Annotated in this window: 51 protein-coding genes and 1 pseudogene (2 of these 52 only partly in view); 26 read left to right on the forward strand and 26 right to left on the reverse strand. The window is 61.6% G+C overall.

Annotation, left to right across the window (positions count from 1 at the left end):
* From serS to lrp, 5 genes are all read right to left on the reverse strand, one after another.
* A protein-coding gene (gene serS / locus GF111_RS03925; RefSeq protein WP_038880767.1) for a serine--tRNA ligase crosses the window boundary here: on the reverse strand, positions 1–1024 show its 5' portion. The gene continues 269 nt to the left of window position 1, outside the view; the window shows 1024 of its 1293 coding nt (coding positions 1–1024); the start codon lies at positions 1022–1024; the stop codon falls past the left edge of the window.
* 109 nt (positions 1025–1133) lie between these two features.
* Positions 1134–2420 carry a replication-associated recombination protein A gene (locus GF111_RS03930; protein WP_047730757.1) on the reverse strand — a complete coding sequence of 429 codons (1287 nt, stop codon included), beginning with the start codon at positions 2418–2420 and terminating at the stop codon, positions 1134–1136.
* A gap of 67 nt (positions 2421–2487) precedes the next feature.
* On the reverse strand, positions 2488–3099 hold the full coding sequence (gene lolA / locus GF111_RS03935; protein WP_019454555.1) for an outer membrane lipoprotein chaperone LolA: 612 nt from the start codon (positions 3097–3099) through the stop codon (positions 2488–2490).
* A gap of 198 nt (positions 3100–3297) precedes the next feature.
* The gene (locus GF111_RS03940) at positions 3298–6936 is read right to left on the reverse strand and encodes a DNA translocase FtsK 4TM domain-containing protein (RefSeq protein ID WP_147190072.1); all 3639 of its coding nucleotides are present in this window, start codon (positions 6934–6936) and stop codon (positions 3298–3300) included.
* Between the two features lie 120 nt (positions 6937–7056).
* Positions 7057–7551 (reverse strand): leucine-responsive transcriptional regulator Lrp, encoded by a 495-nt coding sequence (gene lrp / locus GF111_RS03945; protein WP_004928318.1) that lies wholly within the window; start codon positions 7549–7551, stop codon positions 7057–7059.
* Positions 7552–8205: 654 nt separating this feature from the next.
* On the opposite strand from lrp, the gene trxB reads away from it, so the two are divergent.
* The 7 genes and pseudogenes from trxB (at position 8206) to infA (ending at position 15586) form a co-directional block, all read left to right on the forward strand.
* Complete coding sequence (trxB, locus tag GF111_RS03950) at positions 8206–9177, forward strand: thioredoxin-disulfide reductase (protein WP_047727946.1); 972 nt, start codon at positions 8206–8208, stop codon at positions 9175–9177.
* Positions 9178–9252: 75 nt separating this feature from the next.
* A pseudogene (locus tag GF111_RS03955) lies at positions 9253–10112 on the forward strand (LysR family transcriptional regulator).
* Positions 10113–10205: 93 nt separating this feature from the next.
* The gene (gene gstA, locus GF111_RS03960; RefSeq protein WP_055311998.1) at positions 10206–10823 is read left to right on the forward strand and encodes a glutathione transferase GstA; all 618 of its coding nucleotides are present in this window, start codon (positions 10206–10208) and stop codon (positions 10821–10823) included.
* A 175-nt stretch (positions 10824–10998) separates the two neighbouring features.
* Positions 10999–12765: a cysteine/glutathione ABC transporter permease/ATP-binding protein CydD gene (gene cydD, locus GF111_RS03965; RefSeq protein WP_055311997.1), complete on the forward strand. Its 1767-nt coding sequence runs from the start codon at positions 10999–11001 to the stop codon at positions 12763–12765.
* Between the two features lie 2 nt (positions 12766–12767).
* Positions 12768–14507: a cysteine/glutathione ABC transporter ATP-binding protein/permease CydC gene (gene cydC / locus GF111_RS03970; RefSeq protein ID WP_147190074.1), complete on the forward strand. Its 1740-nt coding sequence runs from the start codon at positions 12768–12770 to the stop codon at positions 14505–14507.
* Positions 14508–14536: 29 nt separating this feature from the next.
* Entirely contained in the window at positions 14537–15262 is a 726-nt protein-coding gene (gene aat / locus GF111_RS03975; RefSeq protein ID WP_047727955.1) for a leucyl/phenylalanyl-tRNA--protein transferase, read from the forward strand.
* Between the two features lie 105 nt (positions 15263–15367).
* Positions 15368–15586, forward strand: coding sequence for a translation initiation factor IF-1 (infA, locus tag GF111_RS03980; protein ID WP_002211347.1), 219 nt, complete (start codon positions 15368–15370; stop codon positions 15584–15586).
* A 205-nt stretch (positions 15587–15791) separates the two neighbouring features.
* Here infA and clpA read toward each other — a convergent pair whose 3' ends face one another.
* Together clpA and clpS are read right to left on the reverse strand one after the other, a co-directional pair.
* Positions 15792–18071: an ATP-dependent Clp protease ATP-binding subunit ClpA gene (clpA, locus tag GF111_RS03985; RefSeq protein ID WP_048233243.1), complete on the reverse strand. Its 2280-nt coding sequence runs from the start codon at positions 18069–18071 to the stop codon at positions 15792–15794.
* A 27-nt stretch (positions 18072–18098) separates the two neighbouring features.
* Positions 18099–18419, reverse strand: a complete 321-nt coding sequence (gene clpS, locus GF111_RS03990) for an ATP-dependent Clp protease adapter ClpS (protein WP_004928347.1) — start codon at positions 18417–18419, stop codon at positions 18099–18101.
* A 356-nt stretch (positions 18420–18775) separates the two neighbouring features.
* Between clpS and cspD the strand changes: the two genes are divergently transcribed.
* Positions 18776–18997 carry a cold shock-like protein CspD gene (gene cspD / locus GF111_RS03995; protein WP_004928349.1) on the forward strand — a complete coding sequence of 74 codons (222 nt, stop codon included), beginning with the start codon at positions 18776–18778 and terminating at the stop codon, positions 18995–18997.
* Between the two features lie 86 nt (positions 18998–19083).
* Here cspD and macB read toward each other — a convergent pair whose 3' ends face one another.
* Positions 19084–21030, reverse strand: coding sequence for a macrolide ABC transporter ATP-binding protein/permease MacB (gene macB / locus GF111_RS04000; protein WP_047727959.1), 1947 nt, complete (start codon positions 21028–21030; stop codon positions 19084–19086).
* A complete protein-coding gene (gene macA / locus GF111_RS04005; protein ID WP_147190076.1) occupies positions 21030–22145 on the reverse strand; it encodes a macrolide transporter subunit MacA in 1116 nt (371 codons plus the stop codon). Before macA ends, macB begins: the two co-directional genes overlap by 1 nt.
* A gap of 194 nt (positions 22146–22339) precedes the next feature.
* On the opposite strand from macA, the gene GF111_RS04010 reads away from it, so the two are divergent.
* Positions 22340–23293, forward strand: coding sequence for a VirK/YbjX family protein (locus GF111_RS04010; protein WP_038880736.1), 954 nt, complete (start codon positions 22340–22342; stop codon positions 23291–23293).
* 14 nt (positions 23294–23307) lie between these two features.
* Here GF111_RS04010 and GF111_RS04015 read toward each other — a convergent pair whose 3' ends face one another.
* Complete coding sequence (locus GF111_RS04015) at positions 23308–24966, reverse strand: ATP-dependent endonuclease (RefSeq protein WP_147190078.1); 1659 nt, start codon at positions 24964–24966, stop codon at positions 23308–23310.
* Positions 24967–25153: 187 nt separating this feature from the next.
* On the opposite strand from GF111_RS04015, the gene GF111_RS04020 reads away from it, so the two are divergent.
* The 5 genes from GF111_RS04020 (at position 25154) to ltaE (ending at position 31950) form a co-directional block, all read left to right on the forward strand.
* Complete coding sequence (locus GF111_RS04020; RefSeq protein ID WP_004928363.1) at positions 25154–26050, forward strand: lysine exporter LysO family protein; 897 nt, start codon at positions 25154–25156, stop codon at positions 26048–26050.
* 180 nt (positions 26051–26230) lie between these two features.
* Complete coding sequence (gene hcp, locus GF111_RS04025) at positions 26231–27880, forward strand: hydroxylamine reductase (protein WP_055311994.1); 1650 nt, start codon at positions 26231–26233, stop codon at positions 27878–27880.
* 55 nt (positions 27881–27935) lie between these two features.
* Positions 27936–28937, forward strand: coding sequence for an NADH oxidoreductase (hcr, locus tag GF111_RS04030; protein ID WP_147190080.1), 1002 nt, complete (start codon positions 27936–27938; stop codon positions 28935–28937).
* Positions 28938–29136: 199 nt separating this feature from the next.
* Positions 29137–30858: a ubiquinone-dependent pyruvate dehydrogenase gene (gene poxB, locus GF111_RS04035; protein WP_047727969.1), complete on the forward strand. Its 1722-nt coding sequence runs from the start codon at positions 29137–29139 to the stop codon at positions 30856–30858.
* A gap of 75 nt (positions 30859–30933) precedes the next feature.
* The gene (gene ltaE / locus GF111_RS04040) at positions 30934–31950 is read left to right on the forward strand and encodes a low-specificity L-threonine aldolase (RefSeq protein WP_038880723.1); all 1017 of its coding nucleotides are present in this window, start codon (positions 30934–30936) and stop codon (positions 31948–31950) included.
* Between the two features lie 30 nt (positions 31951–31980).
* Here ltaE and GF111_RS04045 read toward each other — a convergent pair whose 3' ends face one another.
* Together GF111_RS04045 and GF111_RS04050 are read right to left on the reverse strand one after the other, a co-directional pair.
* A complete protein-coding gene (locus GF111_RS04045; RefSeq protein ID WP_148940971.1) occupies positions 31981–32676 on the reverse strand; it encodes an N-acetylmannosamine-6-phosphate 2-epimerase in 696 nt (231 codons plus the stop codon).
* Positions 32673–34229: a PTS transporter subunit EIIC gene (locus GF111_RS04050; protein ID WP_147190524.1), complete on the reverse strand. Its 1557-nt coding sequence runs from the start codon at positions 34227–34229 to the stop codon at positions 32673–32675. Before GF111_RS04050 ends, GF111_RS04045 begins: the two co-directional genes overlap by 4 nt.
* Positions 34230–34396: 167 nt before the next feature.
* Here GF111_RS04050 and GF111_RS04055 point away from each other — a divergent pair, with 167 nt between their 5' ends.
* Positions 34397–35224, forward strand: a complete 828-nt coding sequence (locus tag GF111_RS04055) for a MurR/RpiR family transcriptional regulator (RefSeq protein WP_038880714.1) — start codon at positions 34397–34399, stop codon at positions 35222–35224.
* On the opposite strand, the gene GF111_RS04060 is transcribed toward GF111_RS04055, so the two are convergent.
* Positions 35225–35572, reverse strand: a complete 348-nt coding sequence (locus tag GF111_RS04060; RefSeq protein WP_038880711.1) for a DUF1294 domain-containing protein — start codon at positions 35570–35572, stop codon at positions 35225–35227. It abuts the gene before it with no gap.
* A gap of 151 nt (positions 35573–35723) precedes the next feature.
* Here GF111_RS04060 and GF111_RS04065 point away from each other — a divergent pair, with 151 nt between their 5' ends.
* Both GF111_RS04065 and GF111_RS04070 read left to right on the forward strand, forming a co-directional pair.
* Complete coding sequence (locus GF111_RS04065; protein WP_038880708.1) at positions 35724–37163, forward strand: DUF2867 domain-containing protein; 1440 nt, start codon at positions 35724–35726, stop codon at positions 37161–37163.
* Positions 37164–37321: 158 nt separating this feature from the next.
* Positions 37322–38332, forward strand: a complete 1011-nt coding sequence (locus GF111_RS04070; RefSeq protein ID WP_004928393.1) for an NAD(P)-dependent oxidoreductase — start codon at positions 37322–37324, stop codon at positions 38330–38332.
* On the opposite strand, the gene GF111_RS04075 is transcribed toward GF111_RS04070, so the two are convergent.
* The gene (locus GF111_RS04075) at positions 38333–39169 is read right to left on the reverse strand and encodes an N-acetylmuramoyl-L-alanine amidase (protein ID WP_038880705.1); all 837 of its coding nucleotides are present in this window, start codon (positions 39167–39169) and stop codon (positions 38333–38335) included. It abuts the gene before it with no gap.
* Between the two features lie 187 nt (positions 39170–39356).
* Here GF111_RS04075 and GF111_RS04080 point away from each other — a divergent pair, with 187 nt between their 5' ends.
* On the forward strand, positions 39357–40925 hold the full coding sequence (locus GF111_RS04080) for a DUF3300 domain-containing protein (protein ID WP_147190522.1): 1569 nt from the start codon (positions 39357–39359) through the stop codon (positions 40923–40925).
* Positions 40926–40973: 48 nt separating this feature from the next.
* Here GF111_RS04080 and GF111_RS04085 read toward each other — a convergent pair whose 3' ends face one another.
* A complete protein-coding gene (locus GF111_RS04085; protein ID WP_004928400.1) occupies positions 40974–41297 on the reverse strand; it encodes a heavy metal-binding domain-containing protein in 324 nt (107 codons plus the stop codon).
* 160 nt (positions 41298–41457) lie between these two features.
* Here GF111_RS04085 and GF111_RS04090 point away from each other — a divergent pair, with 160 nt between their 5' ends.
* The 6 genes from GF111_RS04090 to artJ (GF111_RS04115) all read left to right on the forward strand — a co-directional run bounded on the left by GF111_RS04090 (position 41458) and on the right by artJ (GF111_RS04115) (position 46085).
* Positions 41458–42000 carry a lipoprotein gene (locus GF111_RS04090; RefSeq protein WP_110593302.1) on the forward strand — a complete coding sequence of 181 codons (543 nt, stop codon included), beginning with the start codon at positions 41458–41460 and terminating at the stop codon, positions 41998–42000.
* A gap of 264 nt (positions 42001–42264) precedes the next feature.
* Entirely contained in the window at positions 42265–42993 is a 729-nt protein-coding gene (gene artP / locus GF111_RS04095; protein ID WP_038884338.1) for an arginine ABC transporter ATP-binding protein ArtP, read from the forward strand.
* 32 nt (positions 42994–43025) lie between these two features.
* Positions 43026–43757, forward strand: coding sequence for an arginine ABC transporter substrate-binding protein (gene artJ / locus GF111_RS04100; protein ID WP_004928409.1), 732 nt, complete (start codon positions 43026–43028; stop codon positions 43755–43757).
* A 9-nt stretch (positions 43758–43766) separates the two neighbouring features.
* Positions 43767–44483, forward strand: coding sequence for an arginine ABC transporter permease ArtQ (gene artQ / locus GF111_RS04105; RefSeq protein ID WP_025159684.1), 717 nt, complete (start codon positions 43767–43769; stop codon positions 44481–44483).
* A complete protein-coding gene (gene artM, locus GF111_RS04110; RefSeq protein WP_038880694.1) occupies positions 44483–45151 on the forward strand; it encodes an arginine ABC transporter permease ArtM in 669 nt (222 codons plus the stop codon). The genes artQ and artM overlap by 1 nt, the downstream gene beginning before the upstream one ends.
* Positions 45152–45350: 199 nt before the next feature.
* Positions 45351–46085: an arginine ABC transporter substrate-binding protein gene (gene artJ / locus GF111_RS04115; protein ID WP_147190520.1), complete on the forward strand. Its 735-nt coding sequence runs from the start codon at positions 45351–45353 to the stop codon at positions 46083–46085.
* A gap of 32 nt (positions 46086–46117) precedes the next feature.
* On the opposite strand, the gene rlmC is transcribed toward artJ (GF111_RS04115), so the two are convergent.
* The 9 genes from rlmC to GF111_RS04160 all read right to left on the reverse strand — a co-directional run bounded on the left by rlmC (position 46118) and on the right by GF111_RS04160 (position 54379).
* Positions 46118–47248 (reverse strand): 23S rRNA (uracil(747)-C(5))-methyltransferase RlmC, encoded by a 1131-nt coding sequence (gene rlmC, locus GF111_RS04120; RefSeq protein WP_147190518.1) that lies wholly within the window; start codon positions 47246–47248, stop codon positions 46118–46120.
* A 69-nt stretch (positions 47249–47317) separates the two neighbouring features.
* The gene (locus GF111_RS04125) at positions 47318–47797 is read right to left on the reverse strand and encodes a YbjO family protein (protein WP_047727995.1); all 480 of its coding nucleotides are present in this window, start codon (positions 47795–47797) and stop codon (positions 47318–47320) included.
* A gap of 104 nt (positions 47798–47901) precedes the next feature.
* Positions 47902–48747: a putrescine ABC transporter permease PotI gene (gene potI / locus GF111_RS04130; RefSeq protein WP_016928360.1), complete on the reverse strand. Its 846-nt coding sequence runs from the start codon at positions 48745–48747 to the stop codon at positions 47902–47904.
* Complete coding sequence (gene potH / locus GF111_RS04135; protein WP_038880685.1) at positions 48744–49706, reverse strand: putrescine ABC transporter permease PotH; 963 nt, start codon at positions 49704–49706, stop codon at positions 48744–48746. The genes potI and potH overlap by 4 nt, the downstream gene beginning before the upstream one ends.
* Before the next feature lie 24 nt (positions 49707–49730).
* Positions 49731–50864: a putrescine ABC transporter ATP-binding subunit PotG gene (gene potG, locus GF111_RS04140; protein ID WP_147190516.1), complete on the reverse strand. Its 1134-nt coding sequence runs from the start codon at positions 50862–50864 to the stop codon at positions 49731–49733.
* 121 nt (positions 50865–50985) lie between these two features.
* Positions 50986–52095, reverse strand: a complete 1110-nt coding sequence (potF, locus tag GF111_RS04145; protein ID WP_048233230.1) for a spermidine/putrescine ABC transporter substrate-binding protein PotF — start codon at positions 52093–52095, stop codon at positions 50986–50988.
* 406 nt (positions 52096–52501) lie between these two features.
* Entirely contained in the window at positions 52502–52981 is a 480-nt protein-coding gene (locus GF111_RS04150; protein ID WP_004938666.1) for a YbjN domain-containing protein, read from the reverse strand.
* A 136-nt stretch (positions 52982–53117) separates the two neighbouring features.
* Positions 53118–54020 carry a 30S ribosomal protein S6--L-glutamate ligase gene (rimK, locus tag GF111_RS04155; protein ID WP_147190514.1) on the reverse strand — a complete coding sequence of 301 codons (903 nt, stop codon included), beginning with the start codon at positions 54018–54020 and terminating at the stop codon, positions 53118–53120.
* Between the two features lie 56 nt (positions 54021–54076).
* Complete coding sequence (locus GF111_RS04160) at positions 54077–54379, reverse strand: YbjC family protein (RefSeq protein ID WP_033646672.1); 303 nt, start codon at positions 54377–54379, stop codon at positions 54077–54079.
* Between the two features lie 230 nt (positions 54380–54609).
* On the opposite strand from GF111_RS04160, the gene GF111_RS04165 reads away from it, so the two are divergent.
* Complete coding sequence (locus GF111_RS04165; RefSeq protein ID WP_004938676.1) at positions 54610–54873, forward strand: GrxA family glutaredoxin; 264 nt, start codon at positions 54610–54612, stop codon at positions 54871–54873.
* 45 nt (positions 54874–54918) lie between these two features.
* Here the strand turns inward: GF111_RS04165 and GF111_RS04170 are convergent, their stop codons facing one another.
* Positions 54919–55308 (reverse strand): inner membrane protein YbjM, encoded by a 390-nt coding sequence (locus tag GF111_RS04170; RefSeq protein ID WP_033637808.1) that lies wholly within the window; start codon positions 55306–55308, stop codon positions 54919–54921.
* Positions 55309–55601: 293 nt separating this feature from the next.
* Between GF111_RS04170 and GF111_RS04175 the strand changes: the two genes are divergently transcribed.
* Positions 55602–57290 carry an aspartate:alanine antiporter gene (locus GF111_RS04175; RefSeq protein ID WP_047728000.1) on the forward strand — a complete coding sequence of 563 codons (1689 nt, stop codon included), beginning with the start codon at positions 55602–55604 and terminating at the stop codon, positions 57288–57290.
* A gap of 292 nt (positions 57291–57582) precedes the next feature.
* On the opposite strand, the gene GF111_RS04180 is transcribed toward GF111_RS04175, so the two are convergent.
* On the reverse strand, positions 57583–57671 hold the 3' end of the coding sequence (locus GF111_RS04180; RefSeq protein ID WP_071845399.1) for an ogr/Delta-like zinc finger family protein. The gene runs 127 nt beyond the window's last position; only the last 89 of its 216 coding nucleotides appear in the window; the start codon falls outside the window, past its right edge; it ends in the stop codon at positions 57583–57585.

The raw sequence follows: 57671 nt of genomic DNA on the forward strand, positions 1-57671 counted from the left end.
CGTAAGTTTTGCACGCGCCGAAGCCCATGTCGCCGGTGCACAGCAGCACCTTGCGGTAAGGCAGGTTCAACAGCTGCAGCACTTTTTCCGCGTGGCCGGTCAGCTCTTCCAGGGCATCCATCGAATCTTCCGGACGAACGATCTGCACCATTTCAACCTTGTCGAACTGGTGCATGCGGATCAAACCGCGGGTGTCACGGCCGTAAGAACCGGCTTCAGCACGGAAGCATGGCGTGTGTGCGGTCATTTTCAGCGGCAGAGATTCCTCTTCCACGATCTCGTCGCGCACCAGGTTGGTCAGCGGCACTTCCGCCGTTGGGATCAGCGCGTAGTTGCTGCTGTCGGCTTCTTCTTCCAGCGGACGGGTATGGAACAGGTCTTCGCCGAACTTCGGCAGCTGGCCGGTACCGTACAGCGTGGCGTGGTTGACCAGGTAAGGCACGTAGGCCTCCAGGTAGCCGTGCTGCTCAGTGTGCAGATCCAGCATGAACTGGGACAGCGCACGGTGCATGCGGGCGATTTGCCCTTTCATCACCACGAAGCGCGAACCGGTCAGCTTAACCGCGGCGGCAAAATCCAGCCCGCCGGCCATTTCGCCCAGATCGACGTGATCGCGCACCGCGAAGTCGTACTGGCGCGGTTCGCCCCAGCGGGTCACTTCCAGGTTTTCGCTGTCGTCTTTACCATCCGGCACGGCGTCGTCCGGCAGGTTAGGCAGCGTCAGGGCGTAATCGCGGATCTCGCTCTGCAGCGCATCCAGCGCCGCCTTGGCGGCATCCAGCTTGTCACCCAGCTCGTTCACTTCGCGACGCAGCGGCTCGATGTCTTCCCCACGCGCTTTGGCCGCGCCGATGGATTTCGATCGGGAGTTGCGTTCCGCTTGCAGCGTTTCAGTTTCTACCTGCAGAACTTTGCGACGTTCTTCCTGCGAACGCAGCAGATCCAGATCGAGTTTAAAGCCTCGGCGAGCCAGTTTGACGGCGACTGCGTCTAGCTCATTACGCAGCAGATTGGGATCGAGCATGCTAATCCTGTGCTTGTTGTTATTGAAAGAAGTGTTGTTGTTCTATGCGGCTGATTTATAGCCGCATAAAAGAAGAGTGATACCCGCTAACCTTACCGCAACGGCCTCGCTAGCGGTAGCGTTTTGTCGGGCTATTTTGATCCTGCTCAGCCAGCCATGCCAACTTTTCGCCGATTTTCCCTTCCAGCCCGCGCGACGTCGGTTGATAGTAGCGCGTATGGGCCATTTCAGGCGGGAAATAGTTCTCGCCGGCGGCGTAGGCGTTGGGTTCGTCGTGAGCGTAACGGTACTCCGCCCCCAGCCCCATCTCCTTCATCAGCTTGGTCGGCGCGTTGCGCAAATGCTCCGGCACGTCATAATCGGCCTGCTCTTTGGCGTCGCGCATGGCGGCCTTGAACGCGGTGTAGACCGCGTTGCTTTTCGGCGCGCAGGCGAGATAAACGATCGCCTGCGCAATGGCGCGCTCGCCCTCCGCCGGCCCCACGCGGGTGAAACAATCCCAGGCGGCGATCGCCACCTGCATGCCGCGCGGATCGGCGTTGCCCACGTCTTCAGAGGCAATCGCCAACAGACGGCGCGCCACATAGAGCGGATCGCCGCCGGCGGTAATGATGCGCGCATACCAGTACAGCGCGGCGTCCGGCGCCGAGCCACGCACCGATTTATGCAGCGCGGAAATCAGGTCGTAATAACGGTCGCCCTTATTGTCGAAGCGCGCGCTGCGCTCGCCCGACACCTCTTTCAGCAGCTCGGGCGTCAGCACCCGCACGCCTTTGGCGTCGAGCTCCGCCATGTCCGCCATCATTTCCAGGCTGTTCAGCGCCCGGCGCGCGTCGCCGCCCACCAGTTCCGACAGCAGGCGGCGCGTTTCGGCCGGCAGCTCGACGTTCTGGCCGCCAAAACCGCGCGCCTTGTCGTTCATCGCCTGATCCAGCACCTGGCCGATGTCTTCGGCGGTCAGCGCCTTCAACAAATAGACGCGGGCGCGCGACAGCAGCGCCGAGTTCAGTTCGAACGACGGGTTTTCGGTGGTGGCACCGATAAAGGTGATGGTGCCGTCTTCGATGTGCGGCAGGAAAGCGTCCTGCTGGCTCTTATTGAAGCGGTGCACTTCGTCGACGAACAGGATGGTGCGGCGGCCGGCGTCGCGATTTTGCCGCGCCCGCTCGATCGCCTCGCGGATCTCCTTGATACCGGAGGTCACGGCGGAGATCCGTTCGACATCCGCCTGACCGTAACGGCCGATCAGCTCTGCCAGCGTCGTCTTCCCGGTGCCCGGCGGCCCCCATAAAATCATCGAGTGCAGCTGCCCGGCCTCGATGGCGCGCGGCAGCGGCTTGCCGGCGGCCAGCAGGTGCTGCTGGCCGATATACTGCGCCAGCGTGGTCGGCCGCATACGCGCGGCCAACGGCTGGAACTCGTTCTGGGAAAAATCGAGCGACAGATTATTACTCACTTGCACCTCACTGGCGCTGGTCGTCCAGCGTCACCCCCTTCGGCGGGGTAAATTTGAATTTGGCCGGATCGGCGGCGACGTTCTGCTGGCTTTTCAGCGTATAGGAACTGCGCTGACCATCCTGCTCCACCGCAGCGAAGCTACGAATGGTTCCGCTGTTGGTCACGCTGATGGCGAACTGCTTCAGGTTGCCGCTGGCGGACTTCGGCGTCAGCTCGAAATCATCGCCCTTTTGCTTCACGTTGTACTGTTTCCAGTCGCTGGCATTATTGCGGGTGATCAGCATAAACGGCGTATTGCCGGTGGCGTTCTTCAGCCAGGTCGCCGTCACCTGCTCGACGAACGGGTTATAGAACCACAGGGTCTGGCCATCGGAGACCAGCACGCTCTCATCGGGCGAGGTCATGTGCCAGTTGAACAGGTTTGGCCGCTTCACCCACAGCTCGCCTTCCCCCTGTTGCACCGCGGCGCCGTCGGCGCTGGTCACGGTTTGTGAGAAGCTGGCGTGGAAACTGTTCACCTTCGCCAGGCGACTTTGCAGATCCTGTGCGGCATCGGCCAGCACGGAGGTAGAAGCGAATCCCGAAAGCAGACAGCAGGCAACTAACAGTTTTTTCATTATTCCAGATACCTTATGAAATGCGTTAACCGCAGGGCGACGCCGTGCGGGTCAAATCAACCCTATACCCGCTCACTTTACCCGAAGCCGGCGATCGGCCGGTAGGCCAATGTTCCGAGAAGAAACGGGTTTACGCTTCTTTGCACAAGGGCCGCTTAAGCGGCCCTTTCTGATTGAATTGCAATGGCTAAACGACCATCAATCGTGCCGAGGCGGCGCCAGCACCTCGCGGTTGCCGTTGTGCCCCTGCTCGCTGACGATGCCCTGCGCTTCCATCTGTTCGATGATGCGCGCCGCGCGGTTATAACCGATACGGAACTGGCGCTGCACGCCGGAGATGGAGGCGCGGCGTTTATCCACCACGAAATCCACCGCCTGGTCAAACAACGGATCCAGCTCTTCGTCACCGTCCATACCGCCGCCGGCACCGCCCTCGCCGTCTTCGCCGCCGCTGAGAATACCCTCTTTATATTGGGGCCGCTCGCGCGCTTTCCAATCCTTGACCACCGCGTGCACTTCCTGATCGCGCACGAATGCGCCATGTACGCGCACCGGAATCGAGGAGTTCGGCGCCAGATAGAGCATGTCACCCATACCCAGCAAGGACTCGGCCCCCCCCTGATCGAGGATGGTGCGGGAGTCGATTTTGCTCGACACGGTAAAGGCGATACGCGTCGGGATGTTGGCCTTGATAAGACCCGTGATCACATCCACCGACGGACGCTGGGTCGCCAGCACCAGGTGGATACCCGCCGCACGCGCTTTCTGCGCCAGGCGAGCGATCAACTCTTCGACCTTCTTGCCAACCGTCATGATCAGATCGGCGAATTCGTCGACCATCACTACGATGTACGGCTCTTTCTCCAATACCGGCGGCGTGATGTCCATGCTGTCGGTCGGCTTCCAGAACGGATCCGGGATCGGGCGCCCCATCGCTTCGGCCTGATCGACGCGCTCGTTGTAGCCGGCCAGGTTACGCACGCCCAGGGCAGACATCAGCTTGTAGCGGCGTTCCATTTCACCCACGCACCAACGCAGCGCATTGGCGGCGTCTTTCATGTCGGTGACCACATCGGTCAACAGGTGCGGAATGCCTTCGTAAACCGACAGCTCCAGCATTTTCGGGTCGATCATGATAAAGCGCACTTCTTTCGGCGTGGCTTTATACAGGATGCTCAGGATCATGGCGTTGACCCCGACCGACTTACCGGAACCGGTGGTACCGGCGACCAGCAAGTGCGGCATTTTGCCCAGATCGGCCACCACCGGCTCGCCGGAGATATCCTTACCCAATACGATGGACAGCGGCGATGGGTTGTCGCGGAAGGCCGGGCAATCCAGCACTTCGCGCAGGTACACCGTTTGCCGCTTGGCGTTCGGCAATTCCAGACCGACGTAAGGCTTGCCGGGGATCACTTCCACCACGCGCACCGCAGAAGTCGACAGCGAGCGCGCCAGATCGCGCGACAGGTTGGAAATGCGCGCCGCTTTAACGCCCGGCGCCAGATCCAGCTCGAAGCGGGTGATGACCGGCCCCGGTAGGATGTCCACCACGTCGGCTTTCACGCGGTAATCGGCCAGGCTGGCCTCCACCAGGCGCGCCTTCTGTTCCAGCGCGAAGGAGTCGACCGGCTCCACCTCTTTCGGCGCTTCGGTCAGCAGATCCAGCGTCGGCAGCGGCGTGGTCGGCTTCTGCAGCGGCTGATCGTTGCGCATCAGGAACGGGTGAATCAAGCTGTCCATCGCCGGATGTTGCTCGGCCTGAGTTTGCTGAGGCGCCTGCTGCACCGGTTGCTGGGGCTGCTGATATTGCGACTGCGACGGCTGTTGATACTGCTGTTGCTGCGGCTGTTGGTACTGCTGAGACTGCGAGTGCGGTTGCTGAGGTTGGGCAACCGGCGCTGCAGGCTCAAACTGGCCGAACGGCACGTCGTCCTCTTGCTCGCTTTGCTGTTCAATGCGCTCTTCAAGCTGCGGGGACAGCGTGAACATCGGCTCGCTCGGGCCATCGTCCACTAAATCCGCCATCGGCGAGAAGCTGAAAGCATTGCGGGTATCGACCGGGCTGGCAGCCGGCGCCTGCGGGGCCGGTTCTTGCTGGCCGTAGCGCGCCTGCTGCTGCTCGGCGAATGCCTGGCGCAGCGCGGCCTCTTGCAGCGCCTCTTCGTCGTTCTGTTGATAACCTTCGCCGTAACGTTGGCTCTGCTGTTCGGCAAACGCCTTGCTCAGCTCGGCTTCCTGCAGGGCGCTCTCGTCATCTTGCTCCGGCGCGTAGCTTTCGCCGTAGCGTTGGCTTTGCTGCTCGGCAAACGCCTGACGCAGCGCAGCTTCCTGCAGCGCCTCTTCTTCCTGCGGGCTCACCGCCGTCGGCTGCTGAGGCTCCACCTCGGCCTGGCGCTGTTCCTGCTCGGCCGCACGCTGCGAAGGCAGCTTGATGCCGTAAGAAGCCAGCTCTCGGCGGGTCGGAATACGTACCGGATTCGGCCGCGGCAGCTCAGGGCCGATGCCCTGCTTAACCTGCGGATTGCCGTCGCTGGTGGCCGTGAAAGCCGGCATGAAGGTCGCCGCTGCGGCGCCCGCAGCGGCAGCGGCTGCCGTATCCAGCTGTGGCTTGGCGCCGGTGGCGCTGAACCCCCCCGCTCCGCTGACGTCGGCACTGTCGCGCTGCGCGGCGGTAAAATCAAAGGGAGAACGCGCTGCCGACTGCGGGGCCGGATCTTGCCAATTGCCCAGGCGCGGCTCATCGTCGTCCCGATAAGGATCGACGGGACGCGTCGCCTTAGGCGCAGGCGTTTCTTCCGGGATTTCGAAGGAATACAGCGGCGGCGTGGCGTCTTGCGCCGGGGCGCTCACCGGGTGCTGATTGACCGAGGCCGGCGCGGCCGTGACCGACGGCGCCTGTGTGGCGATCGGTGCGGCAACGGGCTCGTGGATCTCTGCCGTCACCGCCGGTGCAGGCGAAGCCACCGGCGCGATTGGCGCGGCGTCGGCTTCAACCTCACCATCGTCGGCTCGCAGGCCGCTGAGCAACGGATCGGCGGCGTCTTCCGCCGCCTCTTTGGCGCTTTCGGTGACAGAAGGCGCGGAGAACAGCACGTCGTCATCGGCGGCCGCGGCTCCGGCTGCGGTCGCGGTAACCGCGGCTGCGGCGCCCTTCCCTGCCTGCTCAGGCTCGTCGTCAACGTAACGCTCGTCATCCTCGAAATAGCGCTCTTCGCGGCGTGAGCGGTTGGTCATCACCGTCGCGACGCCCAGCACAGCACCGCCGATCTTCTCGGCGATCACCAGCCAGGACCAGCCGGTAAACAGCGTCAGCCCCGCCGCCCACACGCACAGCAGCGCCAGCGTGGCGCCAATGCCGTTGAACCACGGCAACATGGCGTTGCTCAGCAGGCTGCCGATCACGCCGCCGGAAGCGAAGTAATAGAGATCGTCAACGTTCAGCGCCGCCAACCCACAGGAGGTGAGCACTAACGCCAGGGTGCCGATCAGGCGCAGGGAAAGCGCAAAATAGTCGATGTAGTCTCTGTTGCCGCGTTGGCGATACACCGCCCAGCACAGGACCAACATGATCGGCGGTATCGCGTAAGCGAGCACCCCGAAGGTGAAGAACAGCGTATCGGCCAACCAGGCCCCGACACCGCCGCCCAGATTGTGAATCGGCTCATGCCACGCGGTCTGCGACCAGCTTGGGTCAGACGGGTTGAAGCTGACCAGCGCAGCCATGAGGTAAACGGCAAAAATCGCTACCACGATAAGCACAGCTTCCAGCAAACGCCGGCCACTGCTGAGTCTTTTCAGGGTAACTTCTTTATCTTCTGTATATTCCTGGCTCAAGAAAGGCTCTCCAGGTTCCTGTTAGCTGACATAGCAACAGCGCCGAGAAGCTTCCCCGGCGCCGAAACTGTATGAATAAACAGGAGTGTAACCAATTTAATCAGGTTTTGCACCTGCACCTTACCGTGTTTTGATAACCAGACGGTTACTCTGTTTCACTTCTTCCATCACTACGTAGGTACGGGTGTCGTTGACCCCCGGCAGACGCAGCAAGGTTTCACCCAACAGTTTGCGGTAAGCCGACATGTCCGGTACGCGGGTTTTCAACAGGTAGTCGAAATCACCGGAAACCAGATGACACTCCTGAATTTCTTCAAGCTTCTGCACTGCCGAGTTGAATTGCTCAAACACATCCGGCGCGCCGCGGTTCAGCGTGATCTCCACGAAAACCAGCAGGGACGCATCCAGATAATGCGGGTTAAGCAATGCGGTATAGCCATGAATGAAACCCTGGCGCTCGAGACGGCGCACGCGTTCTAAACATGGTGTCGGGGATAACCCCACGCGCTTCGAAAGCTCGACGTTCGAAATACGCCCATCCTTCTGCAGCTCATTCAGGATGTTGCGGTCGATACGGTCAAGATCTTTACCCGGGCGTTTCTTGTTGTCTGCCATTATTATTGTCTCTCTTATTTTCTTCCGTGCACTTGCCACACCCTAGCCAACGTCAATGTGTAAGGGTTCGTTCCAAGCGAAGACCCGATGCCTGTCATGTGCTTCTTCACTACCATCATTCCACGCCGCGCAGCCTGTCTGTCCAACCCCGCGCGACGCCGGTAACGACGTTTAGGTCGAGAAAAAATCAGCAAACGCTTGCGCGCCCTGCTCCGCACATCCACCGCGCATTGCCGACTCGCGGCGCAAATACGTACGATTTGCTGGTGTTACGGGGATAATTTCTTCTTCCTATGATGTTTTCGCAAATGCGCAGCGGATTGTCAAAGTAAAAGAAGCAAAATCAGAACAACGTACCGTCACGAAAAGTCTGCATCCCATTTTTGGTTATGAATCGCTGGCAGATAAACCCCGGCAGGGAGCGGCTGAAGTCGCAGAATGCGCCGTTTTTGCGCGGTTGGCGATTCGGCAGCCGAATGCGGCTTTGATAAGGTAAATTTCTGCGTTCAGCGTACGATTTGCCGACAGCGGGTGCATTAATAGGCGACAACTATCATACAAATCGTTAACAACGTCGCCCGGCGCTTTTTTTACTGCGCCATTTTCCCTACAATCGGTTCCATTGTCCGCCATTGTGGAATAAAGAGGTTATTCATGGGCACGGCTAAACATAGCAAATTACTGATTCTGGGCTCCGGCCCGGCCGGTTACACCGCCGCCGTTTACGCGGCGCGCGCCAACCTGAGCCCGGTGCTGATCACCGGTATGGAACAAGGCGGCCAGCTGACCACCACCACCGAAGTGGAAAACTGGCCGGGCGACGCCGAAGGCCTGACCGGCCCGGCGCTGATGGAGCGCATGCGCGAGCACGCGGAGAAGTTCCAGACTGAAATCGTCTTCGATCACATCAACAGCGTCGATCTGCAGCAGCGTCCGTTCCGCCTGTTCGGCGACAGCGGTGAATACAGCTGCGACGCGCTGATCATCGCAACCGGCGCCTCCGCCCGCTACCTTGGCCTGCCTTCCGAAGACGCGTTCAAGGGCAAAGGCGTTTCCGCCTGTGCGACCTGCGACGGTTTCTTCTACCGCAACCAGAAAGTCGCCGTGGTCGGCGGCGGCAACACCGCCGTTGAAGAAGCGCTGTACCTGTCCAATATCGCCGCCGAGGTTCACCTGATCCACCGCCGCGACAGCTTCCGTTCGGAGAAGATCCTGATCGACCGGCTGATGGAAAAAGTGAAAAGCGGCAACATCGTGCTGCACACCGACCATACGCTGGACGAAGTGCTGGGCGATGAAATGGGCGTGACCGGCGTGCGTATCCGCAGCACCAAAGCGGAAAATGAAACCCGTGAACTGGAACTGGCCGGCGTGTTCATCGCCATCGGCCACAGCCCGAACACCGGCATCTTCGGCGGCCAGCTGGAGCTGGAAAACGGCTACATCAAGGTACAGTCCGGCATTCACGGCAATGCGACCCAAACCACCATCCCCGGCGTCTTCGCCGCAGGCGACGTGATGGATCACATTTACCGCCAGGCGATCACCTCCGCCGGCACCGGCTGTATGGCGGCGCTGGACGCAGAGCGTTACCTGGACGGCATCGCCGGCGCAGAAGTCTGCTAAGACTTTCTCGCCACCAGCAAAAAGCGGCTCTCGAGCCGCTTTTTTTGTCTTAGCTCTTCAAGAGGATGCACGCCGATGCATAATCTTCTTCACTGGCGCCTGCTGGTTGCCGTCGCCGACAGCGGCACCATCACTCAGGCTGCCGCGCTCTGCGGTATGACGCAGTCTGCCGCCAGCCAGGCCATCGCTCAACTGGAGACAATGCTGAGCACCCGGCTTTTGGTTCGCCAACCGCACAATGTCGTCTTGACCCAAAGCGGCCTACAGATCGTCACCCATGCCCGCACGATGTTGGAAGCACTGCGAGCCATTCAGCAGTGTGCGCAACAAGCCGGTAACGCGCACGCGGGCAAAATACGCCTGGCCAGTTTCCCGTCGGCATTCAGCAAGCTGTTGCCGCCGCTGCTGCGCAAATTTCGCCGTCTGTACCCCGACATTGAGCTGATTACGCTCGAGGGCACCGATCACGAAGTGGAGAGCTGGTTAACATCGGCAACGGCAGACATCGGCGTGGTGCTCAATCCGGCGCCGGAGCGGCTGTGCTTCCCTTTGGGAGAGGATGCCTGGCTGGCGGTCGTGCCCAGCGCGCACCCGCTGGCGCGAGCGCGGCGGCCGGTGGCGCTGGATGCCCTGTTCCGGCTGCCTTTTATCCTGGCGACCGGCGGGTGTGATGTGAATGCGCAACGATTGGCGCAGCAGTCAGGTTTGGCGCTGGCCGATATCCGCGCCACCGTCAGCGATTGGCAAACGGCGTTGCGCTGATGCCCGCCTCCGTGATCCCGCCCGACGCGCTCGGGGTTTACGCTCTGCCGCTCGTTGCGCCGATTTATCGCCGTTTCGGCCTCGCGTGCTCATCCGATGCGGCGGCCCAGCCCCCCGTCCAAACCCTGCTGAGTTACCTGCGAGAACGGGAGCAAACCCTGACCAGTCGCTGAGCTAATAGCGGCTTTCTGAAATTTCCATTTTCCCGCCGCTGCCCGTGTCGGCATGCTGTGGCAAGCGTTCTCATTGACCCACAAGGAAATAGCATGAAGCTGTATTTTGCTCCCGATGCCTGCTCGCTTGCCCCACATATCGTCCTGCGCGAATTAGCGCTCCCTTTCACCCTGATCAGGGTGAACAATCGCAGCAAGCGCTGCGCCGACGGTGAGGATTTCTATCGCATCAACCCCAAAGGCTACGTCGCCGCCCTGCAACTGGACGATGGCAATGTGATCACCGAAGGCCCAGCCATCGTTCAATACCTCGCCGACCTGCGCCCAGAGTGCCGGCTGGCGCCGCCACCGACGGCCTTTGAGCGAGTACGGCTGCAGGAATGGCTTAATTTCATCACCAGCGAGATCCATGCCGGCGCCGCCCCTTTATTCAATGATGCCTTGCCCGACGGCGCCAAGACGTTGTTGCGCGACAAGTTGAGGCGGCGATTGGGTTATATCGCGCAAGCTTTGGCACCGCAAACTTATCTGCTGGGAACGCATTTCAGCGTCGCAGACGCTTATCTGTTTACCGTGTTGCGCTGGATGGCGCGCTTCGAGATTTCGTTGAGCGAGTGGCCGCCGCTCCAGCATTATGTGGCGCGGATCGCAGGGCGAGCGTCGGTGTGCGCCGCTCTGGAAGCCGAGGCCGCGAGTGAGGAAGTCAAATAGTCGGTAACGCGTCTGTTATAGCCACATTTGGCCGCTTTATTATTTTCAGTCTGCCGGGTGACGAGGTAACATGGGACCTCGCTTGTTTGTCGCCGATTGCGCCAAACACTATTATTTAACAGTACGTTAACCCAGCCCGTAACAAACGGGCGCCGGCGACGCAGACGCATATCTGATGAAAAAAACCAGACAGCAACAGTTAACCCGTTGGCTTAAAACCCAGAGTTCGTTAGCGCAGCGTTGGCTGCGCCTTTCCATGCTGTTGGGGCTGTTCAGCGGCCTGCTGATCGTGGCGCAGGCGTGGCTGCTGGCCAGCCTGCTGCACGCCCTGATCATCGAGCATACCCCACGCGAACAGCTGATCCCTTCGTTTATCTGGCTGGCCGCTGCGTTCGCGCTGCGGGCGCTGTTAAGCTGGCTGCGGGAACGGATCGGTTTCCTGTGTGGGCAGGTGATCCGCCAGCGCATGCGCCAACAGGTGCTGGATAAGCTGCAGCAGCTCGGCCCGGCCTGGATCCAGGGCAAACCGGCGGGCAGCTGGGCCAGCATCATCGTCGAGCAGATCGAGGATATGCAGGACTATTACTCGCGCTATCTGCCGCAGATGTATCTGGCGGTTTTCATCCCGCTGCTGATTTTGATCGCCGTCTTCCCGATCAATTGGGCCGCAGGCATCATTCTGCTGGCGACCGCGCCGCTGATCCCGCTGTTTATGGCGCTGGTCGGCATGGGAGCCGCCGACGCCAACCGCCGTAACTTCGTGGCGCTGGCGCGATTAAGCGGCAACTTCCTCGACCGCCTGCGCGGCCTGGACACCCTGCGGCTGTTCGACCGCGCGCAGGCCGAAACCGCGCAGATCGCCAAATCCTCCGAAGACTTCCGCAGCCGCACCATGGAAGTGCTGCGCCTGGCCTTCCTCTCTTCCGGCGTGCTGGAGTTCTTCGCCTCGATCTCCATCGCCGTGGTGGCGGTGTACTTCGGCTTTTCCTACCTCGGCGAACTCAACTTCGGCAGCTACGGCCTCGGCGTGACGCTGTTTTCCGGTTTTCTGGTGTTGATTCTGGCGCCGGAGTTTTTCCAACCGCTGCGCGATCTCGGCACCTTCTACCATGCCAAAGCGCAGGCGATCGGCGCGGCGGAAGCGCTGGAAACCTTCCTCAGCGCCGAAGGCGAGCAGATGGGCAGCGGCACGCGGCAACTGCCCACCGATCAACCGCTGACGCTGCAGGCCAGCGCGTTGGAAATCCTGTCGCCGAACGGCGTACTGCTGGCCGGGCCGCTGAGCTTCACCCTGCAACCGCAGCAGCGCGTGGCGCTGGTCGGGCTGAGCGGCGCCGGTAAAAGCTCGCTGCTGAATCTGCTGCTCGGCTTCCTGCCCTATCGCGGGTCGTTGACCGTCAACGGCATTGAGCTGCGTGAACTGTCCGCCGAAACCTGGCGTCAGCAGCTGAGCTGGGTCGGCCAGAACCCGCACCTGCCGGCGCAAACCCTGCGCGCCAATATTCTGCTGGGCTGCCCGCAGGCCGACGAAGCGCAGCTGCAGCAGGCGGTGGAACTCGCCTACGTCAGCGAACTGCTCCCTTATCTGCCGCAGGGGCTCGACACCGAAGTGGGCGACAACGCCGCTCGCCTGTCGGTCGGCCAGGCGCAGCGCGTGGCGGTCGCCCGGGCGCTGATCGGCCCGCGCAGCCTGCTGCTGCTGGATGAACCGGCCGCCAGCCTCGACGCCCACAGCGAACAACGGGTGATGCAGGCGTTGAATGCCGCTTCGCATCAGCAAACCACCCTGCTGGTAACGCACCAGCTGGAAGATACCGAAGACTACGATCAGATTTGGGTGATGGATAACGGGCGCATCGTGCAACAGGGTGATTACGCCACCCTCAGCGCCCAACCGGGCCTGTTTGCCACTCTGATCGCCCATCGCCGCGGGGAGCTTTAATCATGCGCGTTTTGCTGCCGTTTTTGGCGTTGTATCGCCGCCATAGCCTGCTGATTAGCCTCGGCATCCTTTTGGCGATCGTCACTCTGCTGGCCAGCATCGGCCTGCTGGCACTCTCCGGCTGGTTCCTGGCCGCCTCGTCGCTGGCCGGATTGGCGGGCCTGTTGACCTTCAACTACATGCTGCCGGCCGCCGGCGTGCGCGGCGCGGCAATCTTCCGCACCGCCGGGCGCTATGCAGAGCGAGTCGTCAGCCACGACGCCACCTTCCGCGTGCTGTCGCATCTGCGGGTGTTCACCTTCAGCAAGATCCTGCCGCTGACGCCGGGCGGCGTCGCCCGCTTCCGCCAAGCCGACCTGCTCAACCGCCTGGTGGCGGACGTGGACACGCTGGATCATCTTTATCTGCGGGTGATCTCGCCGCTGATCAGCGCGGCGGTGGTGATCCTGGTGGTCACCTACGGCCTGAGCTGGCTCGATCCTGCGCTCGCCCTGACGCTGGGCGGCATTCTGTTACTGTTGCTGCTGCTGGTGCCGCCGGTGTTCTATCGCGCCGGCAAGCCGATCGGCGGCCTGCTTACCGCCCTGCGCGGCCAATACCGTACCGACCTGACCGCCTGGCTGCAGGGGCAGGCCGAGCTGGTGGTGTTCGGTGCCGTCAACGACTTCCGCCAGACGCTGAACGCCACCGAACAGCGGTGGCAACGCCGCCAGTGGCAGCAGGCCTCGCTGAGCGGCAAGGCGCAGGCGTTGATGATCCTCGCCAGCGGGCTGACGGTGACGCTGTTGCTGTGGCTGACCGCCGCCGGCATCGGCGGCGATACCCAACCCGGTGCGCTGATCGCACTGTTTGTCTTCGCCGCGCTGGCGTCGTTCGAAGCGCTGATGCCGGTCGCCGGTGCCTTCCAGCATCTCGGTCAGGTGATCGCCTCCGCCACGCGGGTCAAACAGATCATCGATCGTCAGCCGGAGGTCACCTTCCCGGCCACCGGCCCGGCCGCCGCCGATCGCGCTCAGCTTAGCCTGCGGCAGCTGAGTTTCACCTACCCCGACCAGCCGCAGCCGGTGCTGCGCGACGTCACGCTCGAGGTCGCGGCCGGCGAACACATCGCCTTGCTCGGCCGCACCGGCTGCGGCAAGTCCACCCTGCTGCAGCTGCTGACCCGCGCCTGGCGCACCGACGGCGGCAACATTCTGCTCAACGGCGAACCGCTGGAGGATTATGATGAAACCACGCTGCGTCGGATGACCACGGTCGTCAGCCAGCGGGTGCATATCTTCAGCGATACGCTGCGGGAAAACCTGCGGCTGGCCGCGCCGGACGCCGACGACGCTCGCCTGAGCGAGGTGCTGCAGCAGGTGGGGCTCGGCAAATTGCTGGACAGCGACAGCGGGCTGAACGCCTGGCTGGGCGAAGGCGGCCGGCAGCTGTCCGGCGGCGAACAGCGCCGTCTGGGCATCGCCCGCGCGCTGCTGCACCCAGCCCCGCTGCTGCTGCTCGACGAACCGACCGAAGGGCTGGACGCCGAAACCGAGCAGCAGATCCTGGCGCTGCTGCGCCGGCATTGTCAGGGCAAAACGCTGATCCTGGTGACGCACCGTCTGTACGGCCTGGAGCATCTCGACCGCATTTGCGTGATGGACGACGGCCGGATTGTCGAACAGGGCGATCACGCCACCCTGATGCGCCGGCAGGGCCGCTATGCCCGCTTTCGCAACCGTATCAGCAACCTGGCGCCGTAATCGGCCCGTAGAGGACGCAGAGAGCCTGTATGCGCATCGTTAAGCTTTCCCCCCAGTCGCTGGCGTTTCCCTCGCCTGAGGGCGCCCTGCGCGACCCTAACGGCTTGCTGGCTATCGGCGGCGACCTGACGGCGCCGCGGCTGCTGGCGGCCTACGAGCGCGGCATCTTCCCCTGGTACTCGCCGGGGGAAGCGATTCTGTGGTGGTCGCCCGATCCGCGTGCGGTGCTGTTCCCGGCCGAGTTTCACCTCAACCGCAGCCTGAAACGCTTTTTGCGCCACGATCCGTTTCGCATCACGCTCAATCACGACTTCGCCGCGGTGATCGCCGCCTGCGCCCACCGGCCGGATGAAGGCACCTGGATCGGCCCGGAGGTACAGCGCGCCTATCAGCATCTGCACCGCCTCGGCTATGCGCACTCGGTGGAGGTGTGGCAGGATGATCAACTGGTCGGCGGCATGTACGGCGTGGCGCAGGGCGCGTTGTTCTGCGGCGAATCGATGTTCAGCCGCGTCACCAACGCCTCAAAATGCGCATTGATGGCCTTTTGCCGCCATTTTGCTGCTTATGGCGGGGAATTGATTGACTGCCAGGTGCTGAACGCTCACACTGCCCGCCTTGGCGCGCGTGAAATTCCGCGCCGTCAATTTTTGCAGCAGCTCAGCACCCTTCAACGGCGGCCTTTGGCGCCGGCGTGCTGGGAGCCGCAAGTTATATCCCCACAGCCGGCTGAACCGCCCTCTCCAGTAAACTAATTGGTGGAAACGGTGCAATGTTCACCGACACATCTTTACATAATGGGGGTTTTTCGGCATTATCTTGCCGGTTAAAAACTAAGGTAGTTAGACCTAGAGGATTCGATGGCCAAAGAAGACAATATTGAAATGCAGGGCACCGTTCTTGATACGCTGCCGAACACCATGTTCCGCGTTGAATTGGAAAACGGGCACGTGGTAACCGCACACATCTCCGGTAAAATGCGTAAAAACTATATCCGCATCCTGACGGGCGACAAAGTCACTGTAGAGCTGACCCCGTACGACCTGAGCAAAGGCCGCATTGTCTTCCGTAGCCGTTAATCGGCTCACCGCGCGCCACACGCTGGCGGCATCGAGGATGTAATCCCTCGGGAGCCCTTTCCGTTTACCCCCGCAGCGACGTTATACAACGGGTTGCAGGTGCGCAGGTAAACTGAGAGGGCTCACTCGTTTCTGTTGTACGGTGAATCTCACCCATAAAAAAAGCGATGCCGAAGCATCGCTTTTTCTTTGCCTGAAGGCGGCCTTAGTGCACCGCGCCCTCGTCCGCCTTGCGCTTGGCGGCGCTGAGGAAGTGGTAGGTCAGCTGTTTCTTGTCTTTGTCCAGCTCGACCTTCACGGAACCGCCGTCCACCAGCGAGCCGAACAGCAGTTCGTTGGCCAACGGTTTTTTCAGGTTCTCCTGCATGACGCGCGCCATCGGACGAGCGCCCATCGCACGGTCGTAGCCCTTCACCGACAGCCAGTCGCGCGCATCATCGCTCACTTCCAGCGAGACGCCCTTCGCATCCAGCTGCGCCTGCAGTTCGACGATGAACTTGTCGACCACCTGCTGGATCACCTCGGTAGACAGATGGTTGAACCAGATGATGTTGTCCAGACGGTTTCGGAACTCCGGCGTAAACACCTTCTTGATCTCTTCCATCGCGTCGGTGCTGTTGTCCTGCTGCACCAGGCCGATCGACTTGCGTTCGGTTTCCCGCACCCCGGCGTTGGTGGTCATCACCAGGATCACGTTGCGGAAGTCCGCCTTGCGGCCGTTGTTATCGGTCAGCGTCCCGTTGTCCATCACCTGCAGCAGCAGGTTGAACACGTCCGGATGCGCCTTCTCGATCTCATCGAGCAGCACCACCGCATGCGGATGCTTGATCACCGCATCGGTCAGCAACCCGCCCTGATCGTAACCAACATAGCCCGGAGGCGCGCCGATCAGACGGCTGACGGTATGCCGCTCCATGTACTCGGACATGTCGAAACGCAGCAGCTCGATATCCATCGCCTTGGCCAACTGTACGGTGACCTCGGTTTTCCCGACCCCGGTCGGCCCGGCGAACAGGAAGGAACCGACCGGCTTGCGCTCGTGGCCCAGACCGGCGCGGCTCATTTTGATCGCCTCGGTCAACGCTTCGATCGCCTGATCCTGGCCGAACACCAGCATCTTCAGGCGATCGCCCAGGTTTCTCAGCACGTCGCGATCGCTGGCCGACACGGTTTTCTCCGGGATGCGAGCGATGCGCGCCACCACGGATTCGATATCGGCCACGTTGACGGTTTTCTTGCGCTTGCTGGCCGGCATCAACCGGCTGCGGGCGCCCGCCTCGTCGATCACGTCGATCGCCTTGTCCGGCAGATGACGATCGTTGATGTATTTCACCGACAGCTCCACCGCGGCGCGGATCGCCTTGGCGGTATAACGCACGTCGTGGTGCGCTTCATACTTGGCCTTCAGGCCGTTGATGATCTGAACGGTCTCTTCCGCCGTCGGCTCGGTGATGTCGATCTTCTGGAAACGGCGCGCCAGGGCGCGATCCTTTTCGAAGATGTTGCTGAACTCCTGGTAGGTGGTCGAGCCGATCACCCGGATCTTGCCGCTCGACAGCAGCGGTTTGATCAGGTTGGCGGCATCCACCTGCCCACCGGAAGCCGCGCCGGCGCCGATGATGGTGTGAATTTCATCGATGAACAAAATGCTGTTCTGATCCTGTTCCAGCTGCTTGAGCAGCGCTTTGAAACGCTTCTCAAAGTCGCCGCGGTATTTGGTGCCGGCCAGCAGTGAACCGATATCCAGCGAATACAGCGTGCAGTCCGCCATCACTTCCGGCACGTCGCCCTGCACGATACGCCAGGCCAGCCCTTCGGCGATGGCGGTCTTGCCGACGCCGGATTCGCCGACCAGCAGCGGGTTGTTTTTACGACGGCGGCACAGCACCTGAATCGCGCGCTCCAGCTCACGATCGCGGCCGATCAACGGATCGATGCCGCCCACACGGGCCAACTGATTGAGGTTGGTGGTGAAGTTTTCCATACGGTCTTCCCCTCCGGACTGCTCTTCGTTCACCGGGTTTTCCGCATTCGGCGCTTGGCCCGGCTCGTCTTTACGCGTGCCATGTGAAATGAAGTTCACCACGTCGAGACGGCTGACGTCGTGTTTGCGCAGCAGATAGGCCGCCTGCGACTCCTGCTCGCTGAAGATGGCCACCAACACGTTGGCGCCGGACACTTCGCTGCGGCCGGAAGATTGCACATGGAAGACCGCGCGCTGCAGCACGCGCTGGAAGCTGAGCGTCGGCTGAGTGTCGCGCTCTTCTTCGCCGGCGGGCAGCGTCGGTGTGGTTTGTTCGATGAAGGCTTCCAGCTCCTGGCGCAACGCGGCCAGATCCACCGTACATGCCTCAAGCGCTTCTCGCGCGGCAGGGTTGCTCAGCAACGCCAGCAACAGGTGCTCCACGGTCATAAACTCGTGTCTGTGCTCACGCGCCCTGGCGAAAGCCATGTTGAGACTGAGTTCCAGTTCTTGATTGAGCATAGGCACCTCCCCAATAGATTGCCTTATTCAGGCTTTTTCCAGCGTACAAAGCAACGGATGCTCGTTCTCCCTTGCGTACCGGTTCACATGAACGACTTTGGTTTCCGCCACCTCGGCGGTAAAAACACCACAGATCGCCTTGCCTTGATAGTGGACCGTGAGCATCAGTTGCGTTGCGCGTTCAATATCATAAGAAAAGAACTTTTGCAGAACGTCAATCACAAATTCCATCGGTGTGTAATCGTCGTTGTTAAGTATAACTTTATACATAGACGGCGGTTTTACCGCATCGATTTGTTTTTCTTCGGCCAAGTGTTCAAAGTTTAGCCAGTCGTTGTTATTGCCCATCGCTGCTCATCTTCTCTGCTCTGCCCTCTTATATGGGGGCAGGTTTCGGTTATTCAAAGTGGGGGATAGTTACTATTTTATCATCTTCGGCTTCGTCCCGCCGCACTGTAACGTGCGCAAAAAAACGGGCCAATTGTGACTGAATCGTGGCAATAGCGTTACCTGCTTCAAACTTTGGTGAACTGCTCCCCGCCGACAAAAGCCGATCCCTTGACGGCCCGATCATTTGCTCTAGAGTGTAAATTCGTGGCTGGTGGTCTTTTAACCACCCTTTGTCCACGCTGCTACCTGCCCACGGCGGGTGCGAAATCAGTTATTCATCTCACTTAAAATAGCGTTGCGAGGGATGTAAAAGCATGGAGACGGGTACTGTTAAATGGTTTAACAACGCCAAAGGTTTTGGCTTCATCTGCCCAGCCGGCGGTGGCGAAGATATTTTCGCGCATTATTCCACCATCAAGATGGATGGTTACAGAACGTTGAAGGCGGGCCAGCAGGTCAGCTTCGACGTGCATCAAGGGCCAAAAGGGAACCATGCCAGCCTTATTGTGCCGGTGGAAAGCGAGGCGCTGTCCTAAACGCTTCCGGCAGCGTCGCGCTGCATTGACCGTACTGCGATAAAAATGCCAGCCGCCGTGTGACTGGCATTTTTTATGCCTTTTACTTACTCGCGCGCCAGCGCATCGATCGGATTCAGCCGCGCGGCATTGCGCGCCGGCAGGTAGCCGAACACCACGCCGATGCCGGTGGAACAAAGGAACGCGCTCAGCAACGCCGCCGGCGGGAAGCTGATCTGCCAGCCCGGCAATACCAGCTGCACCGCCAGGCCGATGGCGAACGACAACGTAATCCCCAGCGCGCCCCCCACCAGGCAGACCAACACCGCCTCGATCAGGAACTGCTGCAACACGTCGCCGGAACGGGCACCCACCGCCATGCGGATGCCGATCTCGCGCGTGCGTTCGGTCACCGATACCAGCATGATGTTCATCACGCCAATACCGCCGACCACCAGCGAAATCACCGCCACCAGCGTCAGGAACAGCTGCAGCGTGCGGGTGGTTTTCTCGGCGGTTTGCACCAGGCTGTCCATGTTATAGGTGAAGAAGTCCTTCTTGCCGTGACGCAGCGTCAACAGGCGCGACAGCTGCTGTTCCGCTTCCTTGCTGTCGTAGCCGTCGCGGATGCGCACGGTGATCGAGTCAAAATAATTGTTGCCCATCAGCCGGTTGGCCATGGTGCTGTAAGGCACCCACACGTTCAGCGTCTTGCTGCTGCCGAACATCGACTGCTTCTCCTTGGCCACGCCGACCACCGTCGCCGGCATGTTGCCTACCAGGATCACCTCGCCCACCACGTTCTTCTGGTGCGGGAACAGCCGCCGCTGGGTATTGGCGTCGATCACTACCGTCTGCGCCTGCGACTGCACCTGCAGCGGATCGATGCCGACGCCCTGGGTAAAGCTCATGCCGTACACGCGGAAGAACTGCTCGCTGACGCCGTTGACGTTGGCCGCCGCGTCGACGTTGCCCAAGCGCAGCCGCATGCTGCTGCTGATGCTCGGCGACAGCGCACTGATGTAAGGCTGTTCACGCAGCGCATCGAGATCGCCGTATTTCAACGATTGCCGGTAGGTCGGATCGTCATCGCCGAAGTCCTTGCCGGGATAGATATCGACGGTGTTGGTGCCGATGGATTTGATGTCCGCCAGCACCATCTGCTTGGCGGCGTCGCCGATCACCAGGATCGACACCACCGAGGCGATGCCGATAATGATGCCAAGCATGGTCAGCGCGGTGCGCATCTTGTTGGCCGCCATCGCACGCCAGGCCATCACCAGCGCCTCGCGGAAACGGCCGCCCACCTGCCGCCAGGAAGCCGCCGCGGCGGCCAGCGCCAACGGCTTGGCCTGCGCATTCTCCTGCGGTGCCGGACGCGAATCGGCGATAATCTCGCCGTCGCGGATCTCGATGATCCGCTCCGCCTGGCGCGCTACCGCCGGATCGTGAGTCACCAGGATCACGGTATGGCCCTGGGCGCACAGCTGTTTGAGGATCGCCATCACCTCTTCGCCGGAGTGGCTGTCGAGCGCACCGGTCGGTTCATCCGCCAGGATCACCTGCCCGCCGTTCATCAGGGCGCGGGCGATGCTGACGCGCTGCTGCTGGCCGCCGGAAAGCTGGCTCGGCCGGTAGTTGACGCGCTCCCCCAGCCCCAGACGCCGCAACAGCGCCACCGCCCGTTCGCGCCGCGCCGCTTTGCCCAGCCCCGCGTACACCGCCGGCACTTCGACGTTGTGCGCCGCGCTCAGGTGCGGCAGCAGATGATAGCGCTGAAAGATAAAGCCGAAATGCTCGCGCCGCAGCTGCGCCAGCGCATCGTCGCTCAGCGTCGCCACATCCTGCCCGGCCACCCGATACACGCCGGCGCTCGGCTTGTCCAGACAGCCGAGAATGTTCATCAGCGTCGATTTGCCGGAGCCGGAAGCCCCCATGATCGCCACCATTTCACCGGCTTCGATGCTCAGGCTGATCCCCTTCAGCACCTCCACCGTCTGCTCGCCGGAACGGTAACTGCGGCGGATGCCGCTCAGCTGCAACAGCGCCGCCATCAGCCGGCCTCCACGCCGCCGCGGCTGACGATCACCTCATCGCCCGCCTCGAGGCCGCTGAGGATCTGCACGTCGATATTGTTGCGCAGGCCGATAGCCACCTCGCGCTTCTCTTCCTTGCCCTGTTTCAGCACCGAGACGTGGTAGCGATTGTCGGCGATCTGATCGCCCAGCGCCGCCAGCGGGATCACCAGCGCCTGCTCGACGCCGGCCAGCTGAATATGCACCTGCGCCGTCATTTGCAAGCGCAGCAACCTTTTCGGGTTGGGCACTTCGAAACGCGCGTAATAGAAGATGGCGTTATTGACCTTTTCCGGCGTCGGCTGAATGTCTTTCAGCACGCCGTCGAAGCGCCGGGTCGGATCGCCCAGCACCGTGAACCAGGCCTTCTGACCCGGCTTGAGGTTAATGACGTCGGCCTCCGATACCTGCGCCTTCACCAGCATGGTGCCGAGATCCGCCAGCGTCAGAATGTTCGGTGCCTGCTGCGCCGCGATCACCGTCTGGCCCTGCAGCGTGGTGATCTGCACCACGTCGCCATCCATCGGCGCCTCGATGCGGGTATAGGCCAGGTTGATCTTGGCGGTATCCAGGCTGGCCTGGTTCCGCGCGATCTGCGCATTGATGGTGCCCACCTGCGCCTTCTTCACCGCCAGCTGCGTCGCCGCCTGATCCAGATCCTGGCGCGACACTGCCTGCAGTTTGGCCAGCGCCTGGTTGCGCTGCAGCGTGACCGCCGCCAGCTGCTGTTCGGCCTGCACCTGCAACAGTTGCGCATGCAGCTCACGCAGCGTCGCCTCGCCTTCGCGGATGCTGTTCTGCGCCTGTTGCGGATCGATAACCCCCAGCAACTGGCCTTTCTTCACCTTGTCGCCGATCTCGACATACAGCTTTTTCAGCTGCCCGCTGACCTGCGCACCGACGTCAACCTTGCGCACCGCGTCCAGCTGGCCGGTCGCCAACACGTTCTGCTGCAGATCGCGCTGGGTGGCCTTTACCGTTTTGAAATCGGTTGGCGCCGGATGGCGAAAGTGCCAAACGGCCGCCGCGGCAAGCGCAGCAATGACCGCCAGAACGAGTATCCAGCGGCGTTTATGTCCTTTAAACCCTGTCAAAATTGACCTGCCTGTGCTTGTGAATATCAACCGCCCTTTGCGGCGGCGGAGCTAAATTAGCACGCACCGTAGGGAATAACTAAACCTTAGCTCAACACAATGTGGAGACACGCCTGGTTACAGTTCAGCATTGAACTCCCGTTTAGTGAAGCCTTGATGAAATAGCGCCATTCAATACAGCCAAGGATTTCATCATGTCACAGCTCAGCTACCCACTCGCCTCCGCCCAGCCCCTTAACGGCTGGCAACTGATGACGGCGCTGATCAATGGCGAAAAGGCCCCGAGCAACGCCTGGAAAAAAACCTCGTTTCGCCTGAAGTTTCTCGGCCGTTCGCTGCTCAACTGGCGTACTACCAGCGGCCTGCTCAGCACCCTGGCCAGCAACCCGCTGCTGGAGGAGATCCTGAGCGCACAGCCGAACCTGCCGTGCAAACTGCATCGCCCGTATCTGGCGGCCAACATGAGCAAGATCGAATGCCTGTTCGCCCTGCGCGATCATTACGATCTCATCGCGCAGCGCATGCCGCTGAAGATGCGCCTCGGCCACCTCGGCCCGCAGTCTTTCGTGCTGGCCAGAGCGATGGGCAAAAACGAAGCGCCGATCGCGCTGGAACTGGCAGCGATCGACAAGCTGAATAAAGAAGGGGAAGCCACGCTGCTGCTGCGCAACGCCAACGGCGTGATGCTGGCGGAGATCACCTTTGCGCTGATGCATTATCAGCAGCAGCCGACGCTGTTCATCGGCGGCCTGCAGGGCGCAAACCATGAGGTGCCGCACGCCGAGATCCAGCACACCACCAAAGAATGTCACGGCCTGTTCCCCAAACGGCTGGTGCTGGAAGGCATCTGCACGCTGGCGCGGCACCTCGGCATCCGCCAGATCGTGGCGGTCGGCAACGCCACCCATATCTATCAAAACTGGCGTTACCAGAGTAAGAAGAAGGACAAACTGCACGCCGATTACGATCAGTTCTGGCTGTCGATGGGCGCCAAACCGCTCGACAGCGGCTATTTCCTGCTGCCCGAACGCATCGCTCGCAAGCCGATCGAAGAGATTGCCAGCAAGAAGCGCGCCGAGTATCGCCGCCGCTATCAGCTGCTGGACGAGCTGGAACAGGGATTGGCGGCGCATTTCTGCGCCCGATAACGCCCGGCGGGCCGTCAGTCCGCCCGGCCGCGCGCCAGCCAGATCACCCGTGAGAACATTTTCTTCAGCAGCGGCGGCACCGAGTCCGTGCCCCATTCGCCGGCCTGCATCGCGACCTCGATCGCCAGATCCGGCTTCGACGAGTGGTGGACCGCTTTCAGGATCACCTTGCGCACCGGCATCTGCGCGTTGAGCGGCACCGACGCCATCCGGTGATAGACCGGGCCAAACCCTTCGCGGAACATGAAGTGCTCCATGTCCGGCGCCGGCAGCGCGGTCAGCCGATCGCGCTCGTTGTCTTCATGATTGTCCAGCAGGCTGCGCACGGTATTGGCGTACTTTTTGCCCGCCTCGTCGCCGTCCACCAGCGCATGCCACTCGATGCCCATGCGGCGGGCAAAGCGCAGCAGCGGCTTCAGGCCGCACTGGGCGAATTCGATGACCCTCACCCCTTCCGCCTCGAAATGGTAGCCGCACTGGCGCGCCAGTTCGTTCAGCAGCCACACTTCGGTCTCGCCTTCCACCAGCAGCCAGCAGCGGGCGAACAACGACGACGGCCGGTTGAAACGGATGTGAAACGCGATGCGCCGCCCGTCTTCGGCGCTCAGCCCGCGCGGCCCGAGACGGTAGGTCGCGACCCGCCCCGACTCGCGCACCAGCCGGCAGACGTGCTCCACCGGCACCAGCGACACCAGTTCGCTGGAGTTGGTGGTGGTAATGCGCTGCAGCGGCAGCTGATTGAGCAGCCCCCAGGCCACCGACAGCATGATCGGATGCAGACGAGTTTCCGGGTCTTCCACCAGCAGCAGCGGCCGGGCGTGTGGATCCAGCTTGACGTCGCCCTTGGCCTGCAGCAGGGTGGAAAACATCCCGAGCAGGATCAGGCGCATGCTGCGGCTGTTCGGTTCGGCCACCATGCGGTTGATGCCGTCCAGCGCACGCCAGGCATCCTGCTCCGGTTCGCCGCCGCGGCGGCGCGGCCGCGCCACCTGCGAACCCTGCTCGGCGAAGTAGTGCTCCAGCAGCTGCCGCATGGCCGCCAGGCCCTGACGCAGCTCGCCGTTGGTCAGCTTCTGCGGATTACGCACCAGCTCGCGCGTCAGCTGATCCAGCTGCTGCGCCAGCGCCTGGGTATCGGGTTTGCGTTCATCGCCGAGGCTGCTGGGGCGCAGGCGGCGAATAAAGCGCGCGTCGCGCAGGCGCAATACCGGGTGGATGCGGATGATGGCGTGGGCCAGCTGTTCGATATGGTGCAGTTGAAAGGCGTTGCCGTCGGCGTCGAGAAAACCGCGCCAGGTACACACCGTGCCGTCGTCGGCCAGCTCGCCCTCGCAGCGATAATGAATGCGGCTCAGGCCATCTTCCCCCTTGACCCACAGCGGCGTCAGGTGGCGATAGCGCGGCAGGTGTGCATGGCCGATGTCTTTTTCACAGAAGGTGAACACCACCTGCAGGTGGCGCTCTTTGGCCGACTCTTCACCGGGGGGGAAATGAAAGTCGTGCGCTTCAAACCGATACAGCTTCTGCTCCGGCGCCAGCAGCAGCGTCAGCGCATCCAGCAGGCTGGATTTACCCCAGGCGTTTTCGCCGAGCAACAGCGTGTTGTCGTCCAGCATCAGGGACAGCCGATTAATGCCGCGAAAACCTACAATTTCGATACGCTCCAAGAACATCCGCCGCCTCCCGTGCGCGCCGTCGCCTCTTCAATGAGGTGACCTTCACAGAGCATGGTCAAAAAACCCCTTGCAGGTCAAGCGGCCAACGTCAAATCTGCCGCTTTACTCCGGCCGGGCTTTTGGTTAGCGTGTGCTCCTCGCCGCCGTTCGGCGCGCTTCAAAACTCAAGGACACAAGCTGCACCATGTACTCAGGACTGTTGATTATTCTGTTACCGCTGATTGTCGGTTACCTCATTCCCTTACGCCATCGCCCGCTGCTGGTGCTGATCAACCGGCTGCTGAGCTGGATGGTGTACGTGATCCTGTTTTTCATGGGTATCAGCCTGGCGTTCATGGAAGATCTCAGCAGCAACCTGGTGCTGATCTTCCAATACAGCGCGGTGTTCTTTTTCTGCATTCTCTGCGCCAATCTGCTGTTGCTGGCGCTGCTGGAGCGGCGCATGCCGTGGCGCAGCAGCCATAAACAGGAAAAGCTGCCATCGCGCGTGCACATGGCGCTGGAGTCGCTCAAGCTGTGCGGCGTGGTGCTCGGCGGCTTCCTGCTCGGCCTGACGCAGTGGCAATGGCTGCAGTTCGCCCATAAAGGCAGTGAATATGCGCTGATCTTCCTGCTGTTGCTGGTCGGTATTCAGCTGCGCAACAGCGGCATGACGCTGCGCCAGATCGTGCTCAACCGCCGCGGCACGCTGGTGGCGTTGGTGGTGACCGTCGCGTCGCTGGCCGGCGGCGCGCTGGCGGCGCAGCTGCTGGGGCTGCCGGTCAAGGCCGGGCTGGCGATGGCCTCCGGCTTCGGCTGGTATTCGCTGTCGGGCATTCTGATCACCGACGCCTACGGCCCGGTGATGGGCAGCGCCGCGTTCTTCAACGATCTGGCGCGCGAGCTGGTGGCGATCATGCTGATCCCGACGCTGGTGCGCCGCAGCCGCTCCACCGCCCTCGGCCTGTGCGGCGCCACCTCGATGGACTTCACCCTGCCGGTGCTGCAGCGCAGCGGCGGGCTGGACATGGTGCCCCCCGCCATCGTGCACGGCTTCCTGCTGAGCCTGCTGGCGCCGGTGCTGATCGCCCTGTTCTCCTGATCCTTTCCCCTGGGGGCCGCCCGGCCCCCAAAGCGTAATAATTCCCATCCGCACGGCAAAATTGCGCTAAATCAAACTTGCCCGCAGTAGTCGCACAAAAGCCTTTTGCAACCCCGATCGCCGATCTATGCTTTTAAACAAGCATTACAAATGCAACTTTAAAAATAAAAGGAAGCGACTATGTTCTGTGTGCAATGTGAACAAACCATCCGTACCCCGGCAGGCAACGGCTGCGCGTATGCTCAGGGCATGTGCGGCAAGACGGCGGAAACCTCCGATCTGCAGGATCTGCTGGTGGCGGCGCTGCAGGGGCTCTCCGCCTGGGCGCTGCAGGCGCGTTCGCTGGGCATCGTTGACCACCAGATCGACAGCTTCGCCCCGCGCGCCTTCTTCTCCACCCTGACCAACGTTAACTTCGACTCTCAGCGCATCATCGGCTACGCGCGCGAAACCCTGCTGCTGCGCGATTCGCTGGCCGCCCGTTGCCGGCTGCTGGACGCCGGCGTACGCGTCGATCACCCGATGGCGGCGCTGCAGCTGGCCGGTGACGATATGCCTGCGCTGCTGCAACAGGCGGCGCAGTTTGCCCTCAACAGCGACAAGGCCGAGGTCGGCGACGACGTCCACGGGTTGCGCATGCTGTGCCTGTACGGCCTGAAAGGCGCGGCGGCCTATATGGAACACGCGCACGTGCTCGGCCAGTTCGACGAGCAGCTCTATGCCGACTACCACGCCTTTATGGCCTGGCTCGGCACCCGGCCGCGCGACGTCGACACCCTGCTGAACAACGCCATGGGCATCGGCAAGATGAACTTCAACGTGATGGCGATCCTCGATCGCGGCGAAACCCAGGCCTACGGCGATCCGCGGCCCAGCGCGGTCAACGTGCGCCCGGTAGCCGGGAAAGCCATTCTGATCTCCGGCCACGATCTGAAAGATCTGCGCATGCTGCTCGAACAAACCGAAGGACAAAACGTCAACGTCTACACCCACGGCGAAATGCTGCCGGCGCACGGCTATCCGGAACTGAAAAAATTCAAGCATCTGGTGGGCAACTACGGCAGCGGCTGGCAGAACCAGCAGACGGAATTCGCCAAATTCCCCGGCCCGATCGTGATGACCTCCAACTGCATCATCGATCCGAACGTCGGCAACTACGGCGATCGCATCTGGACCCGCAGCATCGTCGGCTGGCCGGGCGTCAACCATCTGGAAGGCGACGACTTCGGCGCCGTGATCCGCCAGGCGCAGGGCATGAACGGCTTCCCTTATACCGAGATCGAACACCTGATCACCGTCGGCTTCGGCCGCCAGACGCTGCTGAACGCCGCCGACACGGTGATCGATCTGGTGTCGCAGAAAAAACTGCGCCACGTCTTCCTGGTCGGCGGCTGCGACGGCAGCCGCGACGAGCGCAGCTACTTCACCGACTTCGCCCGCAGCGTGCCGCAAGACTGCCTGATCATGACGCTGGCCTGCGGCAAGTACCGTTTCAACAAGCTGGACTTCGGCACCCTGGAAGGGTTGCCGCGCCTGCTGGACGTCGGCCAGTGCAACGACGCCTACTCCGCCATCATGCTGGCGGTCAAGCTGGCGGACACGCTCGGCTGCAGCGTCAACGAGCTGCCGCTCAGCCTGGTGCTGTCGTGGTTTGAACAGAAGGCGATCGTCATTCTGCTGACGCTACTGTCGCTGGGGGTGAAAAACATCGTCACCGGCCCGACCGCGCCGGGCTTCCTGACCGACAACCTGATGGCGATCCTCAACGAGAAATTCGGCCTGCGTCCGATCACCACCGTCGAGCAGGATATCAACGCGCTGCTCGCCTGATGCCGTTACGTTATGGGGCCGCCTGCGCCGGCCCCTTAGTTTTTGAGGTGCCCCGATGACTCAACCCACTCCGCTTTGCCCAAACCGCATGCAGGTGCATTCCATCCAGCGTGAAACCGCCGACGTCTGGACGCTGAACCTGATCTGCGACGTTTTCTATCCTTACCAGGCCGGCCAATTCGCGCTGGTCAGCATCCGCAACAGCGAGGAGACGCTACGCGCCTATACGCTCTCCTCCTCGCCTGGCCAGAGCCGCTTTCTCAGCATCAGCGTGCGCTGCCTGCCGGACGGCGTCGGATCGCGCTGGCTGACGCAAGAGGTCAAACCCGGCAACACGCTGTGGCTGTCCGACGCGCAGGGCGAGTTCAGCTGCGAGCGTCACCCGGCCGATCGTTATCTGATGCTGGCCGCCGGCTGCGGCGTGACGCCGATCGTCTCGATGTGCCGCTGGCTGACCGCCAACCGTCCGGCCTGCGATATCGCCGCGATCGTTAACGTGCGCACCCCCGCCGACACGATTTTCGCCGATCAGTGGCGCGCGCTGTGCGCCGCCCATCCGCAGCTGCGCCTGACGCTGATGGCCGAGCGGGATCTGCAACCCGGCTACCTCAGCGGCCGCATCGATGAACAGACGCTGCGGCAGGCGGCGCCGGATATCGCCGAACGCACGGTGATGACCTGCGGCCCTGCGCCCTACATGGAACAGGTGGAGCAGCTGTGCCGCCGGCTCGGCGTGCCGGCTGAGCGTTTCCATAAAGAGCAGTTCCACACGCCGACAACGCAGGCCGATGCCACCGAAGGGCTGACGCTGCGCGCCGCCCGCCCTCTGCGCGAATTCCGCGTGCCGGTCGGCAGCACGCTGCTGGCGGCGATGGAGGCCAATGCCCTGCCGGTCAACGCCGCCTGCCGCGCCGGGGTGTGCGGCTCGTGCAAAACCCGCATCCTCGAGGGCGACTACACCACCACCAGCACCATGACGCTGAGCGCGGAAGAGGTAGCTCAGGGCTATGTGCTGGCCTGTAGTTGCCAGCTGCAGGGCGACGTCACATTGGCGTGATCCCCAGGCCCCATCGCCGCGATGGGGCATTTATCGGCAAGCTCCCTCATCCCCGCCCGGTTACACTTTCCTCCGTCCTACGCTCTTTACCCTTCCTGACCGCATCTCGTCCACAGCCGGTAAGCTATGCTTGCAGTTGTTCTGCTGCCACTCACCGGATCGAGTACACATCGTTTTTCAAACCATGTTTGGGGGAACCATGAAGCAAACCGTAGCCACACTGATCGCCAAAACGCTGGATCAAGCCGGCGTAAAACGCATTTGGGGCGTGACCGGCGATTCGCTCAACGGCCTGAGCGACAGCCTGCACCGCATGGGCACCATCGAATGGCTGGGCACCCGCCACGAAGAGGTGGCCGCCTTCGCCGCCGGCGCCGAAGCCCAGCTCACCGGCCAGTTGGCGGTGTGCGCCGGCTCCTGCGGCCCCGGCAACCTGCACCTGATCAACGGGCTGTTCGACTGCCACCGCAACCATGTGCCGGTGCTGGCGATCGCCGCGCACATCCCCTCCAGCGAAATCGGCAGCGGCTACTTCCAGGAAACGCATCCGCAGGAGTTGTTCCGCGAATGCAGCCATTATTGCGAGCTGGTTTCCAACCCGGAACAGCTGCCGCGCGTGCTGGAGATCGCCATGCGCAAGGCGATCCTCAACCGCGGTGTCTCGGTGGTGGTCTTGCCGGGCGACGTGGCGCTGCGCATGGCGCCGGAAGACGCGACCCTGACCTGGCATACCCCGGCGCTGCCGCTGGTGCAGCCGCCGATGAGCGAGCTGAACAAGCTGGCGGAAACGCTGAACAAGGCGAAGAACATCACCCTGATGTGCGGCAGCGGCTGCGCCGGCGCGCACGATGAGGTGGTCAAGCTGGCCGAGCTGCTGCAGGCGCCGGTGGTGCACGCGCTGCGCGGCAAAGAGCATATCGAATGGGATAACCCCTACAGCGTCGGCATGACCGGGCTGATCGGCTTCTCCTCCGGCTATCACGCGATGATGAACGCCGACACGCTGGTGCTGCTCGGCACCCAGTTCCCCTACCGCGCGTTCTACCCCACCAACGCCAACATCATTCAGATCGACATCAACCCCGGCAGCATCGGCGCGCACTGCCCGGTCAACATGGCGCTGGTGGGCGATATCCACACCACCCTCACCGCCCTGCTGCCGCAGCTGGAGCCCAAGCGCGACCGGGCGTTCCTCGACAAGGCGCTGGAGCACTACCGCAACGCGCGCAAGGATCTCGACGGGCTGGCGACCGCCAACGACGACCAGCCGATCCACCCGCAGTATCTGGCGCAGCAGCTCAGCCAGTACGCCAGCGACGACGCCATCTTCACCTGCGACGTCGGCACGCCGACGGTGTGGGCCGCTCGCTACGTGAAAATGAACGGCAAGCGTCGCCTGCTCGGTTCGTTCAACCACGGTTCGATGGCCAACGCCATGCCGCAGGCGATCGGCGCCCAGGCCACCGCACCGGATAAACAGGTGATCGCCATGTGCGGCGACGGCGGCTTCACCATGCTGATGGGGGATTTCCTGTCGCTGGCTCAGCTCAAGCTGCCGGTGAAAATCGTGGTGTTCAACAACAGCGTGTTGGGGTTCGTGGCGATGGAGATGAAGGCCGGTGGCTATCTGACCGACGGCACCGACCTGCATAACCCGGACTTCGCGGCGATCGCCAACGCCGCCGGCATCAAGGGCATCCGCGTGGAAAAAGCCTCGGAGCTGGACGGCGCGCTGCAGGAGATGTTGGCGCACCCCGGCCCGGCGCTGCTGGACGTGGTCACCGCCAAGCAAGAGCTGGCGATGCCGCCGCAGATCAAGTTCGAACAGGCGAAAGGCTTCAGCCTGTACATGCTGCGCGCCATCATCAACGGCCGCGGCGACGAAGTGGTCGAGCTGGCGAAAACCAACTGGCTGCGCTAAGCAAGATGCCCCCGGTGAAATAAGGGTATATGATGCCATGTACCCTTTTCCTCTCCCTTACATTCCAGGAACCCTATGCTTATCGATCTACGCAGCGACACCGTCACCCGCCCCAGCGCCGCCATGCGCCAGGCGATGGCTCAGGCAGAGGTCGGCGACGACGTCTACGGCGATGACCCGACGGTCAACGCGCTGGAGGCCGAGGCGGTACGCCTGTCGGGCAAAGAAGCGGCGCTGTTTTTGCCCAGCGGTACCCAAGCCAACCTGGTGGCGCTGCTGAGCCACTGCCAGCGCGGCGACGAGTATCTGGTCGGCCAACAGGCGCACAACTATAAATACGAGGCCGGCGGCGCGGCGGTGCTGGGCAGCATCCAGCCGCAGCCGATCGAGGCCGACGCGGACGGCACGCTGCCGCTGGACAAGCTCGCCGCCGCCATCAAACCCGACGATATCCACTTCGCCCGCACCCGGCTGCTGAGCCTGGAAAACACCATCAGCGGCCGAGTTCTGCCGCAGGCCTACCTGCAGCAAGCGTGGCAGTTTACCCGCGAGCGGCAGCTGGCGCTGCATATCGACGGCGCGCGCATCTTCAACGCCGCCGTGGCGCTGAACCTGCCGCTGAAAGAGATCGTGCAATACTGCGACACCTTCACCATTTGCCTGTCGAAAGGATTGGGCGCGCCGGTCGGATCGCTGCTGTGCGGCAGCGAGGCCTTCATTCAGCGCGCGCTGCGCTGGCGCAAGATGACCGGCGGCGGGCTGCGTCAGGCCGGCATCCTGGCGGCGGCCGGTCTTTACGCTTTGGAACATAACGTCGCGCGGCTGCGCGAAGACCATGACAACGCGGTCTGGCTGGAGCAACAGCTGCGGCAGATCGGCGTAGAGATCGCCGAACCCGGCGCACAGACCAACGTGCTGTATCTGCGCCAATCACCGGCGCTGGCGGCCAAATTCGGCCCGTGGATGCGCGAACGCGGCGTGCTGATCAGCAGCGGCCCGCTGACGCGCATTCTGACCCACCTCGACGTCAGCCGTCAGGATCTGCAGCGGGTGGTCGAGCTGTGGCGGGAGTTCCTCCGGCAGCACGCCTGATCCCTCCTCCCCGGCGCGCCGGGGAGCCCTTCACCGCCCGCCGATGGCCTCGACAAAGCGGCGGGTAATCTGCTGCGGGCGCGTAATGGCGCCGCCCACCACGACCGCATGCGCCCCCAACGCCAGGCAGCGTGCGGCCATCGCCGGCGTTTCGACATTGCCCTCGGCGATGACCGGCACCGGCACCGCCGCCAGCACCGCACGCAGAAAGCCGAAATCGTCCTCCGCCAGTCGGGTGCCCCGGCTTTCGGCGGTATAGCCGTGCAGCGTGGTGCCCACGCAGTCGAACCCCAACCGGGCAGCCTCTTGCGCCTCTTCCACGGTGGCGATGTCCGCCATCAGCAGCAGCCGGGGATACCTGGCGCGGATCGCGGCAACCAACGCCGCCAGCTGCAGCTCCCCTGGCCGAGGGTGGCCGGTCGCGTCCAGCGCAATCATCTGTGGCGCCGCAGCCATCAGCTCATCGATTTCACGCAGGGTCGGCGTGATATAGACATCGCTGCCGGCATAATCGCGCTTGATAATGCCAATCACCGGCAGCGCCACCGTGCGCATGATGGCTTTAACGTCTTCGACGCCGTTGGCGCGGATCGCCGCCGCACCGCCTTGCTCGGCCGCCAGCGCCATGAGCGCCATGATAAAATCGCTGTGCAGCGGCTCGTCGTCCAGCGCCTGGCAAGACACCACCAGCCGGCCCTTAATCTGCTGCAAAATGGAAAGCGTCATAAATCCAACAACTCCTCGACTTCGTTTTTAATAATGGTCACGTGCGGGCCGTAGATCACCTGAACGCCGTTGCCGCGAACGATCACCGCCCGCGCGCCGCTGGCTTTCAACCCGCTTTCGTCCAGCAACCGGCTCTGTTTTACCGTCACGCGCAGCCGCGTGGCGCAACAATCCAGTTCGACGATATTCTCTTTGCCGCCCAGCGCCGCCAGCACCTGCTGCGAGCGTTCGGAGCCGGTCATCACCGCTTCCGGCACGGTTTCCGCCTCGCGCCCCGGCGTTTTGAAATTGAAGCGCAAGATCAGGAAACGGAACGTGAAGTAGTACAGGAAGAACCAGGGCACCCCGACCAGCGGCACGTACATCCAGTGGGTTTTCGCTTCGCCCTGCAGCACGCCGAACAGCATGAAATCGATAAAACCGCCGGAGAACGTCTGGCCGATGGTGATATGCAGGATGTGCGCGATCGTGAACGCCAGGCCGTCGAACAGCGCGTGCACCACGTACAGCGCCGGCGCGATAAACAGGAACGAGAATTCGATAGGTTCGGTGATGCCGGTCAGGAACGAGGTCAGCACCGCCGACAGCAGCAGCCCGCCGACGCGCTTGCGGTTCTCCGGACGCGCGCTTTGGTACATCGCCAGGCAGGCGCCGACCAGGCCGAACATCATGGTGATAAAGCGGCCGGACATGAAACGTGCCGTGCCGATGTAGAACTGCTGCGTATTCAGGTCGGCCAACTGGGCGAAGAAAATGCGCTGCGTGCCTTCCACCAGCTGTCCGTTGATCACTTCACTGCCGCCGAGCGCGGTGGTCCAGAACGGCAGATAGAAGATGTGATGCAGGCCGAACGGCCCAAGCATGCGCAGCACGAAGCCGTAGATAAAGGTGCCGAGATAGCCGCTGGCCTCCACCAGGCCGCCCATGCCGAAGATCAGCCGTTGGAAAGGCGGCCACACCACGGTCATCAGGGCGCCGACCGCCATCGCCGCCAGCGAACTGACGATCGGCACAAAGCGCGAGCCGCCGAAAAAGCCCAGGAACGGCGGCAGCGCTATCTTGTTGTAGCGGCCGTGCAGATACCAGGTCACCAGACCGATGACCACCCCGCCGAACACCCCGGTCTCCAGCGTCTGGATCCCGAGAAGCGTTCCCTGCCCCAGCGCGCCGGCGTTCTGCGTGGCCAGCGTGCCGTTGATTTTCAACAGCGCATTGATGGTGGCGTTCATCACCAGATAGGCGATCAGCGAGGCCAGCCCCGCCGTGCCCTTGTCGCTTTTGGCCAGCCCCACCGCCACGCCGACCGCGAACAGGACCGCCAGGTTGGCGAACACGATGGCGCCGGCGCTGGCCATCACGGTAAATACGCTTTGCAGCCAGCCGACGTCGAGGAAGGGATACGCCTCGACGGTATTGGGATTGGACAGCGCGCCGCCGATCCCCAACAGCAGACCGGCCGCCGGCAGCACGGCGATCGGTAGCATGAACGACTTACCGAACAGCTGGGCTTTTTCGAACCAGCCGCCGGAGCGCGACAACTCTGGTGTTGACATAAATTTTCCCCTGCTATCATTTTTATGATGAAAATTTTTACCACATTAAAATTAATTTAGTGAAAATTTTATTCATAACGATGATCGGCTTCACAATCCGTCGATTTCACTGGCGAGGCGCGGCGTCTTTCCGCCACAATAGAAACGGGAATACTCAGAAAGGTAACGTGATGAATACAGGCAACTTGTTATTGCGGCTGCGGCAGGATTTGGCGGGGTACAGCCCCACGCTGCAAAAGCTCGGCAACTATCTTCTTGCGGAGCCCTCCCGCGCCGTTTACCTGACCATCACCGAACTGGCGCGTGAAAGCGCCACCAGCGAAGCCAGCGTCACGCGGCTGTGCCGCCATCTGGGCTGTAAAGGCTATACCGAATTTAAAATGGCGCTGGCCCTCAGCCTGCAACAAAACCAGCCGGAGGCGACGACGCGGCAAAGCGCAACGGAAAATTTGGTGGAAGAGAGCGTGCAGGCGCTGCGGGATACCGGCGCGCTGTTGGAACCGCAGGCGCTGCAACAGGCGGCGGACAGCCTGCAGCGTTGCGCTTCGGTGCAGATTTACGGCGTCGCCGCCAGCGCCATCATCGGCGATTTCCTGCACTACAAACTGTTGCGCCTCGGCAAACCGGCGCAGCTGTTCAGCGACATGCACCGGGCGGCGATGAACGCCGCCTCGCTGAGTGAGCGGGATCTGCTGATCGTCATCTCCAGCTCCGGCTCAACCAAGGACGTGCTGCATGCGGTGACGTTGGCCAAAGGGCGCGGCGCACGCGTGATCGCAATCAGCAACACCCAACGCAGCCCGCTGGCTAAAATGGCGGATACGCTGCTGGTGGCGGCCAAACCGGAAGGGCCGCTGACCGCCGGCGCCCTGCCGGCCAAAGTCGGCGCCATGCTGCTGGTGGAGTTGATGATCGCCGAACTGGCTCAGCGCGATCCCGCCTACGCTCAGGCGATGCAGGCCACCGCCAGCGCTACCCTACCGCTGCTGTTGTAATCAGAAGATCCAGCGGCCATAAGCCCAGTACCACAGCCCCAGCACCGCCACCAGGTTGAGCGCCACGCTGAGGATGAACCAGGTTTTAAACGGCTGCTTCTGGGTTTTGTGGCGAAACAGCTGCTGTGCCGCCAGTGCGCCCAACCACCCGCCCAGCGCGCCGAACAGCAACAGCGTCGCCTCCGGCACCCGCCGCCATCCTTTGCGCGCCGCCAGCTTATCGCCGCCGTAGATCAGAAACGTCAGCAGGTTGGCCAACAGCAACCACATCCACACCGGATGCAGCGAGAACAGGCTGGCGAGCAGCGCCACGCCCAGCAGGGCGTAACAAATCACATTGAGCTTCATGACATCCGGTCTTTCGTTCGGTAAGGGGGCGCGTAGTGTGAACTCGCACCGCGACGTATGCAACCGGCTTATACCCATACAAAAAGTGCATTTAAACCCTGAATTTGGCATCCTGTCGTTCAGCCAATCCTCTACCGCACAAGGCGGCCCGATGACACCCCAACGCGTACTGGTTCTTGGAGCCAGCGGCTATATAGGCCAGAACCTGATCCCGCACCTGATCGAACAGGGGCACCAGATTACCGCCGCCGCGCGGCGCATCGAGTGGCTGCAGGAGCGGAACTGGCCGCAGGTCAACTGCCTGTATGCCGATCTGTATCGCCCGGAGACCCTGAGCGCGGCGCTGTGGGAGATCGATACGCTTTACTATCTGGTGCACGCGATGGGCGACGGCGACGATTTTATCGAGAAGGAGCGCCAGGCGGCGGAAAACCTGCGCGACGCACTGCGCAATGCCGCCGTCAAACAGGTGATCTTTCTCGGCGCGCTGCAGCCGAACGACGACAGCTCACCGCACCTGGCGGCCCGCCGCCTGACCGGCGAGATCTTGCGCCAGAGCGGCGTGCCGGTGACCGAGCTGCGCGCCGGCATCGTCGTCGGCCCCGGCTCGGCGGCGTTCGAAGTGATGCGCGACATGGTCTATAACCTGCCGGTGCTGACGCCGCCGCGCTGGGTGCGCTCGAAGTCGTCGCCGGTGGCGCTGGAGAACCTGCTGGTTTATCTGGCCGATCTGCTGGCGCACCCGGCGCAGGAACACCGCATCTTCGACGTTGCCGGGCCGGAGTACCTCAGCTATCAGGATATGTTCAAACGCTTTATCGCTCTCAGCGGCAAGCGGCGCTGGCTGATCCCGATCCCTTTGCCGACGCGGCTGATTTCGGTGTGGTTCATCAGCCTGATCACCTCGGTGCCGACGCCGATCGCCCGCGCGCTGATCCAGGGGCTGAAGCACGATCTGCCCGCCGACGGCCGGCCGCTGCAGGCCCTGATCCCGCAGCGGCTGCACACCTTTGATCAGGCGGTCGCCACCACGCTGCAGCGCGAACAGGAGGTGGTCGATTCCGCCGACTGGGGCTACGATCCGGCGGCGCGGGCCCGCTGGCGCCCCGGCTACGGTTACTATCCGAAACAGGCCGGTTGTTCGCTGGACACCGCCGCCACCCGCGAGGCCCTGTGGCAAACGGTGCAGCAGCTGGGGGGCGAAGAAGGCTATTTCTACGCCAATATTCTGTGGCGCATCCGCGCCCGCATGGACGACATGATCGGCAACGGGGTGATCTACGGCCGCCCGGCGCGCGCGACCCTGGCGCTCGGCGACGAGATCGACGGCTGGAAAGTCATCACACTGAAGCCGCTGCGGCAACTGGCGCTGCTGTTCGGCATGAAGGCACCGGGGCTGGGGCGGCTGAGCTTCAGCATCACCGATCACGGCGATCGCCGCACGCTGGACGTGCGCGCCTGGTGGCATCCGGCCGGCTTCAGCGGGCTGCTGTATTGGTTCGCCATGATGCCCGCACACCTGTTCATTTTTCGCGGCATGGCGAAACGCATCGCCGAGCTTGCCGAGAGCCTGGACCGCCAACAGCGCTGAACGCCGTTCATTTGTCGATCAACCGCACAGTTTGCCGCTGTGCTTCGGGGCTTTCCGATTGCATAGCGCACGAAATCACGGAAGAATGGCATCTTATTTGCTGGGAGCGCCGCAAGCGCCCGCCGGTGTTCCGATTTTGGGTGAGAATAGAGTCCGTTATGAAGGTATTGGTCACCGGTGCCACCAGTGGGTTAGGCCGTAACGCCGTTGAATATCTGCGCCGCCAGGGCATCAAAGTGCGCGCCACCGGCCGCAACCAGGCGATGGGCGGCCTGCTGGAAAAAATGGGCGCGGAGTTTATTCATGCCGATCTCACCAATCTGATCTCTTCGCAGGCCAAGGCGATGCTGGCGGACGTCGACGTGCTGTGGCACTGCTCCAGCTTTACCTCGCCCTGGGGCACCGAAGAGGCCTTCGAACTGGCCAACGTCCGCGCCACCCGCCGCCTCGGCGAATGGGCGGCGGCCTACGGCGTAGCGCAGTTCATTCACATCTCCTCCCCGGCGATCTATTTCGATTACCACCATCACCGCAACGTGACCGAAGACTTCCGCCCGCAGCGCTACGCCAACGAATTCGCGCGCAGCAAGGCCGCCGGCGAGCAGGTGATTCAGCAGTTGGCGCTGTCCAATCCGCAGACCCATTTCACTATTCTGCGCCCGCAGGGATTGTTCGGGCCGCACGACAAGGTGATGCTGCCGCGGCTGCTGCAGATGATAAAACGCTACGGCAACCTGCTGCTGCCGCGCGGCGGCGCGGCAATGGTGGACATGACCTACCTGGAGAATGCGGTGCACGCCATGTGGCTGGCGACGCTAAAAGAAGATACCCCGTCCGGCCGCGCCTACAACATCACCAACCAGCAGCCGCGCCCGCTACGCACCGTGGTGCAGCAGCTGATCGACGATCTGGGCATGAAATGCCGCATCCGCTCCGTCCCCTATCCGATGCTCGACATGATGGCGCGCGGCATGGAACGCCTCGGCAGCAAAAGCGAGAAGGAGCCGGTGCTGACCCACTACGGCGTCGCCAAACTCAACTTCGACCTCACGCTCGATACCACCCGTGCGCAGCAAGAGCTGGGCTATCAGCCGATCGTCTCGCTGGAAGAAGGCATCGCGCGCACCGCCCGCTGGCTGAAAGATCACGGCAAGCTGCACGGCCTGTAATCAACGCGCCGCGCCGTACTTCACCAGCAGCGCATCGACAATCGCTTCACTCTCTGCATCCGGCTCGCCGCGCACATCGTCGGGCCGGAAGTGCATCTGAAACGCCGCCACCACATTGCGCTGCTGCCGCGCATCCCATGACGGGTCGATCGCATAGCCGTAACGCGCCAGCTTTTCGAGCAGCGGCACCATCGGTACCGGCGCATGACGATCGCGCCCCGCCAGCAAACGCTGCACGTCTCGTTCGTCCGGCCAGGCGCCGATACCGGCCTGGGCCAGCTGCCGCCAGGGGAACAGCGGGCCGGGATCCTGCTTGCGCTGCGGCGCGATATCGCTGTGCCCCACCACGTCCTGCGGCTGGATACCATAGCGTTGGACAATGTCGCGGCTCAGCGGGATCAGCACGGCGATCTGCTCCGCCGTATAGGGTTGCCAGTGGGTGAACAGCATGCTGCGGGTGAAGCCCTTGTTGACGATTTCGATGCCGATCGAGGTGTCGTTGAGGTTGCTGCGGCCGCGCCAGGCGCTGGTGCCGGCATGCCAGGCGCGCATCGCCTCCGGCACCAGCCGGTACACCGTCGGTTTGCCGTGCTCGCGCTGCGGGTGCGCCGGCAGCAGATAATGGGCGCTGACGTGCTCGTCGGTCAGCGTTTTCAGCGATGAATGGAAGTCTTCCGCCGTGTAGTGCATCACCAAAAACCGGATGCGTTGATCGGCGCCCTGCGCCTGATGCAGGGTTTCGAGTTGGTAAGCGCCACGATCGACGAGCGTGTCCTGCTGCGGATTTTGGCATCCCGCCAACAGCGCGGTGGCGATGATCCCTGGCCAAATTTTCACTTATCCTCCTGATTGACGTCCGTGAAAGCGGTAACGCCGCGCGATTAATCTGTGTCCAATCATCACGCTCATCGAGAAATGATGACAGACAACGCCGATGTGCAAGCGGGTGTTTCTCCCGACTGGCTGCCTCTCACGCCCATGATAGTCTCAAAGTATCATCTGCGCTGAAAGAGCGGAGTCGAACATGTTCACACCTCGCTGTCTGTCCTGGTTGCTCTGTGCCGCCATACTGCCGCTCAGCGGCTGCGATCGGCAAAAAGTCGCCGACGCGATGGGCGCAAGCGCCCCGCCCCCGGCCGCTCCCGCCGCCACTGCAAGTGCGCCGGCCTATACGCCGCTGACCGCCGATCAGCTGTACCAGCTGGTCAGCCCGGTGGCGCTGTTCCCCGACAAGCTGCTGGCGCAGGTGTTGGCCGGCGCGGGTTATCCCGACCAAATCAGCGCCGCAGATGCCTGGCTGGTGCAAAACCGCGGCCTGCAGCCGGCGGCGCTCAGCTCGGCAGCCGACGCTCAGCCCTGGGATCCCAGCGTGCGCGGCCTGGTGCAATTCCCCGACGTACTCGATCAGATGGCGAAAAACATCCCCTGGACCACCGCCCTGGGCAGCGCCTACCTCAACGATCCCACCGACGTGATGAACGCCATTCAGGTGATGCGCCAGCGGGCGGCCAGCCAGGGCACGCTGAAAAACACCCCGCAGCAGCGCATCGTCGTGGCACCGACGACGCGTTATGTCGAACAGCAGCCCTATCGCCAGCGCGTGGTGGCGGCGCCGGGCGAAACCATCGTCATTGAGCCCAGCCAGCCGGATACGGTTTACGTCCCGCATTACGACCCTTGGGTGGCCTACGGCACGCCGGTCCCCACCTATCCCAGCTATCAGTATCAACCTTCCGGCTACAGCGGCGGCGACATGTTGGCGGCCGGCGCGATCAGCTTCGGCGTCGGTATCGCGGTCGCCTCATTGTTCAATCAGCACAACAGCGGTTGGCACAACTGGGATATGCGCTGGGACGATCGCCGCCAGCCGGTGGTCTACCGCAATGCGCCCTACGTGTCGCATTCCTCCACCGTGGTGAATCGCGTCACCAACATCAACCAATATAACAACGTCAACAATGTGAATCGCAGCAGCACCAGCACGGTGAACAATTACAATACGACCACCGCCGCGCCAACGCCGCGCTTCAGCCAACCGACGCCCATCGGCGCGCCGCAACAGCCGCGCGTCGCGCCTGCGGCCCATGCGCCGATGACCCTGCCGAACTTTGCGCATACCCAGCCGGTGCCGCCTCACGTACAGCAGCCGATAGCCGTGCACCAGCCGGTAGCGGCCGCGCCGCACCTGCAACAATCGGTCAACGCGCCCCATGTGCAGCAACCGATGAGCATGCCGACGTTCACACATACCGCGCCTGCGACGCCCCACGCGCAGCAGCCGATGGCCGGGCATTCCGCGCCGGTACAGACGCATCCGATGCAGGCCGTCGCGCCGATGCATCAATCTGCCGTGCGGCCACCGGTTCAGGTTGCGCCGCACGTCGCTCAGCCGGTGGTGCACGAACCGGCCGTAGCGCCGCACCCGGCGGTAGTGCGCCCGACGCCGATGCCGCAAGAGCGCGTCATGCCGCATCCGGCCCCGGCGCCGCAGATACGTCAACCGTTCGTTCAGCCGATACAGCATCGCCAAGAGCCGGCGCCGGTGAAACCGCAGGAACACCGCCCGATCGTCGAGCAGCACAAGGTGGGGTAAAGCAAGAAAACGTCGCCCCGGCGGAACGGCCGGGGCGCGAGAATGGCGTTAGCGGCTGACTTTCACCGCGGTGCCGCTGACGGTCACCATCAGCATGCTGCCGTCTTTGCCAACGGTTTCATAATCAATATCAATGCCGACCACCGCGTTGGCGCCCAGCTCTTTCGCCTGATCTTCCAGCTCTTCGAACGCAATCAAGCGCGCCTTGCGCAGCTCTTTCTCATAAGCGCCCGAGCGGCCGCCGACGATATCGCGCACGCCGGCGAAGAAATCACGAAAAATGTTAGCGCCGAGGATCGCTTCGCCGGTGACGACGCCGCAGTATTCGGTGATGGTGAACCCTTCCAGGGTCGGGGTAGTTGAAAGCTGCATCAGAATTCCTTGTTTGATTAATTCAACGTATCTATGACCAGAGGATTGGCATTATGTTCGCTTAATCAATGGCACGCAGTACGAATGCAAGGCCAAAAAAACGCATTTATACTGTAAGCTATCGGTCTTCATGGTAGAAACTTTCACATAAGGTAATAAGATGAAAACAAAAACGATTGCGGCTGTTTTACCCTTAGCGCTGTTGCTGAGTGCCTGTACCACGGTGGAACCGGCATACAAGGATATCGGCACCCGCAGCGGCAGCTGTGTGGAAGGCGGCCCGGATACGGTCGCGCAAAAGTTCTATGACCTGCGCATCCAGCAGGGCGTCGGCCTGCTGGACAGCAACCGCCTCGCGCAGCTGCAACCTTACCTGAGCAAAGTGCTGTATCAGGATCTGGTCAGCGCCGGCCAGAACCCGGGCAAGCACCGGATAACCGGCGATCTGTTCTCCGGCAATGCGCAGGGGCCAAGCAGCGCGTCCGTCGCCAGCGCCTCGACCATTCCTAACACCGACGCGAAAAACATCCCGCTGCGCGTTGACTTGAGCTACCAAAAAGACGCCAACAGCAGCGTGAACTGGCAGGACGAAGTGCTGATGGTGCGCGAAGGCACCTGCTGGGTGGTTGATGATATTCGCTACCTGAATGTTCCAGCGCACGCCACCAACGGCAGCGTGCGCCAGGTGCTGGAAAACCAGTAACCCGCCATGCCCCGGCCGACGCGGGCTTGCCGCGTCGGTCATCCCCGCCGCCCGCCCACCGCTCGCATTTCGTCCAATAGAAAAAATTTCGCTACCGATCTCACAGCCTGCGCCACAAATCCCCCCCCTCGGCTTGAGTCGCGGTATCTTGTGCTAATCTTTTACTGTCCCGCCGCACACTCATAAATTTTAACGCACAAAGATTGCATAAGTATTCTGTGGAAGTTAACATTTGCGGCATCAATGTCTATTCAATTCTGGCGCATGAGTATTCAACTTAACGGTATCAATTGCTATTACGGCGCTCACCAGGCGCTGTTTGACATCACGCTGGATTGTCCAGCCGGGGAAACCCTGGTGCTGCTTGGCCCAAGCGGCGCCGGGAAAAGTTCATTGCTGCGGGTGCTGAACCTGCTGGAAATGCCGCGTTCGGGCCAACTGCAGATCGCCGGCAACCAATTCGACTTCAAGCAGGCGCCGGGCGAGAAAGCCATTCGCGAACTGCGCCAAAATGTCGGCATGGTGTTCCAGCAATACAACCTGTGGCCTCACCTCACCGTGGTTCAGAACCTGATCGAAGCGCCTTGCCGCGTGCTGGGTCTGACCAAGGCTCAGGCGATGGAGCGTGCCGACAAGCTGCTCAAGCGTCTGCGCCTGACCGACTTCGCCGATCGCTTCCCGCTGCACCTTTCCGGCGGCCAGCAGCAGCGCGTGGCGATCGCCCGTGCCCTGATGATGGAACCGCAGGTACTGCTGTTCGATGAACCGACCGCGGCGCTGGATCCGGAAATCACCGCTCAGATCGTCAGCATCATTCGCGAACTGGCCGGCACCGGCATCACACAGGTGATCGTCACCCACGAAGTGGAAGTGGCGCGCAAGACCGCCAGCCGCGTGGTGTACATGGAAAACGGCCACGTGGTGGAGCAAGGCGACAGCAGCCACTTCACGCAGCCGCGGACCACCGAGTTTGCCAACTACTTATCACACTAACAATTAACTTGCTGTAATTTGGGGAGTTTGCGATGAAAAAACTAATAATCGCCGCCGTTCTGGCCGGCATCAGCGTTTCCGCCTCCGCAGCCGAAACGATCCGTTTCGCTACTGAAGCCTCCTATCCTCCATTTGAATTTATTGACGCCGGCAACAAGATTCAGGGTTTTGATGTCGATCTGGCCAATGCCCTGTGCAAAGAGATGCAGGCCGAGTGCACCTTCACCAACCAGGCGTTCGACAGCCTGATCCCGAGCCTGAAGTTCAAGCGTTTCGATGCGGTCATGGCCGGTATGGACATCACGCCGGAGCGTGAAAAGCAGGTGCTGTTCACCAAGCCGTACTACGATAACTCGGCGCTGTTCATCGCGCAGAAAGGCAAAATCGCCGACGTGGCGGCGCTGAAAGGCAAGAAAGTGGGTGTGCAAAACGGCACCACCCACCAGAAATACCTGACCGACAAGCACCCGGAAATCACCACCGTGCCTTACGACAGCTACCAGAACGCCATTTTGGATCTGAAGAACGGCCGCGTTGATGCGGTGTTCGGCGATACCGCGGTGGTGAACGAGTGGCTGAAACAGAATGACGCGCTGGCGGCAGTGGGCGCCAAAGTGACGGATAAAGACTACTTCGGCACCGGCCTCGGCATCGCGGTACGCCAGAAGAACACCGATCTGCAGGGCAAGTTCAACGCCGCTCTGGACAAGATCAAGCAGGATGGGACCTATGAAACCATCTACAAAAAATGGTTCCAGCAGTAATACGCCCCGATGAATGAATTACAACCTTTAGCAAGCGCCGCCGGCATGACCGTCGGCCTTGCCGTTTGCGCCCTGATCCTCGGGCTGATTCTGGCGATGCTGTTCGCCGTATGGGAATCGTCCCGCTGGAAAGCGGTCAGCTGGCTCGGCACCGCCTGGGTGACCGTGCTGCGCGGCCTGCCGGAAATCCTGGTGGTGCTGTTTATCTATTTCGGCTCGTCGCAGCTGCTGCTGATGCTCTCCGACGGCTTTACCCTCAACCTCGGTCTGTTCCAGCTGCCGATTCAGCTGGCGATTGACAATTTCGAAGTCAGCCCGTTCCTGTGCGGGGTGATCGCTCTGGCCCTGCTCTATTCCGCCTACGCTTCGCAGACGCTGCGCGGCGCGCTCAAAGCGGTGCCGCAGGGACAGTGGGAATCCGGCCAGGCGCTGGGGCTCGGCAAGGCGGCGATCTTCTTTCGCCTGATCATGCCGCAGATGTGGCGCCACGCCCTGCCCGGCCTCGGCAACCAGTGGCTGGTGTTGCTGAAAGACACTGCGCTGGTGTCGCTGATCAGCGTGAACGATCTGATGCTGCAAACCAAGAGCATCGCCACCCGTACCCAGGAACCTTTTACCTGGTATGTGATCGCAGCGGCCATCTACCTGCTGGTGACGCTGTTCAGCCAATACGTCATCAAACGCATTGAGCTGCGCGCCACGCGCTTTGAGCGGGGGCCGGTCTGATGATTGAGTATTTACCGGAGATCCTCAAAGGGTTGCACACCAGCCTGACGCTGACCGTCGCCGCGCTGCTCGTCGCGCTGGTGCTGTCGCTGCTGCTGACGGTGATCCTGACGCTGAAAACGCCAATCCTGACGCCGCTGGTCAAGATCTACGTGACGCTGTTCACCGGCACGCCGTTGCTGGTGCAGATTTTCCTGATCTACTACGGCCCCGGTCAGTTCCCGGCCATCCGCGACTACCCGTGGCTGTGGAACCTGCTGTCGCAGCCCTGGCTGTGCGCGATGATAGCGCTGGCGCTGAACAGCGCGGCCTACACCACGCAGTTGTTCTACGGTGCGGTGCGCGCCATTCCCGCCGGGCAGTGGCAGTCGTGCGAAGCGCTGGGCATGTCGCGTCGGCAGACGCTGCGCATCCTGCTGCCGTTCGCCTTCAAGCGCGCGCTGTCGTCTTACTCCAACGAAGTGGTGCTGGTGTTCAAAAGCACCTCGCTGGCTTACACCATCACGCTGATGGAGGTGATGGGTTACAGCCAGCTGATGTACGGCCGCACCTACGACGTCATGGTATTCGGTGCCGCAGGCCTGGTGTACCTGTGCGTCAACGGCCTGCTGACGCTGCTGATGCGCTTGGTGGAGCGCCGCGCGCTGGCGTTTGAACGCCGCAACTGAGGCCGCCTCCCCCCATAAGCCCCGCCATTGCGCGGGGCTTTTTTTATCCCCGCAGCAATACTTAATCATTTATATTGCATTTTAATTCACTCAATGGCAGGGTTATCAGCAGGCGCACACGTAAAAACCTCTGGTGATTACCAGTAAAAACAAACGATAGCGAATAATCACTTTCAGGATTCAGACAGGAGCTCTACGCATGAAAAAACTGCTGCTTGCCGCGACGATGTTGGCCGGGATCACCTTTAACGCCACCGCGGCCGAGACCATCCGCTTCGCCGCTTCCGCCACCTACCCGCCGTTCGAATCGCTGGACGCCAACAACCAGATCGTCGGCTTCGATATCGATCTGGCCAACGCGCTGTGCAAGCAGATGCAGGCGCAGTGCACCTTCACCAACCAGGCGTTCGACAGCCTGATCGCGGCGCTGAAATTCAAGAAATACGATGCGGTGATTTCCGGTATGGACATCACGCCGGAGCGCAGCAAACAGGTCGCTTTCACCCAGCCTTACTACGCCAACTCGGCGATCGTGATCGCGCAAAAAGGCAAGTTCAGCTCGCTGGCAGATCTGAAAGGCAAAAAGCTCGGCATGGAAAACGGCACCACCCACCAGAAATACATGCAGGACAAGCATCCGGAGATTAACACCGTCTCTTACGACAGCTACCAGAACGCCATTCTGGAGCTGAAAAACGGCCGTATCGACGGCGTGTTCGGCGATACCGCCGTGGTGAACGAGTGGCTGAAGACCAACCCGCAGCTGGTGCCGGTGGGCGAGCACATCACCGATGCGCAATACTTCGGCACCGGCCTCGGCATCGCGGTGCGCCCGGATAACCAAGCGCTGCTGGCCAAGCTGAACGCCGCGCTGGACGCCATCAAGGCCGACGGCACCTACAAGGCCATCAACGACAAGTGGTTCCCGCAGTAAACAATAAGGCCCGGTTATCCGGGCCTTATGTTTTATAAAATCCGCACCAACAGCGTCAGCACCTCGTAGTGCGCGGTATGCGGGAACATGTCGAACAGCTGCACCCGTTCGATGCGGTACCCCGGCAACATCTCGATATCTTTCGCCATACTCTCGGCGTTGCAGCTGGAATAGAGAATATAGTCCGGCGCCATCAGGCTCAGGTAGTCGCACAGCGCCTGGCCGATGCCGCGGCGCGGCGGGTTGACCAGCACCAGCTGCGGCACCTGACCTTCGGCGGTGGCGAAGCGGGTGGAATCGAGCGCCTGAAAATCTACGTGCAGCAGCCCTAACCGCTGTGCCGACTGGCGGGCGCAGGCGATCGCTTCCGCGCTGATTTCGATGCCGGTCAGCCGCGTTTGCGGTTGCGCGCAGTGCAGGCCGAAACCGCCGACGCCGCAGAACAGATCCCACATGCTGTCGATACCCAGCGCGCGCACCCAGTCGCGGGCGGTGGCATACAGATCGGCGGCCACCTGCGGGTTGGTCTGGAAGAAGCTTTGCGGGCGGATAAACAGCGGCACCTGATTGAACCGCTCCTCCAGCGCCTGCTGTTCGGTCAGCGCGATCTCGCGCTCCCCTTCCATGATCGCCATGTGCACCGGCTGAATATTGGCGGAGATCACCTTGAGCTGCGGCAGCTGCTGCTGCAGCCACGGCAGCGCGGCGCGCAGCTGTGCCAGCTTGGTTTCCGAACGCAGCACGAAGCGCAGCATCACGCCGTCGTCGAGCGTGCTTTCGGTCAGCAGCAGGTACTTCAGCTCGCCGCGTTTGCGCGCCACGTTATACGGCGTCAGGCCCGCGCGGGCGATAAAGCTTTTCAGCACCGCAAACATCGGCGCAAAGCCGGCGGGATACAGCGGGCAGTCGCTCAGATCGACCGGCATGCCGTCGCGGTGCAGCATGCCGAGCAGCGGGCGCTCCACGCTGCCGCTGACCACCATCTTGGCTTTATTGCGAAATGCGCTCAGCTCTCCCGCCACCGGCTGCAGCCACTGCGCGACGTCGCGTCCGGCCAGCAACGATTGCAGGTGATGCTGTTTGTCGGCCAGTTGCTGCGGATAGGGCTTTTCCAGCCACTGACAGGAACGGCAGGTGCCCGCCGTATACAAAGCGCAATGCATGAAGATTACCGTGAAGTTCAGGATGACGAATTAAGGGCGCAGAGTTTACCACTCCGCGCGCCTAAAATCTCACTTGCGCGCGGCGAAGAAGCGGCGGCTGGCGGTAGGGACGAACAGCAACGCCAGGATCACCACGTCGGGGATCTTTTGCAGGATCAGAACGTGCAGGATTTGGCCGCTGGTTTCCCCTTCCACGGTAAACACCTCGGGGAAAACGCTGCCGATGGTGGCCAACAGCAGGTAAAGCACCACGATGCACTGGCAGACCACATAGCCCCAGCGCCCCCAGTTGCGGCCGCGCATCACCGCAAAACCGCAGCTGATTTGCAGGCACAGCAGCATCAGGCCGGCCAGAAAAATAAGGGTAGAATCCCACGCCTGCGCGCTGGTGTTGACGAACTCCTGCGCACCGTCGACGCCCAGTTCGCCCAACAGCAGCACCACGCTGATACACTTGATCGCGACCATGGCGGTACCCGCCACCATCACCGGCACCGGTGCATCCGAAGTCGATCCCATTCCCTGCCCGCTTTTCAGCATGTCTGACATATCCGTGTTCCGCTACGACGCGCCACCAATACAGATGGCGCATGTAACGTCAGGTAGTTAGTTGCAATACTTATTGATTGCAAAAATAGCAGGTTTGTTACGATTCAGCTACGGGCCGCCCGCTGTAATTCACGCGATCGTTGTTTTTCCGAGCGCGCCATAAACCACCAGGCGATCAGGCCGAGAATGCCCACCACCAGCAGGATCAAACTGGCCAGCGCGTTAATTTCCGGATTCACCCCCATGCGCACGCTGGAGAATACCAGCATCGGCAGCGTGGTGGCGCCCGGCCCAGAGACGAAGCTGGCGATCACCAGATCGTCCAGTGACAGGGTGAATGCCAGCATCCAGCCGGAGATCAGCGCCGGCGCGATCATCGGCAAGGTGATGACGAAGAACACCTTCAGCGGCGGCGCCCCCAAATCCATCGCCGCTTCCTCGATCGAGCGATCCACCTCGCGCAGGCGCGAGCTGATCACCACCGCCACGTAAGCGGTACAGAAGGTGACATGCGCCAGCCAGATGGTGAACATGCCGCGCTCCGACGGCCAGCCGAAAGCGTGCCCCATCGCCACGAACAGCAGCAGCAGCGACAGGCCGGTGATCACGTCCGGCATCACCAGCGGTGCGGTCAGCATAAACGCAAAACCGGTCGAACCGCGAAAACGGCCGAAGCGCACCATCACCACGGCGGCGATGGCGCCCAGTACCACCGCGGCGGTGGCGGAGGCGGCGGCGATGGTCAGGCTGAGCCCCACCGCGCTGATCATCGCCGAGTCGTGGAACAGTTCGGTATACCAGCGCGTGGACCAGCCGGCCCATACCGTCACCAGCTTGGAGCTGTTGAAGGAGTAGATCACCAACATCAGCATCGGCGCATACAGGAAGGTAAAGCCGATCGTCAGGATGGCGATACGCCACGGTGAACGCACTACCGGCAAGTTGTTCATTCCTGCCCCCCCATTTCCTTGTTCTGGTGTTTGTGGAACCACAAAATTGGCACGATCAGCAACAGCAGCATGATGGTAGCGACCGCCGAGGCCACCGGCCAGTCGCGGTTATTGAAGAACTCCTGCCACAGCACACGGCCGATCATGATGCTGTCCGGCCCACCGAGCAGTTCCGGGATCACGAACTCGCCCACCGCCGGAATGAACACCAGCATCGAACCGGCGATAATCCCGCCGCGCGTCAGCGGCACGATCACGCTGAAGAAGGTTTTCAGCGGCCGGGCCCCCAGATCCAGCGACGCCTCCACCAGCGAGTAATCCAGCCGGATCAGCGCCGTGTAGATCGGCAGCACCATAAACGGCAGATAGGAATAAACGATGCCGATATACACCGCCAGGTTGGTGTGCAGGATCACCAGCGGCTGGTCGATCACCCCCAGCCACATCAGAAAGTTATTCAGAATGCCGTTGTTTTTCAAAATGCCCATCCAGGCATAAACGCGGATCAGGAACGAGGTCCAGGAAGGCAGGATCACCAGCAGCAGCAGAATGTTGCGGGTTGACGCCTTGCTGTGGGCCACCGCCCAGGCCAGCGGATAGCCGATGATCAGGCAGCACAGCGTCGAGACCGCCGCCACGCGCAGCGACTGCAGATAGGCGTCGATATACAGCGGATCGTCGGTCAGCTGCAGGTAGTTGGCGAAGTTGAGCGCGATGTTCAGCTTGCTGTCCGCCCAGCTCAGCAGCTCGGTGTAGGGCGGCACCGCCAGCGCCAGCTCCGCCAGGCTGATCTTGAACACGATCAGGAACGGCAGCATGAACAGCAGCGTCAGCCATAAATACGGCAGCGCGATCACCAGCTTGCGGCCGTGAGCCATCAGCAGGCGGTGGAACAGCGCCTTGAAGGTGCCGGGCGTTTTGGCCGGCGGTTCCGGCGTGCGGTCAGAAAGCAGGGTCATACGGGTTACTCCTCACCGGCTCCACTACACCGTCAACACTACGCAGCTGTCGGTTTCCCAGCACAGACGCACTTCATCGCCCCAGGTCGGCATCCCCTTGCGGAAACGGTGGCCGTTTTGCAGCTGGGCGCTGATAATCTGCCCGCTGTGCAGCTTCACGTGATAGATGGACAGATCGCCCAGGTAGGCAATGTGCACCACTTCCCCCACCGCAAAGTTGCAGCCGTCTGCCGGCACCTGTTCGCACAGCAGGATCTTCTCCGGCCGCAGCGCCACCTGGATCGGCACGCCGTCCACCACCGAGGCGTCCGGATCGACCTTGATCGCATGGCGCAATCCGGGGCTTTGCAGGATCAGCGCGTCGTCGTGCCGCTCCTGCAATACGCAGTCGAAGACGTTGACCGAGCCGATGAATTCGGCGCTGAAGCGGCTGTTCGGATGCTCGTAGATCTCTTCCGGCTCGCCGATCTGCACGAACTTGCCGCGGTTCATGATGGCGATGCGCCCCGCCATGGTCATCGCCTCCTCCTGATCGTGCGTCACCATCACGCAGGTCACGCCGACGCGCTCGAGAATGTCGGTCACTTCCAGCTGCATGCGATCGCGCAGCTTCTTGTCCAGCGCGCCCATCGGCTCATCCAGCAGCAGCAGCTTCGGCCGCTTGGCCAGGCTGCGCGCCAGCGCCACCCGTTGCCGCTGGCCGCCGGAAAGCTGGTGCGGCTTGCGCCTGGCGTACTCCTGCATATGCACCAGCGCCAGCATTTCCGCCACCCGCTCGGCGATTTCCGCCCGCGGCATTTTGTCCTGCTTCAGGCCGAAGGCGATGTTCTGCTCTACCGTCATGTGCGGGAACAGCGCGTAAGACTGAAACATCATGTTGATCGGCCGCTGGTACGGCGGCACGTGCGACATATCCTGCCCATCGAGCACGATCTGCCCTTCCGAAGGCTGCTCGAAGCCGGCCAGCATGCGCAGCAAGGTGGATTTGCCGCAGCCGGACGGGCCGAGCAGCGCAAAGATCTCGCCCTTGTAGATGGTGAGGCTGACGTCTTCGACCGCGTTCTGCCCATCGAAGGTTTTGGTGAGGTTACGGATTTCCAGCAGAGGGGTGAAAACCTTCTGCGACTTGGCTTGAGGACGAGGGATGGCGTCGTTCAATCGGGGTGCTCTCCGGCGTAAAGCGGCACAAAACCACGGCGAGCGCCGTGGCCCAAAACGGCAATGCAGGCGGGGCACCCGCCTGCCGGTTTACCGACGATAGGGGGCTATCCCCCTATCATCACTTCCCGCTTTTAACTTTAGTCCATGCGCGGGTAATGACACGATCCAGCTTCGGCGACTGCACGTTGAGCGTGAACAGCTTGGCGCGAACATCGGCCGGCGGATAGACGTTCGGGTTGTCGCGCACTTCGGCATTCACCAGCGGCGTGGAATCCTTCACCGCATTGGCGTAGTAAACGTGATTGCTGATGTCCGCCATCACGTCCGGCTTCAGCAAGAAGTTCAGGAACTGGTAGGCGGCGTCCTTGTTCTTGGCGTCCGCCGGCATGGCGAACATGTCGAAGTAGGTCAGCGCTCCCTCTTTCGGGATCGCATAGGCCACGTTCACGCCGTTCTTTGCCTCTTTGGCGCGGTTGGCCGCCTGCATCACGTCGCCGGACCAGCCGATCGCCACGCAGATGTCGCCGTTCGCCAGATCGTTGATGTACTGGGAAGAGTGGAAATAGCGGATGTTCGGCCGCAGCTTCAACAGCAGATCGTTGGCCGCGCCGGTGTAGTCCGCCGCGTTGGTGCTGTTGGGATCTTTACCGAGGTAGTGCAGCACGGTAGCGTAGACTTCGCTCGGCGCATCGAGGAAGGAAACGCCGCAGCTTTTCAGCTTCTCGAGGTTTTCCGGCTTGAAGATCAGATCCCAACTGTTGACCGGCGCGTCTTTCCCCAGCACCGCCTTCACCTTGTCGACGTTATAGCCGATGCCGGTGGTCACCATCATGTAAGGGATGCCGTATTTGTTGTCCTTGTCGTTGTGCGCCACCAGCTTCAGCATCTCGGGATCGAGATTTTTGTAGTTGGGGATCTTGCTCTTGTCGAGCGGCTCGAAAATGCCGGCCTGCGACTGACGCTCGAGGAAGTTGGACGAAGGAACCACCAAATCGTAGCCGGTGCTGCCCGCCATCAGTTTGCCTTCCAACACCTCGTTGGAGTCAAAGACGTCGTACACCACTTTGATACCGGTTTCTTTCTGGAATTTGGCCAGGGTATCCGGCGCGATATAGTCGGACCAGTTATACACGTGCAGCGTTTTCTCTTCGGCTGACGCCGTGACGGACGCGGCCATCAACAGGCCGGCAACCACACCCGATAACCACTTTTTACGTTGGGTGACCATCCGTAACTTCCTCCAAAACAGGGTGAATCATAGAATTGAACTTGTATCTGCAGCGATACAAAACCTTTCCTGATTGAGCGCAATCGTTGCAACCGCGAACTGAATGGCTATGCATATGATTGCATGCGCCTTTTTTCACTGCCCTGCTCGCGTGGTCACAAGGGAAATCGCAAGCCCTTTGCAGAATCAGCAGCATAGCCGCTGCTACCGCAACCCGCCAGCCCCCAGGGTAAAAAACGCCTTTTATCGATTTTTTATGCAGTTTTTCTCTATGTGATACGCCATTAACGGCACAAAAGGCGAGAAAGATCGGGCGGCAAAGGCCAAAGTGCAGAATATTTTATTGCGGAGGGGAATAACGGCAGCATGCCGCCGGAGCGACGGCATGCTTAAGGTACAGCGAGGATCAGTGCAGCATCGGCTGACGCACGGCGCCAGCGGGGATCTCTTCTTCATCCCCCATAAACAGCAGATCGTTCGCCCGCGCTTCGAGGATCACCATCGAGACCTGCTCTTCACCCTGCTGCATAAAGTGGGTGAACTGCTCATAGGTGATGCCGACCGCCACGCTCAGCGACTGGCAGACAATCAGCTTCGGCAGGTTGTCGTCCTGAATGTCGACAAAGGCTTTGATGGTCAGCGAACTGGCGTTGATTTGGCTCAGGTCCGCCACCAGCGGGATCAGCGCGGTCGGCTTCACCTCGGCCAGCGCGGAGAACAGAATGACGTTGTCCACCAGATCTATCTTGGCGTCGAACACGCCGTCGAAGTTCTGCATGTGCGGCAGGTGCAGCGCCTGGCAGGAATCGCACTCAAAGAAAGAAATGCCCGACTGATCCAGCCAGCGCCGCAACAGCGCCAAATCGGGGACAATGAGTGAATCCATAATAACCAGCCTCACAATATTCAATACGCGAAAAGGCGCATAGCTTACGGAATATTCACCCGATACGCCACGATCAATGCGGCTTAATTCACTAATTAAGATATTGCTCGGCGAGAAAAGCGCGCCGCCCGCCCCGTCACCCGCCGGATTTCAGGCGAAAGCCAGGCCGGCCGCGCTGCTCGATGTATTCGATCATCATGCCGGCGATGTCCAGCCCGGTGGTGGTTTCCACGCCTTCGAGCCCCGGCGACGCGTTGACCTCCATCACCAGCGGGCCGCGCTCGGCGCGCAGAATATCCACCCCGGCGACGTCCAGCCCCAGCGTGCTCGCCGCCTTCACCGCGATCGCCCGCTCCCTGGCGGTGATGGTCACCTTGCGGGCGGTGCCGCCGCGGTGCAGGTTGGAGCGAAACTCACCCGGCTTGGCCTGCCGCTCGATGGCGGCCACCACCCGGCCGCCGACCACCAGGCAGCGCACATCGCTGCCCAGTGCCTCGCGCACGTATTCCTGCACCAGGATGTGGGCGTTCAGCCCGCGAAAGGCGTCGATCACGCTTTCCGCCGCCTGGCGGGTTTCCGCCAGCACCACGCCGATGCCCTGCGTGCCCTCCACCAGCTTGACCACCAGCGGCGCGCCGCCGACCAGCTCGATCAGGTCGCCGGTGTCGTCGGGCGAATGGGCAAAACCGGTGATCGGCAAATCGATGCCCTGCCGCGCCAACAGCTGCAGCGAGCGCAGCTTGTCGCGGGCGCGGGTAATGGCCACGGATTCGTTTAGCGGGTAGCTGCCGAGCAGCTCGAACTGGCGCAGCACCGCGGTGCCGTAAAAGGTGATGGCGGAGCCGATGCGCGGGATCACCGCATCGTAACGCTCCAGTTGGCGGCCGCGATAATGAATGGTCGGCGCCGCCGGATTGATATTCATGTAGCAGGAGAGCGGATCGATGATATCGATGCTGTGCCCGCGATCTTCCGCCGCTTCACGCAGCCGCTTGCATGAGTAGAGCGTTCCGTCGCGAGAAAGAATGGCAATTTTCACTCGTCACCCCAAAAAGGCCAACGCCTGCCCGGCAGGCGAGTTAGCGGCCGCGACGCTCAGGCGCGCGGATCGCTGTCCTGATTATCTTTCGATTGCGGTTTGCGGCGATCGTTTTCCGGCGGCAACCCGCCGCGCATCAACGGCCCGAAGCCTTGCACCACGCGCCACACCAGAAACGCCGCCGCCGGCACCATCAGCGCTACACCGAGGAAAATCATGCCGACCGCCGCCTGCTGCGACGCCAGCCAGCCCGGCAGCTGCAGGTGGCCGTGAATGCTGAGGTAGGCCAACACCAGCATCACGATGCCCAGCCCTTCCAACACCAGCACCGGGCGCGGTAAGTCACCGAATGAACGCATATTTTTCTTCTCCAGAAGGTCTGCCCCCAGTGTAGTGAATTCCCGTCGGCGGCGACAGCCCCGGCCGACTAATTGGTTACATGAATCAGATTAACAGGTAATTCCTGCTTTTTTTTCACCGCCTCAACGGGCATAGTAGGCGCCATCTGACGCAGGTAATGACTTTTTCGGTGACGGGATGTCGTTGCGGTAGCGAACAATTTATTGAAAATCCAATTAAGGAGCGTTGCATGTTTGCAGTAATCTTCGGGCGTCCTGGCTGTCCTTATTGTGTCCGCGCTAAAGAACTGGCGGAAAAACTGACTGAAGAACGCGACGATTTCAACTTCCGTTACGTTGACATCCACGCGGAAGGCATCACCAAGGCCGATCTGGAAAAAACCGTCGGCAAACCGGTTGAAACCGTGCCGCAGATCTTCCTGGATGAGAAGCACATCGGCGGTTGCACCGATTTCGAAGCTTACGCCAAAGAACACCTGAACCTGTTCCAGTAAGTTTTTGAACGACAAAGACAAAAAAGGCGCTTAACGCGCCTTTTTTTATTGCCGCTGCCGCCGGTGCAGCTGCTGCAGCGTCTGCAACAGGCCGAGGGCGAACAGCATCAGCATCGCACCGAACACGCACCAAAACACCGCGCTGGTGGCGTACGCCAGCTCCTGCCAGAACGAAGAGGACGGTGTCAGCCAGAAATGGCGGATAAGCAGGCACAGCGGCAGCGCATACAGCGCGCCGAGCAGCGGGCAAAGCAGCCGCTTGCGGCTCGACAGATAGCTGGCGATCGCACCGGGGATCACAAACAGCAGCAGGCCGGTTTCGCCGTGATGCTCATGATCCGTGCTGCCGAACAGGCCGGTTTGCTGGCCGAGAAACACCAGGCTGAACAACAAAAAACAGCTGAGAATGCCCAGCCAATATCTATAACTCGTCATGCGAATTCTCCCCCGCCCAATTACTGCATCAATAGAAATCGGCCTGGCCCCCGCGCGGAGACGCTGAACCGAATTTTTTCCTTGGTCAAAAGAGAGTTAAATGCGCACGGCGGCGCAGGAAATCAGCTTTCTGTGCTGGCTGTCATCGGTCATAGCGTCTAGAATGAACGCCGCCGAACGATGGTTCGCTTCGCCTTACGCTGGTGGTGATTTATGACGTCGTTTTAAGGCTGAATTTATCTCTTATAGCTATCTATATCAAGCACTTACTGGTAAACAATAAGTTATCCTCCGTGAACATAAACGTCGCTAGTTTGTTAAACGGTAACTACATTCTGTTACTGTTCGTGGTACTCGCACTGGGGCTGTGCCTCGGTAAACTCCGTCTGGGCTCCGTCCAACTCGGTAATTCCATTGGCGTTTTGGTGGTTTCGCTGCTGCTCGGCCAGCAACACTTCGCCATTAACACCGAGGCGCTGAATCTCGGCTTTATGCTGTTTATTTTCTGCGTCGGCGTGGAAGCCGGGCCCAACTTTTTCTCGATTTTCTTCCGCGACGGCAAAAACTACCTGATGCTGGCGCTGGTGATGGTCGGCTCGGCGATGGTGCTCGCCATCGGTCTCGGCAAGCTGTTCCACTGGGACATCGGCCTGACCGCCGGCATGCTGGCCGGCTCGATGACTTCGACGCCGGTGCTGGTGGGCGCCGGCGACACGCTGCGCAACACCATCGTCAACGGCCCGGCGCTGCTGGCGGCGCAGGATCATCTGAGCCTCGGCTACGCCCTCACCTACCTGATCGGTCTGGTCAGCCTGATCTTCGGCGCGCGCTACCTGCCGAAGCTGCAGCACCAGGACCTGTCCACCTCTGCCCAGCAGATTGCCCGCGAACGCGGCCTGGACACCGACAGCCAGCGCAAGGTCTACCTGCCGGTGATCCGCGCCTACCGCGTCGGCCCCGAGCTGGTGGCCTGGGCCGACGGCAAAAACCTGCGCGAACTGGGCATCTACCGCCAGACCGGCTGTTACATCGAACGCATCCGCCGCAACGGCATTCTGGCCAACCCGGACGGTGACGCGGTGCTGCAGGTGGGCGACGAGATCTCGCTGGTCGGCTACCCGGACGCCCACGCGCGGCTGGACCCGAGCTTCCGCAACGGCAAGGAAGTGTTCGATCGCGATCTGCTCGACATGCGCATCGTGACCGAAGAGATCGTGGTGAAGAACAGCAACGCGGTGAACAAGCGCCTGAGCCAGCTGAAGCTGACCGATCACGGCTGCTTCCTCAACCGCGTGATCCGCAGCCAGATCGAAATGCCGATCGACGACAGCATCGTGCTCAACAAGGGCGACGTGCTGCAGGTGAGCGGCGACGCGCGCCGGGTGAAGAGCGTGGCGGAGAAGATTGGCTTTATCTCCATCCACAGCCAGGTGACCGACCTGCTGGCATTCTGCGCCTTCTTCATCATCGGCCTGCTGATCGGCCAGATCACCATTCAGTTCAGTAACTTCTCGTTCGGCATCGGCAACGCCGCCGGCCTGCTGATGTCCGGCATCATGCTCGGCTTCCTGCGCGCCAACCACCCGACCTTCGGCTACATTCCGCAGGGCGCGCTGAACATGGTGAAAGAATTCGGCCTGATGGTGTTTATGGCGGGCGTGGGCCTGAGCGCCGGCGCCGGCATCGGCCACAGCCTGGGCGCGGTCGGCGGCCAGATGTTGATCGCCGGGCTGATCGTCAGCCTGGTGCCGGTGGTTATCTGCTTCCTGTTCGGCGCCTACGTGCTGCGCATGAACCGCGCCCTGCTGTTCGGCGCCATCATGGGCGCCCGCACCTGCGCGCCGGCGATGGAAATTATCAGTGACACCGCACGCAGCAATATCCCGGCGTTGGGCTATGCCGGCACCTACGCCATCGCTAACGTGCTGTTAACGCTGGCGGGTTCACTCATCGTGGTGCTATGGCCGGGGATACTCGGCTGATCGATTAGCGGGAGAGATGGATCGGCGATAAAAATATTTTGATTTTTTTGTCGCCGGCCAGAACTTTCGTTGGGGGCCGCAGTCTGAATTAGTGCCACTGCTTTTCTTTGATGTCCCCATTTTGTGGAGCCCGATAATCCCGCCTTTTAGGTTCAAGATTATCGGGTTTTTTGTTGCCTGAAAAAATATCCCTATAAAACAATGTCGTGCAAAGCACCTAACTACCCTATGGCGACAAAGTGGCGACAGCCATTTTACGGACATAAAAAAACCTGCTTTCGCAGGCTTCTTGTTAAATCCAAAGTGTTCCCTGATTGCTTCGCGTTGGGTGTGGTGGAGCGATATCAACTTTGCCCGGTGATACGATCTGCCGCTGAATAG

This window comes from Serratia sp. HRI (assembly GCF_010119335.3).
GTDB lineage: Bacteria > Pseudomonadota > Gammaproteobacteria > Enterobacterales > Enterobacteriaceae > Serratia > Serratia nevei.

Excerpts from the sequence above, each read along its gene's own strand:
- GF111_RS04050 (WP_147190524.1), bottom strand. The coding sequence starts at position 34,229 with ATGTCAACACCAGAGTTGTCGCGCTCCGGCGGCTGGTTCGAAAAAGCC.
- lolA (WP_019454555.1), bottom strand. The coding sequence starts at position 3,099 with ATGAAAAAACTGTTAGTTGCCTGCTGTCTGCTTTCGGGATTCGCTTCT.
- trxB (WP_047727946.1), top strand. The coding sequence starts at position 8,206 with ATGGGCACGGCTAAACATAGCAAATTACTGATTCTGGGCTCCGGCCCG.
- lrp (WP_004928318.1), bottom strand. The coding sequence starts at position 7,551 with ATGGCAGACAACAAGAAACGCCCGGGTAAAGATCTTGACCGTATCGAC.
- GF111_RS04160 (WP_033646672.1), bottom strand. The coding sequence starts at position 54,379 with ATGCGTTCATTCGGTGACTTACCGCGCCCGGTGCTGGTGTTGGAAGGG.
- GF111_RS04125 (WP_047727995.1), bottom strand. The coding sequence starts at position 47,797 with ATGTCAGACATGCTGAAAAGCGGGCAGGGAATGGGATCGACTTCGGAT.
- GF111_RS04015 (WP_147190078.1), bottom strand. The coding sequence starts at position 24,966 with ATGTTCTTGGAGCGTATCGAAATTGTAGGTTTTCGCGGCATTAATCGG.
- GF111_RS04080 (WP_147190522.1), top strand. The coding sequence starts at position 39,357 with ATGTTCACACCTCGCTGTCTGTCCTGGTTGCTCTGTGCCGCCATACTG.
- artP (WP_038884338.1), top strand. The coding sequence starts at position 42,265 with ATGAGTATTCAACTTAACGGTATCAATTGCTATTACGGCGCTCACCAG.
- GF111_RS04085 (WP_004928400.1), bottom strand. The coding sequence starts at position 41,297 with ATGCAGCTTTCAACTACCCCGACCCTGGAAGGGTTCACCATCACCGAA.
- poxB (WP_047727969.1), top strand. The coding sequence starts at position 29,137 with ATGAAGCAAACCGTAGCCACACTGATCGCCAAAACGCTGGATCAAGCC.
- hcr (WP_147190080.1), top strand. The coding sequence starts at position 27,936 with ATGACTCAACCCACTCCGCTTTGCCCAAACCGCATGCAGGTGCATTCC.
- hcp (WP_055311994.1), top strand. The coding sequence starts at position 26,231 with ATGTTCTGTGTGCAATGTGAACAAACCATCCGTACCCCGGCAGGCAAC.
- clpA (WP_048233243.1), bottom strand. The coding sequence starts at position 18,071 with ATGCTCAATCAAGAACTGGAACTCAGTCTCAACATGGCTTTCGCCAGG.
- GF111_RS04020 (WP_004928363.1), top strand. The coding sequence starts at position 25,154 with ATGTACTCAGGACTGTTGATTATTCTGTTACCGCTGATTGTCGGTTAC.
- GF111_RS04070 (WP_004928393.1), top strand. The coding sequence starts at position 37,322 with ATGAAGGTATTGGTCACCGGTGCCACCAGTGGGTTAGGCCGTAACGCC.
- GF111_RS04170 (WP_033637808.1), bottom strand. The coding sequence starts at position 55,308 with ATGACGAGTTATAGATATTGGCTGGGCATTCTCAGCTGTTTTTTGTTG.
- GF111_RS04065 (WP_038880708.1), top strand. The coding sequence starts at position 35,724 with ATGACACCCCAACGCGTACTGGTTCTTGGAGCCAGCGGCTATATAGGC.
- cydD (WP_055311997.1), top strand. The coding sequence starts at position 10,999 with ATGAAAAAAACCAGACAGCAACAGTTAACCCGTTGGCTTAAAACCCAG.
- artJ (WP_147190520.1), top strand. The coding sequence starts at position 45,351 with ATGAAAAAACTGCTGCTTGCCGCGACGATGTTGGCCGGGATCACCTTT.
- cspD (WP_004928349.1), top strand. The coding sequence starts at position 18,776 with ATGGAGACGGGTACTGTTAAATGGTTTAACAACGCCAAAGGTTTTGGC.
- aat (WP_047727955.1), top strand. The coding sequence starts at position 14,537 with ATGCGCATCGTTAAGCTTTCCCCCCAGTCGCTGGCGTTTCCCTCGCCT.
- clpS (WP_004928347.1), bottom strand. The coding sequence starts at position 18,419 with ATGGGCAATAACAACGACTGGCTAAACTTTGAACACTTGGCCGAAGAA.
- artM (WP_038880694.1), top strand. The coding sequence starts at position 44,483 with ATGATTGAGTATTTACCGGAGATCCTCAAAGGGTTGCACACCAGCCTG.
- potI (WP_016928360.1), bottom strand. The coding sequence starts at position 48,747 with ATGAACAACTTGCCGGTAGTGCGTTCACCGTGGCGTATCGCCATCCTG.
- potH (WP_038880685.1), bottom strand. The coding sequence starts at position 49,706 with ATGACCCTGCTTTCTGACCGCACGCCGGAACCGCCGGCCAAAACGCCC.
- ltaE (WP_038880723.1), top strand. The coding sequence starts at position 30,934 with ATGCTTATCGATCTACGCAGCGACACCGTCACCCGCCCCAGCGCCGCC.
- potF (WP_048233230.1), bottom strand. The coding sequence starts at position 52,095 with ATGGTCACCCAACGTAAAAAGTGGTTATCGGGTGTGGTTGCCGGCCTG.
- artQ (WP_025159684.1), top strand. The coding sequence starts at position 43,767 with ATGAATGAATTACAACCTTTAGCAAGCGCCGCCGGCATGACCGTCGGC.
- macB (WP_047727959.1), bottom strand. The coding sequence starts at position 21,030 with ATGGCGGCGCTGTTGCAGCTGAGCGGCATCCGCCGCAGTTACCGTTCC.
- GF111_RS04150 (WP_004938666.1), bottom strand. The coding sequence starts at position 52,981 with ATGGATTCACTCATTGTCCCCGATTTGGCGCTGTTGCGGCGCTGGCTG.
- cydC (WP_147190074.1), top strand. The coding sequence starts at position 12,768 with ATGCGCGTTTTGCTGCCGTTTTTGGCGTTGTATCGCCGCCATAGCCTG.
- GF111_RS04165 (WP_004938676.1), top strand. The coding sequence starts at position 54,610 with ATGTTTGCAGTAATCTTCGGGCGTCCTGGCTGTCCTTATTGTGTCCGC.
- GF111_RS03930 (WP_047730757.1), bottom strand. The coding sequence starts at position 2,420 with ATGCGGCCGACCACGCTGGCGCAGTATATCGGCCAGCAGCACCTGCTG.
- gstA (WP_055311998.1), top strand. The coding sequence starts at position 10,206 with ATGAAGCTGTATTTTGCTCCCGATGCCTGCTCGCTTGCCCCACATATC.
- GF111_RS04045 (WP_148940971.1), bottom strand. The coding sequence starts at position 32,676 with ATGACGCTTTCCATTTTGCAGCAGATTAAGGGCCGGCTGGTGGTGTCT.
- GF111_RS04060 (WP_038880711.1), bottom strand. The coding sequence starts at position 35,572 with ATGAAGCTCAATGTGATTTGTTACGCCCTGCTGGGCGTGGCGCTGCTC.
- infA (WP_002211347.1), top strand. The coding sequence starts at position 15,368 with ATGGCCAAAGAAGACAATATTGAAATGCAGGGCACCGTTCTTGATACG.
- GF111_RS04090 (WP_110593302.1), top strand. The coding sequence starts at position 41,458 with ATGAAAACAAAAACGATTGCGGCTGTTTTACCCTTAGCGCTGTTGCTG.
- GF111_RS04010 (WP_038880736.1), top strand. The coding sequence starts at position 22,340 with ATGTCACAGCTCAGCTACCCACTCGCCTCCGCCCAGCCCCTTAACGGC.
- rlmC (WP_147190518.1), bottom strand. The coding sequence starts at position 47,248 with ATGCATTGCGCTTTGTATACGGCGGGCACCTGCCGTTCCTGTCAGTGG.
- artJ (WP_004928409.1), top strand. The coding sequence starts at position 43,026 with ATGAAAAAACTAATAATCGCCGCCGTTCTGGCCGGCATCAGCGTTTCC.